This window comes from Amycolatopsis sp. NPDC049159 (genome assembly GCF_040648295.1).
Lineage (GTDB): Bacteria > Actinomycetota > Actinomycetes > Mycobacteriales > Pseudonocardiaceae > Amycolatopsis > Amycolatopsis pretoriensis_A.
In genome coordinates this window covers 115343-163035 of record NZ_JBEZDL010000010.1, presented here as the reverse complement: position 1 = coordinate 163035, position 47693 = coordinate 115343, and the positions used below count along the sequence as shown (strand labels likewise).

General features: G+C 73.5%; 27 protein-coding genes (1 of these 27 cut by a window edge). 8 read left to right on the top strand and 19 right to left on the bottom strand.

The window, feature by feature from the left end; genetic code table 11:
* Positions 1–169 precede the first annotated feature (169 nt).
* Entirely contained in the window at positions 170–853 is a 684-nt protein-coding gene (locus AB0B33_RS20085; protein ID WP_360773736.1) for a hypothetical protein, read from the bottom strand.
* Positions 854–1043: 190 nt separating this feature from the next.
* On the opposite strand from AB0B33_RS20085, the gene AB0B33_RS20080 reads away from it, so the two are divergent.
* Positions 1044–1217 (top strand): hypothetical protein, encoded by a 174-nt coding sequence (locus AB0B33_RS20080; RefSeq protein ID WP_247019710.1) that lies wholly within the window; start codon positions 1044–1046, stop codon positions 1215–1217.
* 178 nt (positions 1218–1395) lie between these two features.
* Here AB0B33_RS20080 and AB0B33_RS20075 read toward each other — a convergent pair whose 3' ends face one another.
* The gene (locus AB0B33_RS20075) at positions 1396–2901 is read right to left on the bottom strand and encodes an alpha/beta fold hydrolase (protein ID WP_360773733.1); all 1506 of its coding nucleotides are present in this window, start codon (positions 2899–2901) and stop codon (positions 1396–1398) included.
* A gap of 173 nt (positions 2902–3074) precedes the next feature.
* On the opposite strand from AB0B33_RS20075, the gene AB0B33_RS20070 reads away from it, so the two are divergent.
* Genes AB0B33_RS20070 through AB0B33_RS20050 form a run of 5 tightly spaced genes read left to right on the top strand, consistent with a single transcriptional unit; the run spans position 3075 to position 8343 of the window.
* A complete protein-coding gene (locus AB0B33_RS20070; protein ID WP_160697495.1) occupies positions 3075–3470 on the top strand; it encodes a GntR family transcriptional regulator in 396 nt (131 codons plus the stop codon).
* Entirely contained in the window at positions 3467–4348 is an 882-nt protein-coding gene (locus AB0B33_RS20065; RefSeq protein WP_360773729.1) for an ABC transporter ATP-binding protein, read from the top strand. The genes AB0B33_RS20070 and AB0B33_RS20065 overlap by 4 nt, the downstream gene beginning before the upstream one ends.
* Positions 4345–5328 (top strand): ABC transporter permease subunit, encoded by a 984-nt coding sequence (locus tag AB0B33_RS20060; protein ID WP_247019705.1) that lies wholly within the window; start codon positions 4345–4347, stop codon positions 5326–5328. Before AB0B33_RS20065 ends, AB0B33_RS20060 begins: the two co-directional genes overlap by 4 nt.
* Positions 5329–5347: 19 nt before the next feature.
* A complete protein-coding gene (locus AB0B33_RS20055) occupies positions 5348–6457 on the top strand; it encodes an alpha/beta hydrolase (RefSeq protein WP_360773726.1) in 1110 nt (369 codons plus the stop codon).
* A complete protein-coding gene (locus tag AB0B33_RS20050) occupies positions 6454–8343 on the top strand; it encodes an esterase (protein ID WP_360773723.1) in 1890 nt (629 codons plus the stop codon). The genes AB0B33_RS20055 and AB0B33_RS20050 overlap by 4 nt, the downstream gene beginning before the upstream one ends.
* A gap of 153 nt (positions 8344–8496) precedes the next feature.
* Here the strand turns inward: AB0B33_RS20050 and AB0B33_RS20045 are convergent, their stop codons facing one another.
* Together AB0B33_RS20045 and AB0B33_RS20040 are read right to left on the bottom strand one after the other, a co-directional pair.
* Entirely contained in the window at positions 8497–8718 is a 222-nt protein-coding gene (locus AB0B33_RS20045; RefSeq protein ID WP_360773720.1) for a hypothetical protein, read from the bottom strand.
* Positions 8719–8722: 4 nt separating this feature from the next.
* Positions 8723–9259, bottom strand: coding sequence for a ferritin (locus AB0B33_RS20040; RefSeq protein WP_247019702.1), 537 nt, complete (start codon positions 9257–9259; stop codon positions 8723–8725).
* A gap of 46 nt (positions 9260–9305) precedes the next feature.
* Here AB0B33_RS20040 and AB0B33_RS20035 point away from each other — a divergent pair, with 46 nt between their 5' ends.
* The gene (locus AB0B33_RS20035) at positions 9306–10064 is read left to right on the top strand and encodes an SDR family NAD(P)-dependent oxidoreductase (RefSeq protein ID WP_360773717.1); all 759 of its coding nucleotides are present in this window, start codon (positions 9306–9308) and stop codon (positions 10062–10064) included.
* 31 nt (positions 10065–10095) lie between these two features.
* Entirely contained in the window at positions 10096–10713 is a 618-nt protein-coding gene (locus AB0B33_RS20030) for a PaaI family thioesterase (protein ID WP_360773714.1), read from the top strand.
* An 11-nt stretch (positions 10714–10724) separates the two neighbouring features.
* On the opposite strand, the gene AB0B33_RS20025 is transcribed toward AB0B33_RS20030, so the two are convergent.
* The 15 genes from AB0B33_RS20025 to AB0B33_RS19955 form a co-directional block, all read right to left on the bottom strand.
* The gene (locus AB0B33_RS20025) at positions 10725–11483 is read right to left on the bottom strand and encodes an MHYT domain-containing protein (RefSeq protein WP_247025553.1); all 759 of its coding nucleotides are present in this window, start codon (positions 11481–11483) and stop codon (positions 10725–10727) included.
* 18 nt (positions 11484–11501) lie between these two features.
* Complete coding sequence (locus tag AB0B33_RS20020) at positions 11502–12089, bottom strand: ATP/GTP-binding protein (protein ID WP_247019698.1); 588 nt, start codon at positions 12087–12089, stop codon at positions 11502–11504.
* On the bottom strand, positions 12070–12447 hold the full coding sequence (locus AB0B33_RS20015; protein WP_247019697.1) for a DUF742 domain-containing protein: 378 nt from the start codon (positions 12445–12447) through the stop codon (positions 12070–12072). The genes AB0B33_RS20020 and AB0B33_RS20015 overlap by 20 nt, the downstream gene beginning before the upstream one ends.
* Positions 12444–12878, bottom strand: a complete 435-nt coding sequence (locus AB0B33_RS20010) for a roadblock/LC7 domain-containing protein (RefSeq protein ID WP_247019696.1) — start codon at positions 12876–12878, stop codon at positions 12444–12446. The genes AB0B33_RS20015 and AB0B33_RS20010 overlap by 4 nt, the downstream gene beginning before the upstream one ends.
* Positions 12875–15019 (bottom strand): ATP-binding protein, encoded by a 2145-nt coding sequence (locus AB0B33_RS20005; RefSeq protein ID WP_360773710.1) that lies wholly within the window; start codon positions 15017–15019, stop codon positions 12875–12877. The genes AB0B33_RS20010 and AB0B33_RS20005 overlap by 4 nt, the downstream gene beginning before the upstream one ends.
* Before the next feature lie 430 nt (positions 15020–15449).
* Positions 15450–16904 carry a hypothetical protein gene (locus AB0B33_RS20000; protein WP_360773707.1) on the bottom strand — a complete coding sequence of 485 codons (1455 nt, stop codon included), beginning with the start codon at positions 16902–16904 and terminating at the stop codon, positions 15450–15452.
* A gap of 17 nt (positions 16905–16921) precedes the next feature.
* Complete coding sequence (locus AB0B33_RS19995; RefSeq protein WP_360773704.1) at positions 16922–18409, bottom strand: PKD domain-containing protein; 1488 nt, start codon at positions 18407–18409, stop codon at positions 16922–16924.
* Positions 18410–18584: 175 nt separating this feature from the next.
* Positions 18585–19328 (bottom strand): alpha/beta fold hydrolase, encoded by a 744-nt coding sequence (locus AB0B33_RS19990; protein ID WP_360773701.1) that lies wholly within the window; start codon positions 19326–19328, stop codon positions 18585–18587.
* The gene (locus AB0B33_RS19985; RefSeq protein WP_360773698.1) at positions 19325–20554 is read right to left on the bottom strand and encodes a cytochrome P450; all 1230 of its coding nucleotides are present in this window, start codon (positions 20552–20554) and stop codon (positions 19325–19327) included. The genes AB0B33_RS19990 and AB0B33_RS19985 overlap by 4 nt, the downstream gene beginning before the upstream one ends.
* Entirely contained in the window at positions 20551–21777 is a 1227-nt protein-coding gene (locus AB0B33_RS19980; protein ID WP_360773695.1) for a cytochrome P450, read from the bottom strand. The genes AB0B33_RS19985 and AB0B33_RS19980 overlap by 4 nt, the downstream gene beginning before the upstream one ends.
* On the bottom strand, positions 21774–22994 hold the full coding sequence (locus tag AB0B33_RS19975; protein WP_360773692.1) for a cytochrome P450: 1221 nt from the start codon (positions 22992–22994) through the stop codon (positions 21774–21776). The genes AB0B33_RS19980 and AB0B33_RS19975 overlap by 4 nt, the downstream gene beginning before the upstream one ends.
* A 20-nt stretch (positions 22995–23014) precedes the next feature.
* Complete coding sequence (locus tag AB0B33_RS19970; RefSeq protein ID WP_360773690.1) at positions 23015–33793, bottom strand: type I polyketide synthase; 10779 nt, start codon at positions 33791–33793, stop codon at positions 23015–23017.
* 43 nt (positions 33794–33836) lie between these two features.
* Positions 33837–42011, bottom strand: coding sequence for a type I polyketide synthase (locus AB0B33_RS19965; protein ID WP_360773687.1), 8175 nt, complete (start codon positions 42009–42011; stop codon positions 33837–33839).
* 38 nt (positions 42012–42049) lie between these two features.
* Positions 42050–47278, bottom strand: a complete 5229-nt coding sequence (locus tag AB0B33_RS19960; protein WP_360773685.1) for a type I polyketide synthase — start codon at positions 47276–47278, stop codon at positions 42050–42052.
* A gap of 24 nt (positions 47279–47302) precedes the next feature.
* A protein-coding gene (locus AB0B33_RS19955; RefSeq protein WP_360773682.1) for a type I polyketide synthase crosses the window boundary here: on the bottom strand, positions 47303–47693 show its end. The gene runs 13541 nt beyond the window's last position; 391 of the gene's 13932 nt are visible here — the last part of the coding sequence; the start codon falls outside the window, past its right edge; its stop codon occupies positions 47303–47305.

Sequence of the window (47693 nt, the reverse complement as noted above, 5' to 3'; positions counted from 1 at the left end):
GACCACAACCCACACCACGAACACGACCGACAGCCCGCACCAAACCAACCAGCCGACCGCCGCTTAGCCGGCCCGCCCCGCGGTCTCGGCCGACCGGATCACCCAGCCACCCGGCCGGTCGCCGAGCCGACACCGGGCCAGGGCACCACGCCCGCCATCGCACGTGCTCTCACCCCACGCGCGCAGGGAAAACCGGGGCCTCCGCGCGCGTCGCCGTCGCCAACGCGCCCGCCGGGCCCGGCAGCTGCAGCGGCAACGACCGGGGCCGGCCCGCCGATCCCCGGCCCCGGCTGGTCGCCACCAGCGAACGAGACCTCAAGTGCCCGTGGCCGTCCGCGCTCAAGCCGTGCCACCGGCGGTCCGAAACCGTCAGCTCCAGATCCGCGCCCGGCCAGGACCCCGCCGCCAGCAGCACCGAGCCCCGGTTGCGGACCCGGCCGGCGAGACGACGCGCCAGCTGAGGCGGGACGCTCCCGGCCAGCGACCGGCCGAGCACCACCAGGTCGAACCCGTCCACCAGCGCCGACACCACCGCCGCCGGCTCGGCCCCGGGGTGCGGCACCAAGGCGATGCGGTCCAGGTCGACGCCGAGTTCCGCGGCCGCGGCCAGGCCCAGCTCCGGCAGGCCCGTGACCGCCGCCCAGGAGCCGTCGCGGGTGGCCGCCGCCACCAAAGCGAGCACCAGGGACGTCGCGCCGCGGACCGACACCGTCGTGCCGCGCCGCAGGGCGCCTCCGGGGAGGAGCCCGGCCAGTGCGGGCAAGACCGTCAGCCGGCCCGCCGGGTCCGGCTCGCCCAGTTGCGCCGCCGTGCGGACCCCCGGGATCCCCGCCAGCGCCTCCGGCACCGCCATCGCCACGCACCTCCAGCACCACGTACTCGCACCGGAGACACCCGCGAACGGAAGCCGCGAGCGAACCCAGGGGAATCATCGAACACTTGTTCGCATAGTGCGAGACGACGGGGCCCCGTGTCAAGCCGGGCTCAACCGATCGGGGCCGGCGGACGTGTAAGCGGTGCCCTCGACCACGGAAGGAACCCTCATGACCGAGAACGCACTGCCGGAGGACCCCGTCGGCCCGCTCGTGCTCCCCCGCTCGTCGAACGTCGCCGACCGCAGCCAGGCGCTGACCGGCCGCCGCGGCCGGCGGGACGTGCTCGGGACGACCACGCCGTCCACCTGGCCCACCATCGGCCTGCAGACACCGGAGGACTGACGCGAGGCTCGTGAACCCCGCCCCGCACCACCCACCTGGGTGACTTCCAGGTGCGGCCGCGCGCACTCGTGGTGGCCGGTGCTGACCGCGCCGGTCGCCGGGGCGCGTCCGAGAAGGTCCGCGGGCACGGCGCGTTCGTGGCAGCGGGCCGCACCGTCGCCGGCGCGGCCCGCCCGCCTCAGCCCGCGAACGGGCTCGCGTCGACGGCGCAGGTCTTGCCCGCGGCCGGGAACGCGCCCGAGATCAGGTAGTCCCGCTTGACCTGCTCGGTGCACGTGCTCGGCACGTACATCGACGAGTGCCCGTACCCCTCGGTCACGAACACCCGGGCACGCGCCAGTTCCGCGGCGCCGTCCCGGGCCCCGGCCAGCGGCGTCGAGGGGTCGTACCGGTTGTTGAGCACCAGGATCTCCGCCGACGTCGGGCGGTTCCACGGGCCGGTGAACCGGTCGGTGTCCTTCGCCCGCCAGAACGCGCAGCTCATCATGTCCAGCACGGCGATCCGGCCGAAGTACGGGACGCGCCGGTCTTCGGATTCGGCGTACCGGCTGTAGATCGCCGGGTCGGTGGGGACATCGCTGTCACTGCACTGGATGGCGTTGAACGCTTCGGTGCGGTTGGACGTGTACGGCTCGCCCGCCTTGAACGCCTGCGAAGCCTGCTGGGCCCGCGGGGCCTCGTAAAGCCGCTGCAGCAGTGCCGCGATGTCCGGCCAGCCGCGCGAGTCCGACAGGTCGGCGGCCGCGTTGATGATCCCGGAATACGTCCAGGTCTCCCCGTCGACGGTGATCGGCGCCTGCTTCGCGCGGGCGGTCAGCGCCGTCCACTTCGCCTTCGGGTCACCCGAGGAGAACGCGCACTTCGGGCCGGCTTCGGTGCACAGGCGCAGGAACTGGTCGAACGTCCGGGAAATCCCGGTGGCGACGTCCTGGCGGGTGTCCAGCGGGACGGTCTTGCCGGCCCCGTCGTGGCCGGTCGCGTTGCCGGCGAAGTCCATCGTGCCGTCGAACACCATCGCGCGGATCCGGTTCGGGAACAGGTTCGCGTAGGTGGCGCCGAGCTGGGTGCCGTAGGAAATGCCGTGGTAGGTCAGCTTCGGGTCGCCGACCGCGCGGCGCAGCATTTCCAGGTCCCGCGCGGTGTTCGCCGTCGAGACGTGCTCCAGGACCGGGCCGGCCTTGGCCGCACAGCGGTCCGCCAGTTCCTCGGACTTGGCGTAGAAGGCCGAATTGCCACTCGGGTCGCCGGGCATCTCCGGGAAGGAGCCGAAGAAGGACTCCTGCTCGGCGAGGGTGTCGAAGCAGCGCACCGCGGTGCTGGCGCCGATCCCGCGCGGGTCCCACGAGACGACGTCGAACCGCGCGCGCAGCTCGGCGGAGAACAGCCACGGCCACTTGCCGCGCTCCCGCAGCCGCTGCAGGCCGGACGCGCCCGGGCCGCCGAAGTTGACGAACAGCGTGCCGATCCTGCGCGCGGGATCGGTGGCGGGTTCCTTGATGAGCGCGAGGTCGATCTTCGCACCGGCCGGGCGGTCGTAGTCCAGCGGCACCTTCGCCGTGGCGCATCGGAAGCCGTCCTGGCAATCGGTCCAGCTCAGCTGCGGCGTGGGAACGCTGTCGACGGAGGCGGAGGCCACCGCGGGCACCGCCAGTGCGACCCCGAGCGCGACGACCAAGCCGCGCACGAAGCCTCCCCCAGTGAGACGACGCAAAGGAAGTCCTTTCGAAGAACGGAAACGATCACCTCCCCAGACGGGTGAGGGGGCGGTGAGGTTGGCCGGGCCCCCGGAAAAGATCAGTGGCGCGGACTTGTGCTGCATGTCTATAGTACTAGGCAACTAGATAAATGGAGTTGCCGATGATCGAGTTCCACCTGGACGCGAGGTCCGGCCTGTCGCCGTACCAGCAGCTGGTCCAGCAGGTGCGGCACGCGCTGCGCCTCGGCCTGCTGGACGAGGGGGATCAGCTCCCGAAGGTCAAGGACGTGGTCGCTTCCCTCGCGATCAACCCGAACACCGTGCTGAAGGCCTACCGGGAGCTGGAGCACGACGGGCTCGTCTCCGCCCGGCCCGGCGTCGGCACCTTCGTCACCGCCACGCTGAACGGCGGTGCGTCGTTCGCCGTGCTCGGGCCACTGCGGCAGGACCTGCGCCGCTGGCTGGGCAAGGCGCGCAAGGCCGGTCTCGACGAAGAGAGCATCGAGGCCCTGTTGATGTCCACGTTTCGCGACTCCGCCAGAGAGGACATAGCGTGAGCGTCCTGCGTGCCCGGGGACTGGGCAAGAAGTACAAGCGCACCTGGGCGTTGTCCGGCTGCACCCTGGAAATCGAGCCCGGCCACGTGACCGGGCTGGTCGGGCCGAACGGGGCCGGCAAGTCGACGTTGCTGAACATCGCGTCCGGCATGCTCGAGCCGACCACCGGCACGATCGAGGTGTGCGGCGGGGTGCCCGGCAGCGGACCGGACCAGCTGGCGAAAGTCGGTTACGTCGCCCAGAACACGCCGGTCTACGCCGGGCTGAGCATCGAAGAGCACCTGCGGCTCGGCGCGCACCTGAACCCGCGCTGGGACACCTCGCTCGCCGAAAAGCGCATCGAACGCCTGGGGCTCGACCCGAAGCAGCACGCCGGGAAGCTGTCCGGCGGGCAGCGCGCCCAGCTGGCGCTGACGATCGGCATCGCCAAGCGGCCCGAGCTGCTGCTGCTCGACGAACCGGTCGCCGCGCTGGATCCGCTGGCGCGGCGGGAGTTCCTGCAGGACCTGATGGAAGCCGTCGCCGAGCACGAGTTGTCCGTGGTGATGTCCTCGCACCTGGTCAACGACCTGGAACGGGTCTGCGACCACCTCATCGTGCTCGTCGATTCGCAGGTGCGGGTGATCGGCGAAGTCGAGCACCTGCTGGCCACGCACCACCGGCTCTCCGGGCCGCGGCGGGACGTCGAAACGCTGCCCGCGGACCAGCACGTCATCTCCGCGAAGCACACCGACCGGCAGACCACCGTGCTCGTCCGCACCGAGGCGCCGATCCTCGATCCCGTGTGGACGGTCGCGCGGATCGGCCTCGAAGACCTCGTCCTCGAGTACATGAGCAACCCCGCCGCCGCCCGACCCGCCCTGGAGGTCCTGCGATGACCTGGCTGACCTGGCGCCAGTTCCGCGCCCCCGCGCTGTCCGTGTTCGCCGTGCTGCTCGTGATCGGCATCGTGCTCGCGATCACCGGCCCGGAGCTGGTCGGGCGCACGAACTTCTCCGACCAGGACGCCCTCTTCGGCGGGACGATCCTGGTGCTCTACCTGCTGCCGGCGGCGATCGGCGTGTTCTGGGGCGTCCCGCTGATCACGCGCGAGCTGGAAAGCGGCACGCACAACCTCGTGTGGAACCAGACCGTCACGCGAAAGCGGTGGCTCACCACCAAACTCGGCTTCGGCCTGCTCGTCGCGATGGTCGCGGCCGGCCTGCTCGGCTGGGCGGTGTCGTGGTGGGCCAGCCCGATCGACGCGCTCGCGGCCGCGCAGACCGACCGCGGGATGCTCTCGCGCATCGCGCCGGTCGTGTTCGGCGCGCGCGGCATCGCCCCGATCGGTTACGCGGCTTTCGCGCTCGCGCTCGGTGTCGCGGTCGGGATGCTGCTGAAGCGGACGGTGGCCGCGATGGCCGTCACGCTCGCCGTGCTCGCCGCCGTGCTGCTCCTGGTGCCGAACTTCGTGCGGCCGTACCTGATCCCGCCGCAGACGATGACGGTCGCGATCGTCGGCGAGGACATCACGAACATCACCGGCGACGACACCCAGGGGATCCTGGAGATCGGCGTGCGCAACCCGGCCGGAGCGTGGGTGCTGGCGAACGAAACCGTGGACCCGGCGGGCACCGTCGCCTCCCCGCTGCCGTCGTTCGTGCAGAACTGCGCCCCGCGGCCCGGCCAGGGCCCGCCGGAGCGCGGCAGCATGGAAGCGTGCATGTCGCAGCTGGGGCAGCACGGCTACCAGCAGCGCCTCACCTACCAGCCCGGCTCGCGGTTCTGGCCGCTGCAGTGGCTCGAACTCGCGCTCTACCTCGCGATGACCGCGCTGCTCACCTGGTTCTGCTTCCGTCGTCTCCGCCACCTCTCCTGATCCGGTTCCTGGGGGAATCATGCGCACACTCGCGGTGGCCACCGCCTTGACCCTGACGCTGTCCGCGGCACCCGCCGAGGCGAGCACCACGCCCCACCTGCCCCGCCCGACGGGTCACGAGCCCGTCGGTGTCACTTCACTGTCCCTCAAGGACACTTCGCGGTCTGATCCGTGGGTACCGTCGGTGCCCTACCGGGAACTGATGGTCTCCCTGTTCTACCCGGCGACCTCGGCGAACGGGCCCACGAAGCAGTACATGACGCCGCTGGAATCCGAACGCAACCTCGAACGGGAGAACATCCCCGGGCTGCCGCTGGACGTCCTGAGCACCGTCCGGACGAACGCCGTCGTCGACGCGCGGCCGGCCGGGCGGTGGCACGGCCTGCCGCTGGTCGTGCTGTCGCCGGGGTGGACCCAGCCCCGCGCCACGCTCACCGCGCTGGCCGAGGAACTCGCCGGCCGCGGGTACGCCGTGGCGGCGATCGACCACACCTACGAAAACCGCGCGACCACCTTCCCGGACGGGCACGTCACCGGCTGCGCCGCGTGCGAAGCCGACGACCAGCCCGGCTTCTGGGAGAAGTTCACGCGGGTCCGGTCGAAGGACACGTCGTTCGTGCTCGACGAGCTGCTGCGCTCGAAGAAGTGGGGCGCGCTCATCGACCCGGCGCGGATCGGCATGACCGGGCACTCGGCGGGCGGCGCGGTCACGACGCAGGCGATGCTGGCCGACCCGCGGATCCGCGCCGGCGCCGACATCGACGGCAGCGTCCACGTGCCGCTGCCGTCGTCCGGACTGGCGAGGCCGTTCCTGTTCCTCGGCAGCATGGACGGCTACACGCCGGGGCAGCAGGGACCGTACGACGACTGGGAAACCGACTGGACCCACCTCACCGGGTGGAAGCGCTGGCTCATGGTGTCCGGCACGGTGCACCAGTCGTTCACCGACCTCGGGGTGCTCGCCGCGCAACTCGGCGTCGACCTCGGCGCGTCGATCGACGCCGAGCGCGCGCTGGCCGTCACGCGGACCTACGTAAGCGCTTTCTTCGACCAGCACCTGCGCTGCCGCCCGCAGCCCCTGCTGGCCGCGCCGTCGCCCGCCTACCCGGAAGTGACGTTCATCGGATGAAGAGCCTCATGGTGATCACCGCGCTCGCCCTCACGCTGTCCGCACCCGCCGCATCGGCGGCTCCGGCGCCCGCACTGGCGAAACCGACCGGCGACCGGCCGGTGGGCACGGCTGCCCTGGCGCGGGGCGACCTGTTCTACCCGGCGGTTTCCGCATCGGGCAAGCGGAAGCAGTTCATGACCGGAGCGGAGGCGAAAGCCGCCCTCGCGGAAGCCGGGGTCACCACGATCCCGCCGTCGGCGCTCACCGCGGTCCGCACCGACGCGTTCGTCGACGCGCGTCCGGCCGGGCGGCACCTGCCGCTGGTCGTCCTCTCCTCCGGCGCCGAACTGACCTCGCTCGCCGAGGAGCTGGCGAGCCACGGCACCGTCGTCGCGGTGACCGGCCGGACCGCGGACGTCCCGGCCGTGCTGGATTCGCTGCTGCGCTCGAAGTGGGCACCGCTGATCGACCCGTCCCGGATCGGGCTGGCCGGGCGCGCGAACACCATCGACGCGGTGGCGGCCGATCCGCGGGTCGGGGCCGGGCTCGACCTCGACGGCACCACGGACGGCCCGCCGCCCGCGCTCGACCGGCCGTTCCTCTTCCTGGGCACGGAAGCGCGGCAACCGGACTGGAACCGGCTGACGGGCTGGAAGCGCTCTCTCGTCGTGGCGGGGACGGTCTCCGCGTCGTTCACCGACCTCGGCTTGATCGGCGAACAGCTCGGCGTCGGCTTCGGCGCGACGACACCGGCCGCGCGCGTCCAGGCCGTCGCCGCCGCGTACGTCCGGGCGTTCTTCGACGAGCACCTGAGCGGCGAACCCCAGCCCTTGCCGGCCCAGCCGTCCGCGCGGTACCCGGAAGTGGGCTTCGCGCGGACGTCGACGCCGTACCTGCCCGCGCCGACCGGGGACCGGCCGGTGGGCAGCACTTCGGTGTACCTCAAGGACACTTCGCGGCCTGACCCGTGGGTGCCGTCGGTGCCCTACCGCGAGCTGATGGTCACGCTGTTCTACCCGGCGGCGGCCTCGACCGGCCCGAAGACGCAGTACCTCACGCCGGCGGAATCCGCGGCCCTGCTCGAGGGCAGCGGCCTGGACGTGCCGCCGGACCTGCTCACGACGATGGTGACGAACTCCGTGGCCGACGCCCGGCCGGGCGGGCGGCACCTGCCGCTGGTCGTCCTGTCCCCCGGCTACACCAAGCCGCGCGCCACGCTCTCCGCGCTCGCCGAGGACCTGGCGAGCCACGGCTACGCGGTCGCGGTCATCGGCCACACCTACGAAAACAGCGGGCAGAGCATGCCCGGCGGGCGGTTCGCCGGGTGCGCGTCGTGCGAAGTGCCGCACGACAGCGCTTTCTGGCGGAAGCTGGTGCTCGGCCGGGCCGCCGACGTGTCGTTCGTGCTGGACTCGCTGACGCGCTCGAAGTGGGGGTCACTGATCGACGCGTCCCGGATCGGCATGGCCGGGCACTCCGTCGGCGGAGCCAGCTCGTTGCCCACGATGGTCGCCGACGCCCGGGTGCGGGCCGGGATGGACATCGACGGCACCACCGAGGTCCCGCTCACCGCGCCCGGCCTGGACCGGCCGTTCATGTTCGTGAGCCACCAGCTCGCGGCCACGGCGTGCGCGCCGGGCAACGAGCCGTGGGAACGGGACTGGGCGCAGCTGACCGGCTGGAAGCGCTGGGCGGAGGTGGCGGGCACGCAGCACGCGTCCTTCACCGACGTCGGTCTGCTGGCGGACGAGTTCGGCATCGACATGGGCGCCACGACGGGTGGCGTGCGCACGCAGGCCATCACCCGGGCCTACGTCAACGCCTTCTTCGACCAGCACCTGCGCGGCGAGCCGCGGCCACTGCTCGACCGGCCGGGGTTCCCGGAAGTTTCCTTCTGCCACTGAAGGAAAAGGCGGAAGCGGCATCGCCCGGGGGGATGCCGCTTCCGCCGGGTCCTCGGTGGACGGACGGATCGCCGAACGCGACGCGGGGCAGCTGCCCGGCCAGCCGGCGGCGCGCGGCCTCGCTGCCGTCGTAGAACCAGCCGAGCAGCTTGCTCAGCACCGCCGCAGGATCGGGCGCGCCCAGCGGTTGCGGTGCTCGTAGGCGGCGATGACCTCCGCCGCTTCGGCCTCGCCGAGCACCCGGTGCCGCGGCGCGAACCGCCGGGTGCCGACGACGACCTCGACCGGCGGCCGGGCCTCGATGTTGCGGTACCAGTCCGACGCGGGACCCAGCCCGGCGACGCACGACCCGCCCCCGGCGACACCCGTGCTCACGCCGTCAGAGCTTGCCGCCCGCCACCGGGGGCATGTCCGGGGCGTCCTCGGCCTCGGTCGCCGCCTCGCGGTAGAGGTGGTTCTCGACCTCGAACAAGTTGTCGCCGGCCCGCTCGACGACCGCCAGCAGTGTCGTCATCTGGGCGACCTCCTCGACCTGCTCCTTGAGGAACCAGCCCATGAACTGCTCGCCGAGGTAGTCCTCCTCGGCGCGCGCGGCCTTCGCCATCGCCTCGATGTCCGTGGTGACCGCGCGCTCCTGCTGCAGGGCCAGCTCGATCACCTCGTGCACGCTCGAGAAGTCGTTCCGGACGTCGCCGGTGCCCGGGATCGCCACCGGGTGGTCGCGGTCGAGCAGGTAGCGCACCATCGCCAGCGCGTGGTTCCGCTCCTCGATCGCCTGCCGGTAGAAGCGTTTGGCCAGCCGCGGCAGGTCACGCGCGTCCAGCCAGACGGCGAGCGCGATGTACTGCTGGGCGGCGGTGAACTCGTGGCGGATCTGGGTCCGCAGCAGCTCGGCGAACTTCTGGGTCTTGGCCATGCCCACAAGGTACGACGGACCGGGGCGCGGATCTACGATCGAGGCGATGAGCAGCGCACTCGATCTCTCCGGCACGATCACCTGCGTCACCGGCGCGTCCGGGGGCATCGGGCGCGGCATCGCGCTCCGGTTCGCCGAGGCGGGCAGCGCGGTGGCCGTGCACCACCGGCGTCCCGGCGCCGCGGACGACGTCGTCGAGGCGATCGAAGCCGCCGGTGGGCGGGCCCGCGCGTTCGCCGCCGAGCTCACCGACGACACCGCCTGCCACGCCCTGCTCGACGCCGTCGCGGAGTGGGGCGGGCGGCTCGACGCGCTGGTCAACAACGCCGGCGTCCAGCCGGTCGAACCCCTTGCCGACATCACGGCCGAGCGCTGGCGGGCGATGCTGGACGCGACCCTGACCAGCGCGTTCTCCTGCACCCAGGCGGCGGCCCGGCTGCTGGGCGAGGGCGGGAGCGTCACGCACGTGGCGTCGATCGAGGCCCGGCAGCCCGCACCGGGGCACGTCCACTACAGCGCGGCGAAGGCGGCGCTGGTCGTGCACGCGCGCGGCGCGGCGCTGGAGTACGGGCCGCGCGGGATCCGCGTCAACACGGTGTCGCCGGGGCTGATCGACCGGCCGGGACTCGCGCGGGACTGGCCCGAGGGCGTCGAGCGCTGGCAGCGCTCGGCCCCGCTCGGCCGCCTGGGCACCCCGGCCGACGTCGGCAACGCGTGCGTCTTCCTGGCCTCCCCGCTGGCGTCCTTCGTGACCGGCCACGACCTGGTCGTCGACGGCGGCGTCACCGCCCGCCCGACCTGGTAACCTGAAACACGTTCTAGTTTCAGGGGGTGCGATGACCTTCCCGGTGGTCGACGGCGTTCCGCCCGGGCGTGCCCTGCTCGGCACCCGGATCCGCGAGCTGATCGAAGCCTCGGTGCGCGTGCGCGACGACGAAGCCGACCTGGCCGCGGCGGCGCGCCGGGTCGAAGCGGTGACCACGGCCCTGCGCGCGGCCGGGGAGGCGCCGCCGTTGCTGCTGGCCGCCCTCGAAGGCGGCGGGCACCTGAGCGTCAACAACCCCCTGGAAGGGCCCGGGAACCCGCTGGCCCCGCCGCTGGCCTGGGTCGCCGTCGGCCCGGAGTCGGTGCGGGCCGAGGTGCTGCTCGGCGCCGCGCACGAAGGGCCGCCCGGCCGGGTCCACGGCGGCTGGGTGGCGGCGGTCCTCGACCACGTCCTCGGCCGCGCCACGGCGGCCGCGGGCTACCCGGGGATGACGGCCTCGCTGACGGTCGACTACCACCGCGGCACGCCGTACGCGGTCCCGCTCGTCGCCGAGGGCCGGCTCGTCCGCCGTGACGGGCGGAAGCTGCACGCGTCGGGCACGCTGCGTGCGGGGGACGAGGTCTGCGCGACGGCGACGGCGATCCTGGTGCACTTCAGCGCGGACCGCTTCCCGGTGCCCACGGACTGATTCAAGGCCGCTCAGGACCCGACCGTCGTGTGCCGTGGTGCCTCCGAACTCGACGTCGCCATCAGCACCGCGCAGATCGGGACCGCCATCGCCAGCGCCGCCAGCACGAACACCGGGAACAGGAACGAGAACACCTCCGTGCCCGACGGGTCCGGCGCCGCCGGGTCCAGGTTCAGGCGGACCGCCGCCATGCCCGTGTAGTGCATGCCCGTCACCGCCGCGCCCATCACCAGGCCCGCGGCCAGGCGGGGCAGGAGCTTGTCCAGGCCGACCGTGAACCACAGGGCCGCCGTCGCCGCGACCACCGCGATGAGGACCGACAGCACCACCAGCGTCGGGTCGTAGCCGATCGTGCCCTTGACCTGGACCGCCCACATGCCCGTGTAGTGCATCACCGCCACCGCGAGGCCGGTGAGCAGGCCGCCCAGGAGCAGGCGGCGCCAGGCGAAGCGGTTGCGGACGCCGAACACCAGCAGGCCGCAGAACACCGCCACCACCGAGAGGAGCGCCGACACCGCCGTGCGGAGGATGTCGTAGCGCACCGGCATCCCCGGGGTCGAAAAGCCGAGCATCGCGATGAAGTGCATGACCCAGATGCCGACGCCGCCGATGGACAGCGCCGCGAGGCCCAGCCACGTCAGCCGGACGCGCGGGTTGTCGGTCGAACGCGCCTGCAGCGTGCAGGCGAGCCCGAGGGCGCACCCCACCACCGATGTCAGGTAGGCGAGCACCACGAGCCAGTGCCCCATCGCGAAATCGTCGTGGTTCATGGGCATTCCGGGCTCCTGTCAGGCTTTCCGCGATCGTGGTGAGTGGTGCTCGGCGAGCGCGTGCTCGGCCGCGGCGATGAGGATCCGCTTCGTGGACTCCGGGGAGCGCGCGTCGCAGGTGACGACCTCCACCGCCGCCGGGACCTTGAGGGCTTCGCGCACCTGCGCGGGCGGGTGCTGGCGGGTGTCCTCGAACTGGTTGATGGCCACCAGGAACGGCAGGCCGCGGGATTCGAAGAAGTCGATCGACGCGAACGAGTCCGCCAGCCGGCGCGTGTCGACCAGGACGATCGCGGCCACCGCGCCGCAGACCAGGTCGTCCCACATGAACCAGAACCGGTGCTGGCCCGGCGTGCCGAAGACGTAGAGGATCAGGTCCTCGGCGAGGGTGAGCCTGCCGAAGTCCATCGCGACCGTCGTCGCGACCTTCCCGGGCACCGCTTCGACCCGGTCGACGCCGACCGCCGCCGACGTCATCAGCGCTTCGGTGCGCAGCGGGTCGATTTCCGAGACGGCGCCGACGAACGTCGTCTTCCCGGCCCCGAAGCCGCCCGCGACGACGATCTTGGCCGACGTGATCAGTTTGTCAGAGTGCACGTAGTCCACTGAGGACCCTTTCGAGCAGGTCGTTGCGTTCGTCCCAGGAGGCGTCCGCGGTGAGCGTGTCGCGGATGGACACCTGGCCGGCGCTGAGCAGGTCGCCGATGAGCACCCTGGCCACCCCGAGCGGCACGCCGAGGTGGGCCGCGACCTCGGCCACCGAACGCTTGTGCAGGCACAGCTCCATCACCGCGGCCAGGGGGTTGGTCGGGCTGAAGGACGCGGTGCGGCCTTCCGCCGTCGTCTCGACGAGGGCTTCCACCGCCAGGTCGACCTTCGGCCGCGTGCGACCGGCGGTCCAGGCGTAGGGGCGGGCCAGCGACGCCGCGTGCCGCCCGCCCTCGCGTCGCCGGCCGTCGGTCACCGGGCCGCTCCCGGCGAGGCCGCCGGCCGCGCCGGGGTCTCGACCACCTTCCCAACCCGGTCCACCAGCAACGTCATCTCGTAGCCGACCAGCCCGATGTCGCAGCCCGGGTTGGCCAGCACGACCAGGTTCGAGCCGTCCCCGACGTTCATCAGCAGCAGAAATCCTTGCTCCATCTCGATCACCGACTGCACGACGCGGCCGGCGGTGAACAGGTCGGCCGTGCCGAGCGCGAGGCTGGCGAGCCCGGACGCGATCGCCGAGAGCTGGTCGCCGCGGTCGCGCGGCAGGGTGTCGTTCGCCGCCACGAGCAGCCCGTCCGCCGAGACGAGCGCCGCGTGCGCCACCCCGGGCACCTCCTGGGTGAACGCCGACACCAGCCAGTTCCGGGACCCGTCGGTCACTTCCGTTCCTTCCTGCCGGGTACTCATCGCTGCTCCGCGTCCGGCTCGGCCGAGACCCGGTGGCGGGCCGCGCGCATACCGCTGTAGTGCCGGGAAAGGTTGCTCCGCACCGCCGCCGGGTCGCGGAAGGACGGGTCGCCCTGCTGCGGGTGGCGCGGGGCGGCCGAGCCCGGGGCCAGCTGCGCGCCGGGCTGCCGGGCCGGCAGGCCCGAGTCGGTGAACTCGGGCTCGCCGACGGTCCCGACCGCGGCTTCGGCGGCCTGCCGCACCTGGTCGGCGGGGCTCGCCCAGCCCGCCGGGCGCGCCGCTTCCGGCGGGGTTTCGGCGAACCAGTGCGACAGCATCTGGTCGAAGATCGGGGTCGGCGGGTCCGCCGGTGGCGCGGGGCCGGGTTCTTCGGCGGGCCACCGGGGTTCGAGCTCGGGCCGCGCGGTGCCGTTGACGGCCGGGAGCAGCGCGAGCGGGCCGGGCCGGGCCGGCAGGTCGACCAGGACCAGCACACCGGGCACGTGCACGCTGGCGGTGATGCCGGCGCTCGCGGTCCGCGTGGTCGTCGGCCGCAGCCGGACGGTGATCCCGTGCGAGGCGGCCAGCCTGCTCACCACGAACAGGCCCATCCGGCGGGTGGTCTCCGGGCTCACCGACGCGCCGGCGGCCAGCCGGGCGTTGGCCGCTTCGAGGTCTTCGCGGGTCATGCCGAGACCGACGTCGACGACCTCGACGAGCACGCCGCCGTCGAAGCCGCGGTCGGCGGTGAGCACGACCTGCTCCCCCGGCGGCGACGACCGGATGGCGTTCTCCAGCAGCTCCGCGAGGATGTGCACGATGTCGGCCGCGGCTTCGGCCTGCACCGAGCCGCGCGGGGCGTTGCCGAGGGTGATGCGCTGGTAGTCCTTGACCTCCGACGTCGCCGCCCGCAGCAGCTCGACCGTCGCCACCGGGCCGGTTTCCCGCCGCACCGGCCGGCCACCGGCGAGGACCTGCAGGTTTTCGCCGTTGCGCCGCAGCCGCGTGGCGATGTGGTCGATCTGGAACAGCTCGGCCAGCCGCTGCGGGTCCTGCTCGTCGGCTTCGAGGTCCTCGATCACCGAAAGCTGCAGCTCCACCAGCGACTGGCTGCGCCGCGACAGCGTCATGAACATCTCGCTGACCTGGATCCGCATCTCGGCCTGCTCGCCGACGGCGAGCCGGACCGCCTGCCGGTGCATGTCGTCGAAGGCGCGGGCGAGCTGGCCGACCTCCTCCTCCGAGTCGACCGGCAGCGGCGGGGTCGCCCGCCAGTCGACGTCCTCGCCGCCCCGGATGCGTTCGATGGTGCCGGGCAGCCGTCGGCGCGCGGTGTCCAGCGCGGCCGCGTGCAGCCGCCGGATCGGGGCCACGACCGACCGGGCGACGGCGAGCGCGATGGCGAGGGCCCAGAGCAGGGCCGCGAGCACCAGCGCGGCGTCTCGCAGCGCGTCCGAGCGGGCGAAGTTGGTCTGCACGCCGACCGCGTCCGAAAGCGTTTTCACCTGTTCGGCCAGCACGGTGCCGAGCACCGCGCGCTTCGCGGCGGGGCCGCCGGCACCCGGGCTGGTCGCCGCGGCGAACCGGGCCGCCGCCGCGCCCGCCGGCGTCACGCGGCGGATCTGACCGGTGAGCACGGCCTCTTCGGACGCGGCGCGCTCGGCCACCGCGGCGCCACCGGGGTCGCCCGCCACGGCTTCTTGGACGGCGAGCACGGTCCTCAGCTGCACCAACGCCGCGCTGAGGCTCGCCGACGCGCCGAGATCGGCATTCCCGGCTTGGCCGACAACGCCGGGGATCACTTCGCCGAGCACGACCGTGAAGTCGTGGTAAGCGGCGGTTTTGGCGGCCGCGGAACCGGTCTGCTGGCGCAGCTCGGCCAATTTACCGAGCTGATCTTCCAATGCGCCGGCGAGTTGCGGGGTGAGCTGCGAAAATGCGGCGTCCCGGCGCACCGACGCGGCTTTCCCGTCGACGGCGGCGGTCTGCGCGGCGGCACCGTCGTGGATCATCTCGTCGTCGACGAGCCCGGCGAGTTCGGAAATCCCTTGCACGACGGGCATTTGGTCGCGCACGGCGCTGAGCCCGCCGGCCCGGGCGAGTTCGCCCTGCACCCGGGCCCCGGCCAGCAGCAAGGCGACCAGGACGGGCAGCAGCAGCACGACGGAGATCTTGGTGCGCAGCCCCCAGTCACCCGGATTCCAGGAGGGGGCGGAACGACGTGGGTCTTCTTTCATCGGTGGCGTGGCTCGATTCGTACCGGTGGCCCGAGAACGATTTCCGGTTCCTTTTCCGCGGAATTCAGGCGGTGACATAACTCCGGCAGGACCGGTGCTGTCAAGGAACGCGAGCCGTTTCCCCCGTACGCATCAGCTACACAGGGTGAACTTCCACCGCGCGGCTTTTTACCCTTGCGGAGGGTGAGAACGATTCGAAGGATGCACGGGGTTCCCTGCGAGGTAGGTGAATTTCCGCCTTGGCGGGACGAGGGGCCCCGCCAAGGCGAAAGTGGACTCGGCCGGCGCACACCGCCGACCGGCCACGGACCGTGGTCACCTCACCCGGGCGCCGGCAAGCGCCCGGGCGGGGGACTCAGCTCGCGCGGACCTTGGTGACGCCGGTCAGCCGGTTGTCCACCGGGTGGGCGTCGCCGTCGTAACGGCCCTCGAGCGTGGCCGTCACCTCGAACTCCGCCTGGCCCGCCGCCGCGTCGGCCGGCGTGTACGAATACGCGAACGGGAACTCCACCCGGCCGCCCGCCGGCACGAACTGGGTCAGCGTGCCGACCTCCTCGAAGTACCCGCTCTCGCCCTTCTTGCGCAGCGAGACGACGACCTTCTCGTCGTAGCGGTTGTTCACCACGGACACCTTGACCGGCTTCGTCTGCCCCGCACGCGCCTGCGCGGGCAGGGACAGCCCGGTCAGCGTGACGTCGTGCGTCTCGACGTGCACCACCTGGCTGCCGGTCCCCGAGCGCCCGTCGTCGGTCGTCGCGCTGATCTCCAGGCGGTAGTCGCCGTCCGCGGCGTAGCGGTGCGTCAGCGCGGCGTTCGACGTGAGCGCCACCGACGTGCCGTCGCCGAACTTCAGCTCACCGCTGACCAGCGGGCGGCCGAGGTGGTCGCCCGCGTTCGGGAACATCTGGATGTCGTCGAACACCGAATTCACCCCGGAGTACAGGTACACGTTGGGCGTCAACGCCGGCGCGGTCGTCAGGCGGATGTCGTACGGGGACGCGCCGTCGGCGTCGGTGGCCACCCGGAGCCAGTACTGCCGGCCGGCCTCCGCCGTGAAGACCACGCGCTTGGTGCCGTCCAGCTCCCCCGCGCAGTCCACTTCGGACAGTTCCGGGCCGCGGTACACCGCGACCGACGGCGTCCGGCCGCCCCGCCGCTCCACGCTGATCGGCCGGGTGCGGTCCGGTGTGTACCGGTACCACACCGAGTGGTCGGCCTCGGGATCGCAGCTCGCCGTCACCTCGCCCGGCTCGCTCGTGGACCGCGAAAGGTCACCCGAGAACGTCCCCGGCAGCGTCGCCACCGCGGCCGCCGCGAAGTCGTCGTTCGCCTCCCGCGGGACGCTGGAAAGGTCCAGCGTGGCCACCTGGCCGGCGCCGGCGTACGGCTTGAACACCATGATGTGGTACGTCTGCCCGGCGGTGACCGGGAACGTCACCGACGGCCCGGAGTTCCACTCCGCACAGGCGCCGGGCACCTGCGACAACGCCCCGCGCGAGCCGGTGTAGACCGCGATGAACGGCAACTGGCCGGCGCCCGTGGGCAGGGCCCGGACGAACCCGTCGGCGGACGCGGTGTAGTCGTACCACGCGCTCGTCGCGATCCAGGCGTAGCACGAGGTCGGGTCGTCGGCGGCCTTCGTCCCTTCGCCGAAGTCCTGGGTGGCCCGGAAGGGCAGGGCGGTGACGGTGGTGGCGGTGTCGAAATCGTCGTTGGCCGGAGTGTCGGCGTGCGCGGTGGCCGGTGCCACCAGTGCGGCCGCGACGGCCAGGCCGGCGACCAGCAGGCGCCGGAAAGCGGTGGTCCTCATTCTGTTCCCCCCAGTGTTCAGACGGCGGTGATGCGCGTGGCGGCCGGCTTGACGGTCGTGGCGATGGCGATCACTTCGTTGTCCGCCGGCCGGGCGTCGCGGATCGGGTAGTCCAGCGAGACGCTCGCTCGGAAGGTGACCTTGCCGTCCGCCAGGTCCTCCGGGGTGAAGGTGTAGGCGAACGGGAACCGCACGGTCTTGGTGGGCCGCGCGGGCACGGTCAGGGTGAGCGTGGCGACCTGCCGCCAGGAGGTCCCGTCGTTGCGGGACAGCACGACCGTCGCCGTTTCGGCGTAGCGGGTGTTGCTGACGTCGACCGAAATGGGCTTGCTGACGCCCACGCGGGCCGCGGTGGGCACGGTGAACTTGGCGATCCCGACGTCGTGCGTGGTCACCGTGACGAGCGTCGTCTTGGTGGCCGTGCGGCCGTCCGGCGACGTCGCGTGCATGGTGACGGTGTACGTGCCGTCGGTGGCGTAGTGGTGGGAGACGGGCGCGGTGCCGGCCGGGGCCGTGGCGCCGTCGCCGAAGTCCCAGTCGGCGTTCATCGGCCGGTCGATCTCGTTCCAGGAGTCCGCGGAGAACGAAACGGTGTCGTAGACCGTCGGGTACGACGGCGACTGGGAGATCGACGGGTCCAGCGCCGGCGCGTCGGCCAGGGACAGCGTGACGGGCTCGTACGAACTGGCCGGCCCGGTCACGCGGACGTAGTAGGTCGTGCCGGTGGCGGCGCGGAACGCGGTCGGCTGCCCGTACGAGTCGTTCTTGCAGGCCACCTGCTTCAGCTCCGGCAGGCTGCTCCCGGTGTAGACCGAGAGGGCCGAGCCGTACCCGGTGGTCCGCGCGGTGACCGACTTCGCCTCGCCGGTGTTGGTGTAGGCGTACCAGACCGACGGGGCGAGGTTGGCCTCGGACTGGCAGGTCGACTCCGGGTCGTCGGCTTCGTAGGAGGCGACCGAGAAGTCCGGCTGCGCGGAGAACGGCAGCGACGGCACGGGCTGCGCGTTCGCGAAGTCGTCGTTGGCCGCGGCCGGGACGGAGTCCAGCTTCAGCGACAGCGCGCCGCCCGGGACGTCGTAGCCGGAGATCATGATGGAGTACGTGGTGCCGGCCTTCGCCAGGAACGTCGCGTCCGCGCCGATGCCGCAGCCGTTGTCGACGCCGCGGAGCGCGCCCCGGGTCCCGGTGTGGACCGCGAGGATCATCTCCGGGGCGCTGCCCTTGGTCGAGGCGCGCAGGTACCCGTCCGCGGTGGCCGTGTACCGGAACCAGACGGACGCCCGGACGTCGGACGACTGGCACCAGGACGGGTCGTCGACCGCCCGGGTGGCCTCGCTCGTGTCCTGCTGCGCGGTGAACGGCAGCGCGGTGATCACCGTCGCCTGGTCGAAGTCGTCGTCGGACGGTGGCGCCGCGTGCGCGACCCCCGGTACGAGCAGCGCGAACGCCGCGGTGAGCGCGGTGGCCAAGGCGATCCGGCCGCGCGATCGCAAGGAAAGCAGCACGAGTCATCCCCCCAGATGTGTCCCGTCCCCACACTCGCGGTGGGGATCCCCGCGGGGCACATCGACGAAAGGGGGCCCGGTGTGACCGATCCGGCCGGAAATAGCCCGGACGTCGCAACCGCGCTACTCCGAGTAGACCGCGGGGGGCGGACCACCCGCACCCCGCGGTCCGCTCTCAGGCGGGGACCCGGCCCAGCCGGTCGGCCATCGTCCGCAGCACGGCGTCCTGGTGGCGGGTCAGGAAGAAGTGGCCACCCGGCAGCGGCACCAGCTCGAAGCCGCCGGCGGTGTGCTCCGCCCAGGCGGAGACCTCGTCCACCGACGCCACCGGGTCCTCGGTGCCGGTGAACGCCACCACCGGCGTCGCCAGCCGGACGCCCGGCGGGTGCCGGTAGGTCTCCACCGCGCGGTAGTCGTTGCGCAGCACCGGCAGGATCATCCGGACCACCTCGTCGTCGCCGAGGAGGTCCGCCTCCGTGCCGCTCAGGCGGCGCACCTCGGCCAGCACCCCCTCGTCGGAGCGGGTGTGGACGCGGTCGTCGCGGTACCGGTCGGGCGCGCGGCGGCCGGAGACGAACAGCACCACCGGCGCCGGGCCGCCGGCCTCCAGCCGCCGCGTGACCTCGTACGCGACCATCGCGCCCATGCTGTGCCCGAACAGCGCCAGCGGCCGCTCGTCGAGCCCCCGCAGCAGGGTGGCGATCTCGTCGGCGAGCCCTTCGACGGTGGGCACGAACGGTTCCTTCCGCCGGTCCTGCCGCCCCGGGTACTGCACGGACAGGACTTCGACGTCCGGGGCGAGCGCCCGCGACACCGGGAAGTAGAACGACGCCGAACCGCCGGCGTGCGGCAGGCACACCAGCCGCGCCTTCGCCGCCGGTGCCTCGTGGAACCGGCGGAACCAGCGGTCCGCGGTCACCACGTGACCGGGAGCTCGGCGACGCGGTGGACGCCCAGCCCGCCCGGCGGCACCTCCTCCGACGGGACCGCCAGCCGCAGGCCGGGGAGCCGGGTGAACAGCGTCGAGAAGACGACCTCGAGCGCGGCCGTCGCGAAGTTCATCGCGACGCACTGGTGCGGCCCGTGGCCGAAGGTCAGGTGCGTCTTGTGGTCGCGGCGCAGGTCGAGCTCGTGCGGCGCCGGGAACGCTTCGGGGTCGCGGTTGACCGCCGGCGTGGCCAGGATGACGCCCTCGCCCGCGCGGACGGTCCGGCCGCCGATCTCGATGTCCTCGGTGGCCAGGCGCGAAATGATGTCGCCCGCCGAGATGTAGCGCAGCAGCTCCTCCACCGCGCGCGGGGCCGCGCCCGCCGGGTCGGCGCGCAGGACGTCCGCCTGCGCCGGGTTGTCCAGCACCGCGAACGCGCCCAGCGAGATCATCGTCATCGTGGACTCGTTGCCCGACACCGTGACCAGCATCGCCGAGTTGAGCAGCTGCTGGAAGCCGATCTCTTCGGGCCGCTCGTCGAAGCTGGTGACCATGTGCGTGGCCAGGTCGTCGGCCGGCTCGGCGCGCTTGCGCTCGAAGAGCTTGGTGTAGAAGTCGGACAGCGTGTAGATCGCCGGCACCATCATGTCCGGCCGGGTCGCCAGGTACTGGACGTGCTCGGTGTAGACCGCGCGGTCCTCCTCCGGCACGCCGAACAGCTCCGCCATCATCATCGACGGGAACGGCACCGCGAACGCCGAGACGAGGTCCGCACCGGGGCCGTCGGCCAGCATGCCGTCGATCAGCTCGTCGACGATCTTCTGGATCTTCGGGCGCATCGCCTTGGCCTGGCGCAGCGTGAAGCTCGGGATCACCAGCTTGCGCTGGGCGTTGTGCTCCGGGTCGTCGAGCTGCGCGAACGTCAGCGCGTCACCCTCGGGCACCGGCTGCGGCATGCCGGTGCCGGGCATGATCTTGGCGTTGTTCGGGAAGTCCGGGTGCGAACGGGCGGCCGAGAGCCGCGGGTCCGACAGCAGCGCGCGGGCTTCCGCGTAGCCGGTGACGACCCAGGCCCGCTTGCCGTCGACGAGCTCCACTTCGGACAGCGGTGCGTTCTCGTGCAGCTCCGCGTACGCGGCGGGCGGGTGGTACGGGCACTTGCCGCGCGGCAGCGGGAACGACGGCACCCCGGTCGCGGTGTCGAGGGTTTCGGTCACGGGAGATCTCTCCGATCGGTGGGGGTGGTGCTGACGACCAGCGGAACCCGCTTCGGTCCGAACAGCAGGTGGGATTCCTGGTACTCGACGACGCCGTCGACCGTCCACAGCGGAACGTGGTCGAACAGCGCGTTCAGCGCACCGGTCAGCTCGACGCGCGCGAGCATCGCGCCGAGGCAGAAGTGGATGCCGTGCCCGAACGTCAGGTGGCGGTTCGGGCTGCGGCGGATGTCGAACACGTCCGGGGCGTCGAACACGGCGTCGTCGTGGTTGGCCGAGAGCATCCACGGCACGACGACCGCGCCCGCCGGGATCCCGTGCCCGGCGACCTCGGTGTCCACCGTGGTGTAGCGCTGCAGCCGCGTGGACGGCGGCCGGCAGCGCAGCACTTCTTCGACCGCGCCCGGGATCAGCGCGCGGTCGGCCCGCAGCGCGGCCTGCGCTTCCGGGTGCTCGGCCAGCAGCACGAGGGCGTGGCCGAGCACCGCGGCGGTGGTGAGGTGCCCGGCCTGCAGGATCTGCACGGCCAGGCTCGCCACCTCCGGATCGGCCAGCCGCTCGCCGTCCAGCCGCGCGCGCACCAGGTCCGAGATCAACCCCGGCCCCGGTTCGGCGCGCCGGCGCGCGCACAGCTGCAGCAGGTAGCCCATCAGCTCGAGGAACGGGCCGCCCAGCGCGCTGTCCGCCGCCGCCCGCACCGCGGCTTCGTCGGTGAGGTCCGGCGGCTCGATCGCCATGATCTGCTCGACCAGCGACCGGAACGCGCCCGCGTCGGCGGCCGGGATGCCGAACAGCTCGGCGATCATCGTCGCGGGCAGCTCGACCGTGAAGTGCTCGACCGCGTCGAAGCCGCCTTCCGGCGCGCGGGCGAGCAGGCCCTCGGCGATCTCGGTGACCCGCGGGCCGAGGTCGCGCATCTTGCGCGGGGTGAACGCCTGCGCCGCCAGCCGCCGCAGCTTGCCGTGCTGCGGCGGGTCGGCGACGAGCATCATCCCCTCGGTCATGTTCGGCACGTCCTCGGGCAGCACCCGCGCCGGGTTGCTGGAGAACGTGGCCGGGTCCTTGGTGACGCGCTCGACGTCGGCGTGGGAGAAGACGTGGTGCGCCCCGGACGCGTCGACGTGCACCCCTCCGTCCTCCCGCTTGCGCCGCAGCCAGGCGAGCTGCTCGCCCAGGCCGAACCGCGCCGACGGGACGTCCTCGGTGGACAGTGCGCTGGTCACGCCCGCCGCACCCGCACCCGGACGCTCTTCGGCGTGAACAGCTCGCTTTCGTAGAACTCGACCGGCTCGCCGGTCAGGACCTCGATCGAGGAGTACCGGCGCAGCAGGGCTTCGATGCCGAACTTCGCCTCGGTCTTGGCCAGCGCCGCGCCGAAGCAGTAGTGGATGCCGTGGCCGAAGGTGAGGTTGCGGGCGGCACCGCGGTCGATGTCGAAGGCGTCCGGGTTCGCGAACACCTTTTCGTCGTGGTTGGCCGACAGCAGCGACAGGAAGACCATGCTCTTCGCCGGGATGGCGACGCCGCCGAGCTCGGTGTCGGTGGTGGTGAACCGCTGCAGGCGCGGCACCGGCGGGGTGAACCGCAGTGCCTCGTCGACGGCAGCCGGGATCAGCGCCGGGTCGGCGCGCAGGCGCGCCTCGACGCCCGGGTGCTCGCCCAGCCGCAGCACGAAGTTCGCCAGCACCGACGCCGACGTGATGTGCCCGGCCTGCAGCAGCTGGATGGCGAGGTTGACGGCTTCGTGGTCGGCGAGCCGCTCACCGTCCACTTCGGCCTGGAGCAGGTCGCTGATGAAGCCGTCACGCGGGTTCGCACGCAGCTCCGCGCACAAGCCGGCCATGTACTGCTGCATCTGGACGAGCGGGCCGAACATGGCCGCCTGCATGGCGGCGTCCATCTCGGCGGCGTCGTTCGGGTTCGGCACGGTGACCTGGAGCAGTGCCTCGGTCCAGGCGATGAACTGCGGCAGGTCGGTCTTCGGGATGCCGAGCAGCTCCGACACCACGACCAGCGGCAGGTACTGCGAGAACGCCGTGACGAAGTCGAACTCGTCGCCGGGCGCGGCGTCGAGCAGCTCCTCGGCGATCTGCGCGATGCGGTCGTTGAGGTCCTTGACGCGCTTCGGGGTGAACGCGGCGCTGGCGATCCGGCGGACCTTGGTGTGCGCGGGCGGGTCCATCACCGCGAGCATGCCGGCGGACAGCTCGGCGGCGGCCTGCGGCATCACGTGCGACGGGTCGCTGGAGAACGTGCCGGGGTCGGCCAGCGCCTGCTGCACCTCGGCGTAGGTGAACACGTGGTGCATGCCGAACGGGTCGCGCAGCACCGGGTTGGCCGCACGCATCCGGCCCAGCCACGGCAGCGTGTCCGACAGTCCATAACGGACGGACGGCGGCAGCAGCGCCGGGTCGATCTGCGGCATGACGAAGTCGGTCATTTTCTTCCTTTTCTCGGGTTTCAGTGGTCTTCGAGCCAGGCGCGGACGGCGTCGGCGGTCGTCGTGGCGTGGTTTTCCATCATCGACCAGTGGTTGCCGGGCACGTCCACGCCGACGTGCGCGGGCGTCCAGGTCGGCCGCCAGGCGTCACCTTCGGCCGCTTCCCCGCCGACCGACTGGAGGGATTCGGTGGCGCGCACGAACAACGTCGGCACGGCGGTCTCCGTCGGCGTCCAGTCGGCGAACACGCGGAAGTAGCAGCCCATGCCGGTCAGCTTGCGGTCGTCGATGCCGCCGGCTTCCTCCTCGCGGTCCTGCGCGCTGGTGACGAAGGTGCTCTTGAACCGGTCGATCTGCCCGCTCTGCGGCACGTAGGTGTCCATCAGCACGATGCCTTCGGGCGGCGAGCCGAGCTGCTCCAGGTGCGTGGCGACGGCGTGCGCCAGCCAGCCGCCGGAGGAGTGCCCGAGCAGCACGAACGGCGTGCCGCCCGCGGCGTTCCAGACCAGTTCGGCCTGCAGCTCGACGGTCGCTTCCACGGTGGCGGGCAGCAGCTCGCCGGGCCGGAACCCGGGTGCGGGGATCATCATCAGCTCGCGTTCCCCGCGGAACCCGGCGGCGAACCGCGCGTACTGCTGGGCCCCGGTGATGGCGACCGGCGCGGCGAAGCAGAGCAGCGCGGGGGTCGTGTCGCCGCGGGCGAGGCGGACCGGTTCCGGCAGCTGCTTCAGGTCGTCGAGGCGGTCGAACGCCGGGCGCAGGCGCGAGGCCGCCTTGATGAACTCGACGGCTTCGGCGATTTTCCCTTCGTCGCAGGCCTTCCGGTAGAGGAGCTGGATGCTGCCGGTCTCCTCCTCCGGCGCGGTGTCCGCTGTGGACGCTTCCGGTTCCGCCGGGACGAGCTCGCCGCCGAGGAACTCGACGAGCGCGTCCGGCGTCGGGTGGTCGAAGACGAGGGTGGCGGGCAGCCGGAGGCCGGTGAGCCCGATCAGCCGGTTGCGCAGCTCGACGGCGGTGAGCGAGTCGAAGCCCATCTCCGGGAAGCCGACCCCGGCCGGGATGGCGTCCGGCCCGGCGAACCCGAGCACGCCGGCCACCTGCGCCAGGACGACGTCCCGGAGCGCGTCCCCGGTGAGCCCGGTGAGCGGCACGGCTTCCGCGGCGGCGGCCTTGCGGATCGCCGGCCGGACGAGCCCCCGCAGCAGCGGCGGCACGCCCCCGGTCCCGAACTGCCGCCGGAGCGCGGCGACGTCGAGGTGCATCGGGACCAGCACGGCTTCCGCCGTCGTGCGGGCGGTGGCGAAGAGCCGCAGGCCTTCCTCGGTGGAGAGCGGCCGCAACCCGGCGCGGCTCACCTTTGCGCGTCCTTCGTCGCCGAGCTGACGGGTGAGGTCGCTGGCTTCGTCCCAGAGGCCCCACGCCAGCGACGTCGCCGGGAGCCCGTTCGCGCGCCGGTGGGCGGCGAGGGCGTCCAGGTAGGCGTTGGCCGCGGCGTACCCGGCCTGACCCGCGTTGCCGAGGATGCCGGCGGCCGAGGAGAAGAGGAAGAAGCCGGTGAGGTCGCGGGTCAGCTCGTGGAGGTTCCGGGCCGCGTCGGCCTTGGGCTTGAGCACCGTGGCGAGGCGGTCCGGGGTGAGGCCGGCGAGCAGCCCGTCGTCGAGGACGCCGGCGGCGTGGATGACGGTGCGGAGGGGGAACTCCGCCGGGATGGCGGCCAGGACGCCGGCGAGGGCCGTGCGGTCGGCGGCGTCGCACTCGGCGACGGTGACCCGCGCACCGGCCGCGGTCAGGTCGGCGACCAGCTGTCCGGCCCGTTCGGCGGCCCGGCGGCTGGTCAGGACGATGTGCCCGGCACCGGCCGCGGCGACGTGCCGGGCGACGAGGCTGCCGAGCAGCCCGGTGCCGCCGGTGATGAGCACGGTCCCGGCCGGGTCGAAGCCGTCCGCTTCGGCGGCCTCGACCGGCAGGCGGGCCAGGCGCGGGGCGAGTACCTGCCCGTCCCGCACCGCGACCTGGGGTTCCTCGCCCGCCGCGAGCCGTTCCAGCAGCTCACGCGGGGTGCCGGCCTCGGCGTCGAGCAGCACGAACCGGCCCGGCTGTTCGGTCTGCGCGGAGCGCACCAGGCCCCACACGGCGGCCGCCGCCAGGTCCGGGACATCCTCGCCCGGCCGGGTCGCCACCGCACCGCGCGTCACGATCGCGAGCCGCGCCGATTCCTGTTGGAGCTTGGCCAGCGTCGACGCCGTGACCTCGTGCACCGAGCCCGCCGGGACCTCGAACAGCTCCGCGGGGCCCGTCGCGACCGGCGAGCCGACCGGCGTCCACTGCACGTGGAACAGCGGGTCGCGGCCCGCGGTCACCGTCGAGACCGGGCGCGTCGCCAGCGAGCCGATGGTCGCCACCGGGGCGCCGGTCGGGTCGGCGACGTCGAGGTGCCCGTCCGGGGTCAGCCGGACGCGGATCGCCGACGCGCCGGCCGCGTGCAGGACGACGTCGGTCCACGCGAACGGCATCCGCGCGCCGCCGTCGCCGTCCCCCGCGACCATCCCCGCGTGCAGGGCCGCGTCGAGCAGCGCCGGGTGCAGGCCGAAGCGGTCGGCGTCGTCGATCACGACCTCGGCGAAGACCTCCTCGTCCCGGCGCCAGACCGCGCGCAGTCCCTGGAACGCCGGGCCGTAGCCGAACCCGCGTTCGGCCAGCGCCGCGTACGCGCCGTCCAGCTCGACGGCGGCGGCTCCCGGCGGCGGCCACTCGGTCAGGGGAAGCCCCGGGACCGGGCTCGTGCCGAGAACACCGGAAGCGTTGCGGATCCACGGGTCTTCGGAGCCCGCCGGTCGCGAGTGGGCGGTCACTTCGCCGGACGCGCCGACCACGACCTGCACCTGGATCCCGCCCACCGGGGGCAGCACGATCGGCGCCTCCAGCGTCAGCTCGTCCAGCACCGGACGCCCGGCGTGCGCCCCCGCCTGCAGCGCTAGCTCGACCAGCGCCGTGCCGGGGACCAGGACCGTCCCGAGCAGGCTGTGGTCGGCCAGCCACGGGTGCGTGCGCAGCGACAGCGCGCCCGTGCACACCAGCCCGCCGGACTCCGGCAGCGGGACGACCGCGCCGAGCAGCGGGTGGTCCGCCGTCGCCAGGCCGGCCGAGCTGACGTCGCCGGCACCGGCCGGTGATTCGAGCCAGTAGCGGTCGCGCTGGAAGGCGTAGGTCGGCAGGTCGACGCGCCGGCCGCCGTCGAGCGCCGCGGTCCAGTCGACGCGCACGCCCCGCACCCACGCTTCGGCGAGCGACGTCAGCAGCCGGGCCGGACCGCCGTCCTCGCGCCGGAGGGTGCCGACGGCGACGACCGCCCGCTCCGCCGTCTCCTCGATCGCCATGGTGAGCACCGGGTGCGGGCTGCATTCGACGAAGGCGCCGTAGCCGTCGGACAGGAGTTTCTTCGTGGCACCGGCGAAGTCGACGGTCTCACGCAGGTTGCGGGCCCAGTAGGCGGCGTCCAACCCGCCGGTGTCGAGGAAGCCGCCGGTGACGGTGGAGCAGAACGGGATGTCGGCGGTGCGCGGGGTGATCGGCGCCAGGACTTCCAGGAGCCGGTCGTGGATGCGGTCGACGTGCGCGGAGTGCGACGCGTAGTCAACCGGGATCAGCTTGGCGCGGACGTCGTCGGCCGCGCAGCCCGCGACGAACTCGGCGAGCAGACCGGCGTCACCGGAAATGACGACCGAGGACGGGCCGTTGACCGCGCCGAGCGAGAGTTCGCCGCCCCAGTCGGTCAGCCGCTTGGCGGCCGCTTCGGCGGACAGCGCCACGGACGCCATCCCGCCGTCTCCGCCGAGCGCGAGAATTTCCTTGCTGCGCAGGGCGACCACGCGCGCACCGTCCTCGAGGGACAGCGCACCGGCGACGACCGCGGCGGCGATTTCGCCCTGCGAGTGCCCCACGACGGCGGCCGGCTCGACCCCGTGCGCCCGCCACACGGCGGCCAGCGATACCAGCACGGCGAACAGCACCGGCTGGACGACGTCGACGCGGTCGAGGTCACGGTTCTCCCGCAGCACGTCGAGCACGGAGAAGTCCACAAAGGACGACAGCGCGGCCGCGCACTCCGCGAGCCGCTCGGCGAAGACCGGCGACGAGCCGAGCAGCTCGACCGCCATCCCGGCCCACTGCGAACCCTGCCCCGGGAAGACGAACACGACCTTGCCCGGCCGGCCCGCGATCCCGCTCACCACCTGGGCACCTCCGAGGCCGGTGGCGAAGTCCGCGAGATCCCGCCCGAGCACGACGGCCCGGTGGTCGAAGGCGGCCCGCGTGGTGGCCAGCGACCACCCGACGTCCACCGGCTCCGCGGTCACGGCGGCGAGCGCCTCGGCCTGCCCCCGCAGCGCACCGGCACTCCGCCCGGACAACACCCACGGCACGACACCCGCCGACCGGCTCTCGGCGGGAGCGAACAGGTCAGGAGCCTGTTCGAGCACGACGTGGGCGTTGGTGCCGCTGACCCCGAACGACGAGACCGCCGCTCGGCGCGGACGGCCCGTCTCCGGCCACGGGCGGGCTTCGGTGAGCAGCGAGACCGCGCCCGCTTCCCAATCGACGTGCGGAGACGGCTCGTCGACGTGCAGCGTTGCCGGCAGCACGCCGTGCTTCATGGCCTGGACCATCTTGATCACGCCCGCGACCCCCGCCGCGGCCTGGGTGTGCCCGATGTTCGACTTGACGCTGCCCAGCCACAGCGGCTCCGAGCGCTCCTGCCCGTAGGTGGCCAGCAACGCCTGCGCCTCGATCGGGTCGCCCAGCGAGGTCCCGGTGCCGTGCGCCTCGACGACGTCCACTTCGGACGGCCGAAGGCGGGCTCCGGCCAGCGCTTCCCGGATGACGCGCTGCTGCGCCGGGCCGTTGGGCGCGGTGAGGCCGTTGGACGCACCGTCCTGGTTGACCGCCGTCCCGCGGACCACGGCCAGGATCGGGTGCCCGAGCCGCCGTGCGTCGGAAAGCCGTTCCACCAGCAGCATTCCGGCGCCTTCGGCCCAGCCGGTGCCGTCGGCGGACGCGGCGAAGGACTTGCAGCGCCCATTGCCCGACAGCCCGCCCTGACGGCTGAACTCGAGGAACGCGGTCGGCGTGAACATCACCGTCACGCCGCCGACGAGCGCCATCGTGCACTCGCCCGAACGCAGCGACTGCGCGGCCAGGTGCAGGGCCACCAGCGACGACGAGCACGCCGTGTCGATCGTGACCGCGGGCCCTTCCAGCCCGAACGTGTAGGCCACGCGCCCCGAGGCGACGCTGCCCGCGCTCCCGTTGCCGAGGTAGCCCGCCAGGTCGTCCGGCACGGCGGTGAGCCGCGAGACGTAGTCGTGGTACATCAGCCCGGCGAACACGCCGGTCCGGCTGCCCTTGACCGAGCCGGGGTCGATGCCCGCGCGCTCGAACGACTCCCACGCCGTCTCCAGCAGCAGCCGGTGCTGCGGGTCGATCGCCATCGCTTCGCGCGGCGAGATGCCGAAGAACTCCGGGTCGAAGCGGTCGGCGTCGTAGAGGAACCCGCCTTCGGGCACGAAGTCCGTCTCGGGCAGGTCCCAGCCGCGGTCGGTCGGGAAGCCCGAAATGCCGTCGCGGCCGGCCGCGATCAGCTCCCAGAACTCCTCCGGCGAGCGGACGCCGCCGGGGTAGCGGCAGCTCATCCCGATGATGGCCAGGGGTTCGTCGGCCGGGACGGACGTCGTCACCGGGACCACCGGGGCGGCCGCACCGCCCAGCTCGGTGACCAGGTGCTCGACCAGCGCGGCCGGGCTCGGGTAGTCGAAGATCAGCGTCGCGGGCAGCCGCAGGCCGGTCGCGCCGCCGAGGCGGTTGCGCAGCTCGACCGCGGTCAGCGAGTCGAACCCGAGGTCCTTGAACGCGCCGTCGAGGTCGACCGCGGCCGTCGAACCGTGCCCGAGCACGGCCGCGACGTGCGTGCTGACGACGTCGGAAAGCACTTCCCGGCGCGCCGGCTCGGCCAGTCCGGCCAGCCGCTGGGCGAGCCCGGTGTCCACGGCCTCGCCCGCTCGCCGCATCGGCGTCCGGACGAGCCCGCGCAGCAGCCACGGCAGCATCCCGGACGCGGCCTGCTTGCCGAGCACGGCGAGGTCCAGCCGGCTCAGGAGCTGCACCGGTGACGGCGAAGCGAGCGCCGCGTCGAACAACGCAAGTCCGTCCACTGTGGACAATGGGATCATGCCGCCGCGGCTCATCCGGCGCAGGTCGGCGTCGGCGAGGTCGGCGGCCATGCCCTGGGCCCAGGCGCCCCACGCCATTGCGGTGCCCGGGAGGCCGGCGGCCCGGCGCCGGGTCATCAGCGCGTCGAGGAACGCGTTGGCCGCGGCGTAGTTGCCCTGACCCGCACCGCCCATGACACCGGCAGCCGACGAGAACACGACGAACGCCGACAGCGGCCGGTCCACGGTCAGCTCGTGCAACGCCCAAGCGGCGTCGACCTTGGGCCGGAACACGGCCTCGAACCGTTCGGGCGTCAGGGATTCCACGACGCCGTCGTCGAGCACGCCCGCCGCGTGCACGACCGCGGTCAGGTCGGGGATGTCCGCCAGCACCTTCGCAAGCGCCTCACGATCGGCGACGTCACACGCCACCACGACGGCCTCGGCGCCCAGCGAAGTGAGTTCTGCGACCAGTTCGGCGGCACCAGGGGTGTCCGGTCCGCGACGCCCGGTCAGCACCAGCCGCCGCACACCCTGCCCGGCCAGGTGCCGGGCGGTCAGCGCACCGATGCTGCCGAGGCCACCGGTGATCAGCACCGTGCCGTCGAGCACGGGAGCGTCCACATCGGACTTCGGTGGGCGGACCAGGCGCAGCATCCGCAGTTCGCCGTCGCGGAGCGAGAGCTGGGGTTCCCCGGTGGCGGCGGCGGCCGCGAGGACATCGTCGGACAGCTCGCCGGTGTCGATGTCGAGCAGCACGAACCGGCCCGGGTTCTCCGACTGCGCGGCCCGCACGAGCCCCCACGCGGCGGCCGCGGCGAGGTCGGGTTCGTCGGCCACCGCACCCCGCGTCACCAGCACGAACCGGGCTTCGGACGAGCCCGCGAGCCAGTCCTGGAGCAGCTTCAACGTCGCGGCGGCCGCCGCCCGGACCCGGGAAGGCACCGAGCCCGTGGTGGCCGGAAGCTCGACGACCTCGACCGGCCCGGCGAAGTCCCCTTCCGGCACCGGCTGCCAGTCCACGGTGAACTGTGCGTCCCGCAGGCTGCGGGCGGCGTCCAGACCGTCGGCCGACACCGGTCGTGAGACCAGCGAACCGATGGTGGCGACCGGCTTCCCGGCCGGGTCGGCCAGCGTCAGCGACACCGCATCGGTGCCCGCCGGGACCAGCCGGACCCGGACCTCGGAGGCGCCCGAGGCGAACAGCGAGACGTCGGTCCACGCGAACGGGAGCCGCCCTTCCGGCGTCGCGTCCGGCGTGGCCAGGCCCGCCGCGTGCAGGGTCGCGTCCAGCAACGCCGGGTGGACGCCGAAGCGCCCGGCGTCGTACTCGGCGTCGAGCGCGACTTCGGCGAACACCTCGCCGCCACGGCGCCAAGCCGCGCGCAGCCCGCGGAACGCCGGTCCGTAGTGGAATCCGGCCGTCTCGACGGCGTCGTAGATCCCTTCCACCGAAACGGGTTCGGCACCCGGCGGCGGCCACTCGCTCAGGTCCGGTCCCGGCGTGGCCGTCCCCTGCGCCAGGAAGCCGGTGGCGTGCCGCACCCACGGCTCGTCGAAGGCGGCGCCGTCCGGGCGCGAATGCAGGCCGACGCTCCGCCGCCCTTCGGCGTCCGGCGAGCCCACCGAAAGCTGGACCTGGACGCCGTCGTCGCCGAGAACCAGCGGGGCTTCCAGCGTCAGCTCCTCGACGCGTCCGCAGCCCGCCTGCTCCCCCGCCCGCAGCGCGAGTTCCAGCATCGCCGTGCCCGGCAGCAGCACCGTGCCCAGCACGGCGTGGTCGGCGAGCCACGGGTGCGCCCGCCGGGACAGCACGCCGGTGAAGAGGAACCCGTCGCCGCCGGCCAGCGACACCGCCGCGCCGAGCAGCGGGTGTTCGGTCGCCCCCAGGCCGACCGAAGCCGCGTCACCGGCGGTTTCCTTGGCTTCCAGCCAGTAGCGGTCGCGCTGGAAGGCGTACGTCGGCAGCGGGATCCGCCGCGCGCCGGTGCCCTCGAACAGCGCCGCCCAGTCCGGTTCGCGGCCGCGCGTGTGCAGCCGGGCGACCGCGGCCGCGAAGGTCAGCGGTTCCGGCCGCTCGGGCCGCAGCGTGGCGACGGCGACGGCGTCCTCGGGCACGAGCGCCGCCAGCCGGCCGCCCGGCCCGACCTCGACGTACGTCGTCACGCCCGCCTCGCGCAGAGCCGCAACGCCGTCGGCGAACCGGACCGTGGCCAGCACGTGCGTGACCCAGTAGCCGGGGTCGGCGAACTCGTCGGCGATCGGCTTCCCGGTCACGGTCGAGACGACCGGGATCGACGGCGTCCCGAACGCGAGCCCGGCGAGCGCGGCGCGGAAGTCCGCGGTCATCGGCGCCATCAGCGGCGAGTGGAACGCGTGGCTGGTCACGAGTTCGCGGGTCTTGCGGCCCTTGTCCGCCCAGGCCGCGGCGACTGCCGTGACCGATTCGGCCGGGCCGGAGAGCACCACCGCGCCGGGCCCGTTGACGGCGCCGATCGCGACGTCGTCGGGCAGCGTCGGGGCGATTTCGCCCTCGCCGGCCTCGACCGCGACCATCACGCCACCCGCGGGCAGGGCCTGCATCAGCCGGCCGCGGGCGGTGACCAGCGTGGCCGCGTCGGCCAGCGAGAGGACGCCGGACACGTGCGCGGCCGCGATCTCGCCGATCGAGTGCCCGAGCAGGAAGTCCGGCCGCACGCCCCAGGCTTCGAGGAGCCGGAACAGCGCGACCTCGACGGCGAACAGCGCGGGCTGGGTGAATTCGGTGTCGTCCAGGCGGTCGCCGTCGAACACCGCCCCGCGCACCGCGGGGTCCAGCTCGGCCAAAGCCGTGTCGAGGGCGGCCGCGAACACCGGGTACGCCTCATACAGCTCCGTCGCCATGCCCGCGTACTGGGCGCCCTGCCCGGAGAAGAGGAACGCGGTCTTGCCCGGCGCCGCGGTGTCCGTGACGGCGGTGGGCTTCCCGGCCGCGAGATCCGCCAGCCCGGCAAGGAGTTCCTCGCGGTCGCGGCCGAGCACGACAGCCCGGTGCGGGTGCCGCGCGCGGGTTGTCGTGGTGAACGCGGTGTCCACAAGGGACTCCTCGTCGAGGCGGTCCACAAGAGACTGCGCCTGGGCGGCAAGTGCGTCCTGGCTGCGGGCGGAAATGAGCAACGGCAGCACCGGCGGCACGGTCCGCTTGCCGGTGTCGGTCTCCTCGGGCAGTTCGAGCACCACGTGCGTGTTGGTGCCGCTGACCCCGAACGACGACACGCCCGCGCGCCGCGGCCGCCCGGTTTGCGGCCACGGCCGGGCCTCGGTGAGCAGTTCGACGGCGCCCGCGGTCCAGTCGACGCGCGGGTTCGGCTCGTCGACGTGCAGCGTCTTCGGCAGCACGCCGTGGCGCATGGCCTGCACCATCTTGATCACGCCGCCGACGCCGGCCGCGGCCTGGCTGTGCCCGATGTTCGACTTCAGCGACCCCAGGTAGAGCGGCTCCGCGCGGTCCTGGCCGTAGGTGGCGAGCACCGCCTGGGCCTCGATCGGGTCGCCGAGCACCGTGCCGGTGCCGTGTGCCTCGACAGCGTCCACTTCGGACGGCGAGAGCCCGGCGGCGGCCAGCGCGTCGAGGATCACCCGCTGCTGGGCCGGGCCGTTCGGCGCGGTGAGGCCGTTCGAGGCGCCGTCCTGGTTCACCGCGGTCCCGCGGACGACGGCCAGCACCGGGTGGCCGAGCCGCCGGGCGTCGGAAAGCCGTTCCACCAGCAGCATCCCGGCGCCCTCGCCCCAGCTGGTGCCGTCGGCGGAGGCGGCGAAGGACTTGCAGCGCCCGTCCGGGGCGAGCCCGCGGGCCCGGCTGAACTCGATGAACGCGGTCGGGGTGGACATCACGGTCACGCCGCCGGCCAGTGCCAGCGAACACTCGCCGCGGCGCAGCGCGGTGGCGGCCAGGTGCAGCGCCACCAGCGACGACGAGCACGCCGTGTCGATGGTGAGCGCCGGGCCTTCCAGCCCGAAGGTGTAGGCGACGCGCCCGGACGCGATGCTGCCCGCGCTGCCGTTGCCGATGAACCCTTCGAAGCCGTCGGGCACGGGCTGCAGCCGGGCGGCGTAGTCGTTGTACATCACGCCGGCGAACACGCTGGTCCTGCTGCCCCGCAGCGACGCCGGGGCCAGCCCGGCCGCCTCGACGGCCTCCCAGGACAGCTCCAGCAGCAGCCGCTGCTGCGGGTCCATGGCGAGGGCGTCCCGGGGCGAGATACCGAAGAACGCCGGGTCGAAGTCCGCGGCCCCGCGCAGGAAACCGCTTTCGGTCACGTAGTACGTGCCGGGCTGGTCGGGGTCCGGGTCGTAGAGCTTGCCCAGGTCCCAGCCGCGGTCCTCGGGGAACGGACCGATGCCCTCCCGGCCGGTGTCGACCAGGTCCCACAGCCCGTCGGGGTCGCCGACGCCACCGGGGTAGCGGCAGCTCATCCCGATGATGGCGATCGGTTCCCTGGCCTGCGCTTCGAGCTCGGCCAGCTGCGAGCGCGTCGCGCCGAGCCGCTGCCGGGCCTGCTGCAGGTCGGCCGTGGCCCGCTTCAGGTAGTCGCGGAGGGTGTCTTCGTTCGCCATTCCGGGCGTCTCCTCGGTGGATCGGTGGGTCGGCGGGCGGCCGCTAGTGGACCTCGGAGTCCTGGTCGATCAGGGCGAACAGCTCTTCGTCCGTCGCGGTGTCCAGGCCCGCACCGGTGCCGCCCTCGTCACCGGTCCGCGGGTAGAGGGTCGCAAGCAGCACTTCCAAACGGGTTCTAAGCGCCATCCGCGTCGCTTCCGCCGGTTCCCCGGCGGCCAGACCGGCCTCGAGCTGGGCCAACGCCGTGAGCGCCGGATCGGCCACGTCGGTCTCGCCCCGGCCCAGTTCCGCGAGGAGGAAGCCGGTGAGAACCCGCGGGTCCGGGTAGTCGAAGATCAGCGTCGCGGGCAGCCGGAGACCGGTCGCGGCGGCCAGGTTGTTGCGCAGCTCGACGGCGCTGAGCGAGTCGAACCCGAAGTCGCCGAACCCGCGTTCCGGGTCGACGGCGTCGGCGGACGCGTGCCCGAGCACGGCCGCGACCTGCGTCCGCACCAGGTCGAGCAGGACGGCTTCCTGCTCTTCGGCGGGCACCGCGGCCAGCCGGGCGGCCAGCGCACCTTCCTCCGGCGCGGCGGCCGGACGGCGGGCGCCGCGGATGAGCCCGCGGAACAGCGGCGGCACCGGGCCGCTCCCGATCCGCGCCCGCATCGCCGCGAGGTCCAGCTCCATCGGCAGCAGCACCGGTTCGGCCAGGCCGAGGGCGGTGTCGAACAGCGCGAGCGCGTCCGCCGTGGCCAGCGCGCCGAAGCCGCCGCGGTTCATCCGGCGCTTGTCGACGTCGGTGAGCTCGCCGAGCAGGCCGCTCGACTGCTCCCACAGACCCCAGGCCAGCGCCGTCGCGGGCAGGCCGCGGGCGTGCCGGTGGCGGGCCAGCGCGTCGAGGACGGCGTTGGCGGCGGCGTAGTTGGCCTGCCCGGCGTTGCCGAGCGTGCTCGCCGCGGAAGAGAACAGCACGAACGCGGCCAGGTCGAGGTGCTCGGTCAGCTCGTGCAGGTGCCACGCGGCGTCCGCCTTCGGCCGCAGCACGGTCGCGAACCGCTCCGGGGTCAGCGAGGCGATGACGCCGTCGTCGAGGACGCCGGCGGTGTGCACGACGGCGGTCAGCGGGTGCTCGGCCGGGATCCCGGCCAGGAGCGACGCCAAGGCGTCGCGGTCGGCGGCGTCGCACGCCACGACTTCCGCCCGCGCCCCCAGACCGTCCAATGCGGACACGAGCTCGGCGGCACCCGGCGTGTCCGGTCCACGACGGCCCGCGAGCACGAGGTGCCGGATGCCCTTCGCGGCGAGGTGCCGGGCGAGCAGGCCGCCGAGGGTGCCGGTGCCGCCGGTGATGAGCACGGTGCCGTCCGGGTTCCACTCGCGTGCGGCCGCCTCCCCCGCCGGGACGCGAGCCAGGCGGGGCGCGAAGGTCTCGCCGCCGCGCAGCCGGACCTGGGGTTCGCCGCCGGTGAGGGCCGCCAGGACGGCGCGGCCGTCGAGGTCGCCGTCGAGGTCCAGGAGCGTGAAGCGGTCCGGGTTTTCGGCCTGGGCGGTGCGCACGAGACCCCACGCGGCCGCCAGGGCGACGTCCTGGTCCGCACCCCTGGTCACGAACACCAGCCGGCCGGTGGACCAGTCCTGCACGGTCCGGAGCACTTCGGTGGTGACCTGGTGGACGTCGTCGCCGGTGATCGGCAGGAACGTGTAGTCCGCCGGTTCGCCGCCCGTCTTGACGACCGCTCCGGCACCGCGCAAGGCGGCCGCCAGTGCGGGGTCGCCGAGCACCGCGCAGGTGGCCGCGGGTACGGCACCAGTGGCGGCGGGCGCCCAGTCGAGGCGGAACAGCGACCGGTGGTACTCGGCCCGCGCTTCGATGCCGGCCGCCGAGATCGCGCGCAGCAGCAGGGATTCCGCCGACGCGACCGGCCGGCCCCGTGCGTCGGCGACGGTCAGGCTGATCGTGTCCGGCCCGGCCGGCGCCAGCCGCACCCGCAGGCTCGCCGCACCGGACGTCCGCAGCGTGACGCCGTTCCACGAGAACGGCAGGTGCCCCTGTCCCTTGGCGGTGACGAAGTCGCCGAGCCCGACGGCGTGCAGAGCGGCGTCGAGCAACGCCGGGTGCAGCCCGAACCGGCCCGCGGCGGCCTTTTGCTCGTCGGGCAGGGTGACTTCGGCGTAGACGGCGCCGTCGAGCGACCAGGCTGCGCGCAGGCCCTGGAACGCGGGACCGTAGCCGAAGCCGTTGTCCTGCAAGCCGTCGTAGAGCCCGGTGACGTCGATTTCCGCGGCGCCCTCGGGCGGCCAAGTGCTCAGGCTGCCCGGTGCCGGTGCCTCGAGGGCGAGGGTGCCGGTGGCGTGCAGTTGCCACGCCTGGTCGTCGTCGCCGGTGGCCGAATGCACGGTGACCGGCCGCTTGCCGTCGTCGTCGGCCGCCCCGACGGCGACCTGGACCCGGACCGCGCCCTTCGGCGGCAGGATCAGCGGCGCGGCGAGGGTGAGCTCCTCGATCGCCGCGCAGCCCACCTCGTCCGCGGCGCGCAACGCGAGTTCGACGAACGCGGTGCCGGGCAGCAGCACGGTGCCCTGCACGGCGTGGTCGGCCAGCCACGGGTGCGTCCTGACCGACAGCGAGCCGGTGAGCAGACACCCGCCGGTACCGGGCAGCTCGACGGCCGCACCGAGCAGCGGGTGGTCCGCGGCGGCCAGCCCGGCGGCGGTGACGTCCCCCGCGTTCCAGGACGGCTCCACCCAGAACCGCTCGCGCCGGAACGCCTGCGTCGGCAGGTCGGCCTTCCGGCCGCCGGGCAGCACGCGCGTCCAGTCCGGCGTCACCCCGCGGACGTGCAGCCGCGCCAAGGCGGCCATCGCGGTCCGCACTTCGCCGTGGTCCCTGCGCAGCACCGGGATGGCACCGTCGACCATGGCGCTCAGGACGGCGTCCGGCCCGATCTCGACGAACGTGCTCGCGTTCGTGGCCTTGACCGCGTCGGCGAACCGGACGCACTCCCGGACCTGACGTACCCAGTAGCCCGAGCCGCCACCTTCCACAGTGGACACCCACGGGATGACCGGCTCGGCAACGGTGAGCCCGTCGATCGCCGCGGCGAACTCCGCCAGCATCGGCTCCATCAACGCCGAATGGAAAGCGTGACTCGTGTTGAGCCGCTTGGTCTTCGCGAACGTCGACGCGTACTCGGTCACCGCGGCTTCCTCACCGGACAGCACCACCGAGTCCGGCCCGTTCACCGCAGCCAGGGAAACACCCTCCGGCACCTGAATGTCCGCTTCGGACGCTTGGACCGCGATCATCGCGCCGCCTTCGGGCAGCGCCTGCATCAACCGCCCCCGGGCGGCGACCAGCGTGGCCGCGTCTTCAAGGCTCAGCACCCCGGCGACGTGCGCCGCCGCGATCTCCCCCACCGAATGCCCCACGACCACGTCCGGCCGCACACCCCACGACTCCAGCAGCCGGAACAACGCCACTTCCACCGCGAAAATCCCCTGCTGCGCAAGATCGGTGTCCGGCGCACCCGACAGCTCCCCGACCCGCGGGTCGAGGAACGCACAGGCCGCGTCGAACGCCGCCGCGTACACCGGGAACGTCTCGTACAGCTCCCGGCCCATCCCCGCCCGCTGCGAACCCTGACCGGTGAACAGGAACGCCACCCCGCCGCTCACCGGCGTGCCCTGCACGACGGACCGGTGCGCCCGCCCCTCCGCAAGCGCCCCCAACCCCTCGATCAGCTCGTCCCGATCCGCGGCGACGACCGCGGCCCGGTGCTCCAGCGCCGCCCGCCCGGTGGCCAGAGTCCGAGCGGCATCGGCGAACGGGAGGTCGGCAGCCCGCAGCTTCGCCGCCTGCGCCCGCAAGCCCTCGGCATCCCGCCCGGACAGCACGAACGGCAGCACCGGCCGGGCTTCCCCTTCCCGCGGCTCGACGACCGGCGGTTCCTCCAGGATGACGTGCGCGTTGGTGCCGCTCACCCCGAACGACGACACCCCGGCCCGCCGGACCCGGTCGGAAGCGGGCCACGGCCGGGCCTCGGTGAGCAGCTCGACCGAGCCGGCCGTCCAGTCCACGTGCGGCGACGGCTCGTCGACGTGCAGGGTCGCCGGCAGCACGCCGTGGCGCATCGCCTGGACCACCTTGATCACGCCGGCGACGCCCGCCGCGGCTTGCGTGTGGCCGATGTTCGACTTGAGCGAGCCCAGCAGGAGCGGCTCCGGCCGGTCCTGGCCGTAGGTGGCCAGCACGGCCTGCGCCTCGATCGGGTCGCCGAGGACCGTGCCGGTGCCGTGCGCCTCGACGACGTCCACATCGGACGGTGCCAGCCGCGCGGAAGCCAGTGCGGCGCGGATGACCCGCTGCTGCGCGGGCCCGTTCGGTGCGGTGAGGCCGTTCGAAGCGCCGTCCTGGTTCACCGCGGAACCCTTGACCACGGCGAGAACTTCGTGCCCGTTGCGCAGTGCGTCCGAGAGCCGTTCGACCAGCAGCACGCCGGCGCCTTCCGACCAGCCGACACCGTCGGCCGCCGCGGCGAACGACTTGCAACGGCCGTCCGGGGCGAGGCCGCGCTGGCGGCTGAACTCGATGAACCCGGCCGGGGTGGACATCACGGTCACCCCGCCCGCCAGCGCCATCGAGCACTCGCCCGAACGCAGCGCCTGCGCGGCCAGGTGCAGCGCCACCAGCGACGACGAGCACGCCGTGTCCACTGTGAGCGCCGGCCCCTCGAAACCGAAGGTGTAGGCGATCCGGCCGGAGACGACGCTCGACGCGGTGCCGGTGCCGACGTACCCCTCGGCCTCGGCCGGAATCGTGGCGAGCAGCGAGCTGTAGTCCTGCGCCGAGGTGCCGGTGAAGACGCCGACCTTCGCGCCGCGCAACGCCGTCGGGTCGACGCCGGCGTGCTCGAACGCCTCCCAGGACGCCTCCAGCAGCAGCCGTTGCTGCGGGTCCATGGCCAGCGCTTCACGCGGGGAGATACCGAAGAAGGCGGCGTCGAACTCGGCGGCGCCGTCGACGAACCCGCCCTCGATCGAGTACGTGGTTCCCGGCCGGGACAGGTCGGGGTCGAAGATCGCGTCGATGTCCCAGCCGCGGTCGGCGGGGAACGGCGAAATGGCGTCGGTGCCGTCGGCGACCAGCCGCCACAGGTCGTCGGGCGAACCGACTCCGCCCGGGTAGCGGCAGCTCATCCCGATGACGGCGATCGGTTCGTCGTGCGCCACCACGGTTTCCGGCGCCGCGATCTCCTCGCCGTCGAGGAACGCGGCCAGCGCCGACGGCGTCGGGTGGTCGAAGACGAGCGTGGCGGGCAGCTCGCGCCCGAGCGCGGTGGCCAGCAGCGTCCGCAGCTCGACGGCGGTGAGCGAGTCGAAACCCAGCTCCTTGAACGGCCGGTCCGCGCGGATCTCGTCGGCGGACCCGTGGCCGAGCACGACCGCGGCCTGCCCGCGGACCAGGTCGGTCAGCACCCGGATCCGCTCGTGGGCCGGCGCGCCGGCCAGCCGGGCCGCCAGCGCTCCCGTGGGCGGTTCCGGCTTCACGGCGGGCTCGATGAACCCGCCGGACCCGGTGGCTTCCAGCCAGTAGCGCGTCCGCTGGAACGGGTAAGTCGGCAAGTCGACACGGCGGGCGCCGCTGCCCGCGAAGTAGGCGCTCCAGTCCGGGGTGACGCCCCGGGTGTGGAGCCGGGCTAGCGCGGCGACGGCCGAACGCGCTTCCGGCCGTCCGGCGCGCAGGACCGCGACGGCCGCCGAGTCGCCGGGCAGGCAGTCCTGGGCCAGCGCGCTCAGCACGCCGTCGGGGCCTAGTTCGAGGAGCGTTCGGACACCCTCGGTGTGCAGCGCCGTGACACCGTCGGCGAAGCGGACCGTCTCGCGCACGTGCCGCACCCAGTAGTCCGGGCTGGTGAGCAGGCCCGGCGTGGCGAACGCGCCGGTCACGTCGGAGATCAGCGGGATCCGCGGTTCGTCGAACGCCATTCCGTCGATGGCCGCCCGGAACTCGCTCAGCATCGGGTCCATCAACGCGGAGTGGAACGCGTGACTGGTGGTGAGGGCCTTGGCCTTCCCGAACCCGGCCGCGGCCTCAGCGACGGCGCCGGCCTCGCCGGAGAGCACCACCGACCGCGGCCCGTTGACCGCGGCGATCGACACGCCCTCGCGCAGCGCCGCCCGGACGTCGTCCTCGTTCGCCCGGACGGCGACCATGACCCCGCCGTCCGGCAGCGCCTGCATCAGCCGGCCGCGGGCCGTGACGAGCGTCTGCGCGTCCGCCAGCGAGAACACCCCGGCGACGTGCGCGGCGGCGATCTCACCGATCGAGTGCCCGAGCAGGGCGGCCGGGCGGACGCCCCACGACTCGACGAGCCGGTACAGCGCCACCTCGACGGCGAACAGCGCGGCCTGGGCGTACTCGGTGCGGTCGAGGTCCGCGCCGCCGTCGAGGACCAGCTCTCGCACGCGGGGGTCGAAACCCGCGCAGATCTCGTCGAACGCCGCCGCGTAGACCGGGTACGTCTCGGACAGCTCCCGGCCCATCCCCGCGCGCTGGGAACCCTGGCCGGAGAACAGGAACGCGACTTCGCCCGCGGCGACGGCGTCCCGGATCACCGACGGCGACGGTTCCCCGGCGACGAGCGCACGCAGCCCCGCGTCGAGGTCCCCGAGGACGACGGCCCGCTCGCCGAAGTGCGCCCGGTTCAGCGCCAGCGATGCCGCCAGGTCGACCGGATCGGCGTCGACGTCCAGCAGTCGCCCGGCCTGGGCGCGCAACGCGGCTTCGGTCCGTCCGGAAAGGACGAACGGCAGGATCGCGGGCGCCGCAGCGGTTTCCGGCGCTTCTGCGTCCGGCGCTTCCTCCAGGATGACGTGCGTGTTGGTGCCGCTGACGCCGAACGACGACACCCCGGCCCGGCGCGGACGGCCGGTCTCCGGCCACTCCCGGGCCTCGGTGAGCAGCTCGACCGCGCCCGCTTCCCAGTCGACGTGCGGGGTCGGCTCGTCGACGTGCAAGGTCTTCGGCAGGACGCCGTGGCGCATGGCCTCGACCATCTTGATCACGCCGCCGACGCCGGCCGCGGCCTGCGTGTGACCGACGTTCGACTTGAACGAGCCGAGCAGCAGCGGCCGGTCGGCCGGTCGCTCGGCGCCGTAGGTGGCCAGCACGGCCTGTGCCTCGATCGGATCGCCGAGGACGGTGCCGGTGCCGTGCGCTTCCACGGCGTCGACGAGGTCGGACGTCAGCGCGGCGTCGGCGAGCGCGGCGCGGATGACGCGCTGCTGCGCGGGCCCGTTGGGCGCGGACAGGCCGCTGCTGGCGCCGTCCTGGTTGACGGCGGTGCCGCGGACGACGGCGAGCACCGGGTGCCCGAGCCGCCGCGCGTCGGAAAGCCGCTCCACCAGCAGCATTCCGACGCCTTCGGCCCACGCGGTGCCGTCCGCCGCGCCGGCGAACGACTTGCAGCGGCCGTCCGGGGCGAGGCCGCGCTGGCGGCTGAACTCGATGAACCCGGCGGGTGTCACGATCATCGTCACGCCGCCGGCGAGGGCCATCGTCGTCTCGCCGCGGCGCAGCGACTGGACGGCGAGGTGCAGCGCGACCAGCGACGACGAACACGCGGTGTCGACGGTGATCGCCGGGCCCTCGAAGCCGAAGGTGTAGGCGACGCGCCCGGAGGCGACGCTGCCCGCGTTGCCGCTGCCGAGGTAGCCCTCGACGATCTCGGGCACGGACGTCAGGCGGGCGGCGTAGTCCTGGTACATCACGCCGGCGTAGACGCCGATCTTGTGGCCGCGCACGGAAGCCGGGTCGATGCCCGCGCGCTCGAAGGCCTCCCACGACGTCTCCAGCAGCAGCCGGTGCTGCGGGTCCATCGCGAGGGCTTCGCGCGGGCTGATGTCGAAGAAGCCGGGGTCGAAGTCGGCGGGGCGGGACATGAACCCGCCCTCGCGCACGTACGACTTGCCGGGTGTCTCGGGGTCGGGGTCGTAGACGTCGCCGGCGGTCCAGCCGCGGTCGTCCGGGAACGCCGAGATGGCGTCGGTGCCGTCGGCGACCAGCCGCCACAGCTCGTCGGGCGAGGTGACGCCGCCGGGGTACCGGCAGCTCATCCCGACGATCGCGATCGGCTCGCGGTCGCGCTCCTCGAGTTCGTGCACCCGGCCGCGGGCCTCGCGCAGGTCCTTGGCGGCCTGCTTGAGGTAGTCGCGCAGCTTCTGTTCGTTCGACATCCGATGGCTCCAGGAAGGTGTGCCCCGGCGGGCGGGGGTCAGGGGGTGCGCAGCTCGTCGAGGACGCCGAACAGCTCGTCGTCCGTGGCCGCGTCGATGTCGGCGGCCGGGCCGGCTTCGGGTTCGGTGCTCCAGCGGGAGAGCAGTTCCTTGAGCCGCACCGTGATCGCCTCGCGGGCCTCGCCGGTGAACGGCGCCAGCACGGACTCGAGGCGGCCGAGTTCGGCGAGCGCGGGCGCGAGCGCCGGAGCGGTGTCCGTGCCGAGCCGCTCGGCGAGGAACCGGGCCAGCGCTGTCGCCGTCGGGTGGTCGAACACGAGCGTCGCGGGCAGCCGCGCGCCCGTCGCGGCCTGCAACCGGTTGCGCAGCTCGACCGCGGTGAGCGAGTCGAACCCGAGGTCGAGGAACCCGCGGCCCGGCTCGACCGCGCCCGGGCCGGCGTGCCCGAGGACCGCGGCCGCCTGCGCCCGTACGAGCGTGAGCAGCACCCGGTCCCGTTCCTCCGGCGCGAGCCCGGCCAGCTGACTGCGCAGCGAGGTGTCGACGGCCGCGGTCCGCCGCAGCGGCGCGCGGACCAGCCCCCGCAGCAACGGCGGCACGCCCTGGTCGCCGCGTACGCGCAGGTCGAGCTGCACCGGCACCACCACCGGCTCGCCGGACGCCAGCGCCAGGTCGAACGCCGCGAGTCCGTCCTCGGCGGTGAAGGCCCGGGACCCGGTGCGGCGCAACCGGTCCAAACCGGCCGAGCCGAGCGTGCCGGTCAGTTCGCTGGTGTCCGCCCACAGGCCCCAGGCGAGCGACTGCCCGGGCAGGCCCAGCGCCCGCCGGTGCCGGGCCAGCGCGTCGAGGTAGGCGTTGGCGGCGGCGTAGTTGCCCTGCCCCGGCGTGCCGAACGTGCCCGCGGCCGACGAGAACAGCACCAGGTGCGCGGCGGGAGCCAGCTCGTGGAGGTGCCACGCGGCGTCTGCTTTGGCCCGCAGCACGGCGTCGATCCGTTCCGGTGTCAGGGTTTCGACGACGCCGTCGTCCAGCGCACCCGCCGTGTGCACCACGGCGGCGAGGTCGGGCACGTCGTCGAGGACCGCCGCGAGCCGGGCCCGATCGGCGACGTCGCACGCGACGACGGTCACCTCGGCACCCAGCGCGGTCAAGCCGGAGACGACGTCCGCGGCGCCGGGGGCGGCGTACCCGCGCCGGCTCACCAGCACCAGCCGTTTCGTCCCGTTCCGCGCCAGGTGCCCGGCGACCAGCCGGCCGAGCGTCCCGGTGCCGCCGGTGATCAGCACGCTGCCGTCGAACGACGGCGGCTCGGCCGGTTCGGCGGCGACCGGCGCCAGGCGCGGCACGTAGATCTGTCCACTTCGGACCGACAGCTGGTTCTCGTCCGCGGGCAGCTCGGCGGGCACCGGGTCGCCCGGGTGCTCCAGGTCGAGCAGGACGAACCGGTCCGGGTGCTCGGCCTGCGCCGAACGCACCAGTCCCCAGACGGCCGCGGCGGCCGGATCGTCGCTGGTCGCCCCGGAGGTGACGAACACCAATCGCCGGTCACCGTCCAAATCGGACTGGATGCGGGCCAGCACCGCACCCAGCACTTCCCGGACGCCGCCCCGCGGAACCGGGACGAACTCGGCGTCCACCCGGGCACCGGGACCGCCGGGCACCCAGTCGACGCGGAACAGCGGACCGGACCGGCGCGCCGCCCGCACCTGGCCGGGTACGACGGGGCGCGAGGTGAGCGCGTCGATCACCGCGACCGGTGCCCCGGCTTCGTCGGCGACCTCGACGGTCAGCGTCTCCGTGCCGGACGGCGTGAGGCGCACGCGCAACGCCGTCGCGCCCGCCGCGTACAGCCGGACCCCGGCCCACGAGAACGGCAGCCGCCCGGTGCCTTCGGTGTTCAACGAGCCGAGCGCGACGGCGTGCAGGGCGGCGTCGAGCAACGCCGGGTGCACGCCGAACCGCGCGGCCTCGGCGTGGTGCTCGTGCGGCAGCGCCACCTCGGCGAAGACCTCGTCGCCACGCCGCCAGACGGCCCGCAGGCCCTGGAACACCGGCCCGTACGCGAACCCGCGGTCGGCCGCGCGCCCGTAGACGTCGTCGAGCGGCACCGGCTCGGCGTCCGCCGGCGGCCACAGCGCGAGCCCGGCCGCCGGGACGGCGCCACCCGGCGCGGCGAACCCGGCGGCGTGCCGCGTCCACTCACCGAGCAGGTCGTCCTCCGGCCGCGAGTGCAGCGTCAAGGATCGGCGGCCGTCGTCGCCGGCCGCGCCGACGGTGAGCCGGATCAGCACCGCGCCCTCGGGCGGCAGCACGAGCGGCGCTTCCAAGGCCAGCTCCTCCACCTCGGCGCACCCCGCTTCGGCCGCGGCGTGCCGGGCGAGTTCGACGAACGCCGTGCCCACGAGCAGGACCGTGCCGTGCACGGCGTGCTCGGCCAGCCACGGGTGGGAGCGCAGCGAAAGCCTTCCGGTGAACAGGAATCCGCCGTCGTCGGGCAGCTCGGCCGCCGCCCCGAGGAGCGGGTGCCCGGCGGAGGCCAGCCCCGCCGAGCCGAGGTCCGCGGCGGCCGCCGTGGCCGGGAGCCAGTAGTGCTCGCCTTCGAACGGGTAGGTGGGCAGCGGGACGGTGTTCGCGCCCTCGAACGCTGTGGCCCAGTCCGCGCGCACCCCGCGCACGAAGGCCTCGGCCATCGAGCGCAGCAGGCGCGGCCGGCCGCCGTCGTCACGGCGGAGCGAGCCGACCGCCACGATCTCGCGGCCCGCGTCCTCCGCCGTTTCCTGCACGGCCGTGGCCAGCACCGGGTGCGGGCTGCACTCGACGAACACGCCGTGGCCGTCGGCGAGCAGCTTGCGCGTGGCCTGCTCGAACTCGACGGTCTGGCGCAGGTTGCAGTACCAGTAGCCGGCGTCGAGCTGGGTCGGGTCGGCCGGGCGGCCGGTGACGGTCGAGTAGAACGGCAGCTCCCCCGCCCGCGGCCGCACCGGCGCGAGGACTTCGAGAAGCCGCTCTTCGATGGCTTCGACCTGCTCGGAGTGCGAGGCGTAGTCCACCGGGATCCGCCGGGCGCGGACGCCGTCGGCCTCGCACCCGGCCAGGAGCTTCTCGAGCGCGTCGGCCGGGCCGGACACGACCACGGACGCGGCCCCGTTGGCGGCGGCGATCGCCAGCCCGGTGCCTTCGATCCGGCCGGTCACCGCGGCGACCGGCTGCGCGACCGAGACCATCCCGCCCCCGCCTGCCAGGCGCAACAGCTCACGGCTGCGCACCGCGACGACCATGGCGGCGTCCTCGAGGGACAGTGCCCCGGCGACGCAGGCCGCCGCGATCTCCCCTTGGCTGTGCCCGATCACGGCCGCCGGTTCGACACCGTGGGCGCGCCACACCGCGGCCAGCGACACCATCACGGCCCACAGCGCGGGCTGCACGACGTCGACGCGCTGCAACGCGGCTTCGTCGGAGAGGACGTCGAAGAGCTTCCAGTCCACATGGGACTCCAAGGCTGCCGCACACTCGGCCATCCGGGCCGCGAACACCGGTTCGGCCGCCAGGAGTTCCTGCCCCATCCCGGCCCACTGCGAACCCTGACCGGGGAAGACGAACACGACCCCGCCCCCACCCGACGGCGTCCCCTCGACGACCGCCGGATCAGGCTCACCGGCGGCCAGCGCGGCCAGCCCGCGCCGCAGCTCGTCCCCGTACCCGAGGACGACGGCCCGGTGCTCCAGCACGGTCCGGGTGGTGGCCAGCGAAAACCCGACGTCCGCCGGCTCCCCCTCGACCGCACTGAGCTGCGCAGCCCGAGCCCGCAACGCGCTCTGCGTCTTGCCCGACAACACCCACGGCACCACCCCCGGCCCGCCGCGGCTCGAGGACACCGCAACTTCCGGCGCCTCCTCCAGGATCACGTGGGCGTTGGTGCCGCTCACCCCGAACGACGACACCGCCGCCCGCCGGGGCCGGTCCGCCGCCGGCCACTCCCGGGCCTCGGTGAGCAGCGAAACCTCACCCGACGCCCAGTCGATGTGCGGCGACGGCTCGTCGACGTGCAACGTCTTCGGCAGCTCCCCGTGCCGCAGCGCCTCGACCATCTTGAGGACACCCGCGACCCCGGACGCCGCCTGCGCGTGCCCGATGTTCGACTTGACGCTCCCCAGCCACAGCGGTGCCCCGGACCGGGACTGGCCGTACGTCGCCAGCAGCGCCTGCGCCTCGATCGGGTCGCCCAGCTCGGTGCCGGTGCCGTGCGCCTCGACGACGTCGATCTCGGCCGGTGTGAGGCGCGCGTCCGCGAGGGCCCGGCGGATCACGCGCCGCTGGGCGGGGCCGCTCGGGGCGGACAGGCCGTTGGACGCGCCGTCCTGGTTGATCGCGGAGCCGCGGAGGACCGCGAGCACGGTCCGGCCCTTCGCGACCGCGTCCGAAAGCCGCTCGAGCAGCACCACGCCCGCGCCCTCGGCCAGTCCCATGCCGTCGGCCGCCGCCGCGAACGCCTTGCAGCGCCCGTCCGGGGCGACCCCGCGCTGGCGGCTGAACTCGATCAGCACGGCCGGGGTCGACATGATCGTCACGCCGCCGGCCAGCGCCATCGTGCACTCGCCGCGCCGCAGCGCCTGCACGGCCAGGTGCAGCGCGACCAGCGACGACGAACACGCCGTGTCGACGGTGACGGCCGGCCCCTCCAGGCCGAGGGTGTAGGCGATCCGTCCGGAAAGGACACTGCCGGCCTTGCCGGTGACGAGGTGGCCTTCGACGCCTTCGGGCGCGGACTGCATCGCGCCGCCGTAGTCGGAGAACCCGCCGCCGACGAACACACCCGCCTGCTCGCCGCGCACCGACACCGGGTCGATGCCCGCGCTTTCGAACGCCTCCCAGCCGATCTCCAGGAGCAGCCGCTGCTGCGGGTCCATCGCGAGGGCCTCGCGCGGGCTGATCGAAAAGAAGCCCGCGTCGAACTTCCCCGCGTCGCGGTGGAAGCCGCCGCCGCGCGCGTACGTCGTGCCCTGGCTGTCGGGGTCGGGGTCGTAGAGCGCCTCGACGTCCCAGCCGCGCTCGGCGGGGAACTCGCCGACCGCGTCGCCGCCCTCGTGGACCAGCCGCCAGAGGTCGGCGGCCGAGCGGACGCCACCCGGGTACCGGCAGCCGGTGCCGACGATCGCGATCGGCTCGTGCGTCCGGTCTTCGAGGTCGGCCAGCCGCTTGCGGGTGTCGCGCAGGTCGGTGGTGGCCCAGCGGAGGTACTCCCGCAGCTTCTCTTCGGGGGTGTCCATCGTGGTGCTCCTAGGTGCGAAAGGTCAGGGGGTGCGCAGGCCGTCGAGGACGTCGAACAGCTCGTCGTCGGTCGCCGCACCGAGGTCGCGGTCCCCGGGCGCCGGTTCGGCGGTGGTCAGCCGGCTCAGCAGCGTCGTCAGCCGCAGCGCCAGCTCCGTGCGCGCCGGGCCGTCGGCGACACCGTCCGCGAGCGCCGCCTCCAGCCGGTCGAGCTCCGCCAGGCCCGTGCCCGCGTCGCCGGGCAGGAGCTCGGCGAGGACGTGCGCGGCGAGGGCCTGTGCGCTCGGGTGGTCGAAGACGAGCGTGGCGGGCAGCCGCAGCCCGGTGGCCGTCGCGAGCCGGTTGCGCAGGTCGACCGCGGTGAGCGAGTCGAACCCGAGCTCCTGGAACGCTTGGGCCGGGTCGAGCGCCGAC

Excerpts from the sequence above, each read along its gene's own strand:
- AB0B33_RS20085 (WP_360773736.1), bottom strand. The coding sequence starts at position 853 with ATGGCGGTGCCGGAGGCGCTGGCGGGGATCCCGGGGGTCCGCACGGCG.
- AB0B33_RS20080 (WP_247019710.1), top strand. The coding sequence starts at position 1,044 with ATGACCGAGAACGCACTGCCGGAGGACCCCGTCGGCCCGCTCGTGCTC.
- AB0B33_RS20070 (WP_160697495.1), top strand. The coding sequence starts at position 3,075 with ATGATCGAGTTCCACCTGGACGCGAGGTCCGGCCTGTCGCCGTACCAG.
- AB0B33_RS20060 (WP_247019705.1), top strand. The coding sequence starts at position 4,345 with ATGACCTGGCTGACCTGGCGCCAGTTCCGCGCCCCCGCGCTGTCCGTG.
- AB0B33_RS20055 (WP_360773726.1), top strand. The coding sequence starts at position 5,348 with ATGCGCACACTCGCGGTGGCCACCGCCTTGACCCTGACGCTGTCCGCG.
- AB0B33_RS20050 (WP_360773723.1), top strand. The coding sequence starts at position 6,454 with ATGAAGAGCCTCATGGTGATCACCGCGCTCGCCCTCACGCTGTCCGCA.
- AB0B33_RS20040 (WP_247019702.1), bottom strand. The coding sequence starts at position 9,259 with ATGGCCAAGACCCAGAAGTTCGCCGAGCTGCTGCGGACCCAGATCCGC.
- AB0B33_RS20035 (WP_360773717.1), top strand. The coding sequence starts at position 9,306 with ATGAGCAGCGCACTCGATCTCTCCGGCACGATCACCTGCGTCACCGGC.
- AB0B33_RS20030 (WP_360773714.1), top strand. The coding sequence starts at position 10,096 with ATGACCTTCCCGGTGGTCGACGGCGTTCCGCCCGGGCGTGCCCTGCTC.
- AB0B33_RS20025 (WP_247025553.1), bottom strand. The coding sequence starts at position 11,483 with ATGAACCACGACGATTTCGCGATGGGGCACTGGCTCGTGGTGCTCGCC.
- AB0B33_RS20010 (WP_247019696.1), bottom strand. The coding sequence starts at position 12,878 with ATGAGTACCCGGCAGGAAGGAACGGAAGTGACCGACGGGTCCCGGAAC.
- AB0B33_RS20000 (WP_360773707.1), bottom strand. The coding sequence starts at position 16,904 with ATGAGGACCACCGCTTTCCGGCGCCTGCTGGTCGCCGGCCTGGCCGTC.
- AB0B33_RS19975 (WP_360773692.1), bottom strand. The coding sequence starts at position 22,994 with ATGACCGACTTCGTCATGCCGCAGATCGACCCGGCGCTGCTGCCGCCG.
- AB0B33_RS19970 (WP_360773690.1), bottom strand. The coding sequence starts at position 33,793 with ATGGCGAACGAAGACACCCTCCGCGACTACCTGAAGCGGGCCACGGCC.
- AB0B33_RS19965 (WP_360773687.1), bottom strand. The coding sequence starts at position 42,011 with ATGTCGAACGAACAGAAGCTGCGCGACTACCTCAAGCAGGCCGCCAAG.
- AB0B33_RS19960 (WP_360773685.1), bottom strand. The coding sequence starts at position 47,278 with ATGGACACCCCCGAAGAGAAGCTGCGGGAGTACCTCCGCTGGGCCACC.